Origin of the sequence: Maribacter caenipelagi (assembly GCF_004364175.1) — a bacterium.
GTDB classification, from domain to species: Bacteria; Bacteroidota; Bacteroidia; order Flavobacteriales; family Flavobacteriaceae; genus Maribacter; species Maribacter caenipelagi.
The window spans coordinates 346,029-403,699 of sequence record NZ_SNZW01000017.1; the positions used below are offsets into that span (position 1 = coordinate 346,029).

At 35.9% G+C, this 57,671-nt stretch carries 54 protein-coding genes and 1 tRNA gene (2 of these 55 cut by a window edge); 27 read left to right on the plus strand and 28 right to left on the minus strand.

Annotated features, from left to right (window positions below; all coding sequences use genetic code 11):
* The 5 genes from pyk to DFQ03_RS15945 form a co-directional block, all read right to left on the minus strand.
* Nucleotides 1–772, minus strand: partial view of a pyruvate kinase gene (gene pyk / locus DFQ03_RS15925; protein WP_133674232.1) — the 5' portion only. 671 nt of this gene lie to the left of the window's left edge; 772 of the gene's 1,443 nt are visible here — the first part of the coding sequence; its start codon is at nucleotides 770–772; its stop codon lies beyond the left edge, outside the window.
* A gap of 2 nt (nucleotides 773–774) precedes the next feature.
* Nucleotides 775–1,239: an IPExxxVDY family protein gene (locus tag DFQ03_RS15930; RefSeq protein ID WP_133674233.1), complete on the minus strand. Its 465-nt coding sequence runs from the start codon at nucleotides 1,237–1,239 to the stop codon at nucleotides 775–777.
* A gap of 115 nt (nucleotides 1,240–1,354) precedes the next feature.
* Nucleotides 1,355–2,089, minus strand: coding sequence for a ribonuclease III (gene rnc, locus DFQ03_RS15935; RefSeq protein WP_133674234.1), 735 nt, complete (start codon nucleotides 2,087–2,089; stop codon nucleotides 1,355–1,357).
* Nucleotides 2,090–2,098: 9 nt separating this feature from the next.
* The gene (fabF, locus tag DFQ03_RS15940; RefSeq protein WP_133674235.1) at nucleotides 2,099–3,349 is read right to left on the minus strand and encodes a beta-ketoacyl-ACP synthase II; all 1,251 of its coding nucleotides are present in this window, start codon (nucleotides 3,347–3,349) and stop codon (nucleotides 2,099–2,101) included.
* Between the two features lie 106 nt (nucleotides 3,350–3,455).
* On the minus strand, nucleotides 3,456–3,689 hold the full coding sequence (locus DFQ03_RS15945; RefSeq protein WP_008269813.1) for an acyl carrier protein: 234 nt from the start codon (nucleotides 3,687–3,689) through the stop codon (nucleotides 3,456–3,458).
* Nucleotides 3,690–3,980: 291 nt separating this feature from the next.
* Here DFQ03_RS15945 and purN point away from each other — a divergent pair, with 291 nt between their 5' ends.
* From purN to DFQ03_RS15965, 4 genes are all read left to right on the plus strand, one after another.
* On the plus strand, nucleotides 3,981–4,556 hold the full coding sequence (purN, locus tag DFQ03_RS15950) for a phosphoribosylglycinamide formyltransferase (RefSeq protein ID WP_133674236.1): 576 nt from the start codon (nucleotides 3,981–3,983) through the stop codon (nucleotides 4,554–4,556).
* Nucleotides 4,556–5,191: a ribonuclease H1 domain-containing protein gene (locus tag DFQ03_RS15955; RefSeq protein ID WP_133674237.1), complete on the plus strand. Its 636-nt coding sequence runs from the start codon at nucleotides 4,556–4,558 to the stop codon at nucleotides 5,189–5,191. The genes purN and DFQ03_RS15955 overlap by 1 nt, the downstream gene beginning before the upstream one ends.
* Nucleotides 5,192–5,306: 115 nt before the next feature.
* Entirely contained in the window at nucleotides 5,307–6,233 is a 927-nt protein-coding gene (locus tag DFQ03_RS15960) for a PfkB family carbohydrate kinase (protein ID WP_133674238.1), read from the plus strand.
* A 47-nt stretch (nucleotides 6,234–6,280) separates the two neighbouring features.
* Nucleotides 6,281–8,179 (plus strand): amidophosphoribosyltransferase, encoded by a 1,899-nt coding sequence (locus tag DFQ03_RS15965; RefSeq protein WP_133674239.1) that lies wholly within the window; start codon nucleotides 6,281–6,283, stop codon nucleotides 8,177–8,179.
* An 862-nt stretch (nucleotides 8,180–9,041) separates the two neighbouring features.
* Here DFQ03_RS15965 and DFQ03_RS15970 read toward each other — a convergent pair.
* Nucleotides 9,042–9,650, minus strand: coding sequence for a superoxide dismutase (locus tag DFQ03_RS15970; RefSeq protein WP_133674240.1), 609 nt, complete (start codon nucleotides 9,648–9,650; stop codon nucleotides 9,042–9,044).
* Nucleotides 9,651–9,769: 119 nt separating this feature from the next.
* Between DFQ03_RS15970 and DFQ03_RS15975 the strand changes: the two genes are divergently transcribed.
* The 4 genes from DFQ03_RS15975 to DFQ03_RS15990 all read left to right on the plus strand — a co-directional run bounded on the left by DFQ03_RS15975 (nucleotide 9,770) and on the right by DFQ03_RS15990 (nucleotide 18,340).
* On the plus strand, nucleotides 9,770–12,865 hold the full coding sequence (locus DFQ03_RS15975; RefSeq protein WP_133674241.1) for a UvrD-helicase domain-containing protein: 3,096 nt from the start codon (nucleotides 9,770–9,772) through the stop codon (nucleotides 12,863–12,865).
* Nucleotides 12,866–12,871: 6 nt separating this feature from the next.
* Nucleotides 12,872–14,065: a glycine C-acetyltransferase gene (kbl, locus tag DFQ03_RS15980; protein WP_133674242.1), complete on the plus strand. Its 1,194-nt coding sequence runs from the start codon at nucleotides 12,872–12,874 to the stop codon at nucleotides 14,063–14,065.
* A gap of 113 nt (nucleotides 14,066–14,178) precedes the next feature.
* Nucleotides 14,179–15,522 (plus strand): OmpA family protein, encoded by a 1,344-nt coding sequence (locus DFQ03_RS15985; protein WP_133674243.1) that lies wholly within the window; start codon nucleotides 14,179–14,181, stop codon nucleotides 15,520–15,522.
* A 73-nt stretch (nucleotides 15,523–15,595) separates the two neighbouring features.
* Entirely contained in the window at nucleotides 15,596–18,340 is a 2,745-nt protein-coding gene (locus tag DFQ03_RS15990; RefSeq protein ID WP_133674244.1) for a PD-(D/E)XK nuclease family protein, read from the plus strand.
* A gap of 2 nt (nucleotides 18,341–18,342) precedes the next feature.
* Here DFQ03_RS15990 and DFQ03_RS15995 read toward each other — a convergent pair whose 3' ends face one another.
* On the minus strand, nucleotides 18,343–19,053 hold the full coding sequence (locus DFQ03_RS15995; RefSeq protein ID WP_133674245.1) for an SDR family oxidoreductase: 711 nt from the start codon (nucleotides 19,051–19,053) through the stop codon (nucleotides 18,343–18,345).
* A 116-nt stretch (nucleotides 19,054–19,169) separates the two neighbouring features.
* Here DFQ03_RS15995 and DFQ03_RS16000 point away from each other — a divergent pair, with 116 nt between their 5' ends.
* A complete protein-coding gene (locus DFQ03_RS16000) occupies nucleotides 19,170–20,510 on the plus strand; it encodes a sugar porter family MFS transporter (RefSeq protein WP_133674246.1) in 1,341 nt (446 codons plus the stop codon).
* 4 nt (nucleotides 20,511–20,514) lie between these two features.
* Here DFQ03_RS16000 and DFQ03_RS16005 read toward each other — a convergent pair whose 3' ends face one another.
* Nucleotides 20,515–20,946 (minus strand): RrF2 family transcriptional regulator, encoded by a 432-nt coding sequence (locus DFQ03_RS16005; RefSeq protein WP_133674247.1) that lies wholly within the window; start codon nucleotides 20,944–20,946, stop codon nucleotides 20,515–20,517.
* Nucleotides 20,947–21,094: 148 nt separating this feature from the next.
* On the opposite strand from DFQ03_RS16005, the gene DFQ03_RS16010 reads away from it, so the two are divergent.
* The 9 genes from DFQ03_RS16010 (at nucleotide 21,095) to DFQ03_RS16050 (ending at nucleotide 30,394) form a co-directional block, all read left to right on the plus strand.
* The gene (locus DFQ03_RS16010; RefSeq protein WP_133674248.1) at nucleotides 21,095–21,607 is read left to right on the plus strand and encodes a c-type cytochrome; all 513 of its coding nucleotides are present in this window, start codon (nucleotides 21,095–21,097) and stop codon (nucleotides 21,605–21,607) included.
* Nucleotides 21,608–21,701: 94 nt separating this feature from the next.
* A complete protein-coding gene (nosZ, locus tag DFQ03_RS16015; RefSeq protein WP_394346273.1) occupies nucleotides 21,702–23,633 on the plus strand; it encodes a Sec-dependent nitrous-oxide reductase in 1,932 nt (643 codons plus the stop codon).
* A 126-nt stretch (nucleotides 23,634–23,759) separates the two neighbouring features.
* On the plus strand, nucleotides 23,760–24,377 hold the full coding sequence (locus tag DFQ03_RS16020; RefSeq protein WP_133674250.1) for a hypothetical protein: 618 nt from the start codon (nucleotides 23,760–23,762) through the stop codon (nucleotides 24,375–24,377).
* Between the two features lie 22 nt (nucleotides 24,378–24,399).
* The gene (locus tag DFQ03_RS16025; RefSeq protein ID WP_133674251.1) at nucleotides 24,400–24,843 is read left to right on the plus strand and encodes a nitrous oxide reductase accessory protein NosL; all 444 of its coding nucleotides are present in this window, start codon (nucleotides 24,400–24,402) and stop codon (nucleotides 24,841–24,843) included.
* Between the two features lie 166 nt (nucleotides 24,844–25,009).
* Complete coding sequence (locus DFQ03_RS16030; RefSeq protein WP_133674252.1) at nucleotides 25,010–26,398, plus strand: nitrous oxide reductase accessory protein NosL; 1,389 nt, start codon at nucleotides 25,010–25,012, stop codon at nucleotides 26,396–26,398.
* Between the two features lie 9 nt (nucleotides 26,399–26,407).
* Nucleotides 26,408–27,649 carry a nitrous oxide reductase family maturation protein NosD gene (locus tag DFQ03_RS16035; RefSeq protein WP_133674253.1) on the plus strand — a complete coding sequence of 414 codons (1,242 nt, stop codon included), beginning with the start codon at nucleotides 26,408–26,410 and terminating at the stop codon, nucleotides 27,647–27,649.
* Nucleotides 27,646–28,356: an ABC transporter ATP-binding protein gene (locus DFQ03_RS16040; RefSeq protein WP_133674254.1), complete on the plus strand. Its 711-nt coding sequence runs from the start codon at nucleotides 27,646–27,648 to the stop codon at nucleotides 28,354–28,356. Before DFQ03_RS16035 ends, DFQ03_RS16040 begins: the two co-directional genes overlap by 4 nt.
* Nucleotides 28,349–29,131, plus strand: coding sequence for an ABC transporter permease (locus tag DFQ03_RS16045; RefSeq protein WP_133674255.1), 783 nt, complete (start codon nucleotides 28,349–28,351; stop codon nucleotides 29,129–29,131). The genes DFQ03_RS16040 and DFQ03_RS16045 overlap by 8 nt, the downstream gene beginning before the upstream one ends.
* A gap of 27 nt (nucleotides 29,132–29,158) precedes the next feature.
* The gene (locus DFQ03_RS16050) at nucleotides 29,159–30,394 is read left to right on the plus strand and encodes a hypothetical protein (RefSeq protein ID WP_133674256.1); all 1,236 of its coding nucleotides are present in this window, start codon (nucleotides 29,159–29,161) and stop codon (nucleotides 30,392–30,394) included.
* A gap of 34 nt (nucleotides 30,395–30,428) precedes the next feature.
* Here the strand turns inward: DFQ03_RS16050 and DFQ03_RS19150 are convergent, their stop codons facing one another.
* From DFQ03_RS19150 to DFQ03_RS16110, 13 genes are all read right to left on the minus strand, one after another.
* Nucleotides 30,429–30,560: a hypothetical protein gene (locus DFQ03_RS19150; RefSeq protein ID WP_262711605.1), complete on the minus strand. Its 132-nt coding sequence runs from the start codon at nucleotides 30,558–30,560 to the stop codon at nucleotides 30,429–30,431.
* Between the two features lie 261 nt (nucleotides 30,561–30,821).
* Entirely contained in the window at nucleotides 30,822–31,733 is a 912-nt protein-coding gene (locus tag DFQ03_RS16055; RefSeq protein ID WP_133674257.1) for a helix-turn-helix domain-containing protein, read from the minus strand.
* A gap of 1 nt (nucleotide 31,734) precedes the next feature.
* Nucleotides 31,735–32,172, minus strand: coding sequence for a hypothetical protein (locus DFQ03_RS16060; RefSeq protein ID WP_317128191.1), 438 nt, complete (start codon nucleotides 32,170–32,172; stop codon nucleotides 31,735–31,737).
* A 101-nt stretch (nucleotides 32,173–32,273) separates the two neighbouring features.
* The gene (locus DFQ03_RS16065; RefSeq protein ID WP_133674258.1) at nucleotides 32,274–33,224 is read right to left on the minus strand and encodes an SDR family oxidoreductase; all 951 of its coding nucleotides are present in this window, start codon (nucleotides 33,222–33,224) and stop codon (nucleotides 32,274–32,276) included.
* A gap of 188 nt (nucleotides 33,225–33,412) precedes the next feature.
* The gene (locus DFQ03_RS16070; RefSeq protein ID WP_133674259.1) at nucleotides 33,413–33,748 is read right to left on the minus strand and encodes a biotin/lipoyl-containing protein; all 336 of its coding nucleotides are present in this window, start codon (nucleotides 33,746–33,748) and stop codon (nucleotides 33,413–33,415) included.
* Nucleotides 33,749–33,982: 234 nt separating this feature from the next.
* Nucleotides 33,983–34,891 (minus strand): hypothetical protein, encoded by a 909-nt coding sequence (locus DFQ03_RS16075; RefSeq protein ID WP_133674260.1) that lies wholly within the window; start codon nucleotides 34,889–34,891, stop codon nucleotides 33,983–33,985.
* A 7-nt stretch (nucleotides 34,892–34,898) separates the two neighbouring features.
* Nucleotides 34,899–35,594 (minus strand): Piwi domain-containing protein, encoded by a 696-nt coding sequence (locus tag DFQ03_RS16080; RefSeq protein ID WP_133674261.1) that lies wholly within the window; start codon nucleotides 35,592–35,594, stop codon nucleotides 34,899–34,901.
* A complete protein-coding gene (locus DFQ03_RS16085; protein WP_133674262.1) occupies nucleotides 35,588–36,904 on the minus strand; it encodes an argonaute/piwi family protein in 1,317 nt (438 codons plus the stop codon). Before DFQ03_RS16085 ends, DFQ03_RS16080 begins: the two co-directional genes overlap by 7 nt.
* A gap of 229 nt (nucleotides 36,905–37,133) precedes the next feature.
* Nucleotides 37,134–37,823, minus strand: coding sequence for a DUF4386 domain-containing protein (locus tag DFQ03_RS16090; RefSeq protein ID WP_133674263.1), 690 nt, complete (start codon nucleotides 37,821–37,823; stop codon nucleotides 37,134–37,136).
* Nucleotides 37,824–37,923: 100 nt separating this feature from the next.
* The gene (locus DFQ03_RS16095) at nucleotides 37,924–38,280 is read right to left on the minus strand and encodes a hypothetical protein (RefSeq protein ID WP_133674264.1); all 357 of its coding nucleotides are present in this window, start codon (nucleotides 38,278–38,280) and stop codon (nucleotides 37,924–37,926) included.
* 61 nt (nucleotides 38,281–38,341) lie between these two features.
* Nucleotides 38,342–39,220, minus strand: coding sequence for a PhzF family phenazine biosynthesis protein (locus DFQ03_RS16100; protein ID WP_133674265.1), 879 nt, complete (start codon nucleotides 39,218–39,220; stop codon nucleotides 38,342–38,344).
* A gap of 54 nt (nucleotides 39,221–39,274) precedes the next feature.
* Nucleotides 39,275–39,811: a sigma-70 family RNA polymerase sigma factor gene (locus DFQ03_RS16105; protein WP_133674266.1), complete on the minus strand. Its 537-nt coding sequence runs from the start codon at nucleotides 39,809–39,811 to the stop codon at nucleotides 39,275–39,277.
* A gap of 14 nt (nucleotides 39,812–39,825) precedes the next feature.
* The gene (locus DFQ03_RS16110; protein ID WP_133674267.1) at nucleotides 39,826–41,031 is read right to left on the minus strand and encodes a serine hydrolase domain-containing protein; all 1,206 of its coding nucleotides are present in this window, start codon (nucleotides 41,029–41,031) and stop codon (nucleotides 39,826–39,828) included.
* 204 nt (nucleotides 41,032–41,235) lie between these two features.
* Here DFQ03_RS16110 and DFQ03_RS16115 point away from each other — a divergent pair, with 204 nt between their 5' ends.
* Nucleotides 41,236–42,183 carry a M14 family metallopeptidase gene (locus DFQ03_RS16115; RefSeq protein ID WP_133674268.1) on the plus strand — a complete coding sequence of 316 codons (948 nt, stop codon included), beginning with the start codon at nucleotides 41,236–41,238 and terminating at the stop codon, nucleotides 42,181–42,183.
* Nucleotides 42,184–42,280: 97 nt separating this feature from the next.
* On the opposite strand, the gene DFQ03_RS16120 is transcribed toward DFQ03_RS16115, so the two are convergent.
* Complete coding sequence (locus DFQ03_RS16120) at nucleotides 42,281–44,107, minus strand: tetratricopeptide repeat protein (RefSeq protein WP_166637485.1); 1,827 nt, start codon at nucleotides 44,105–44,107, stop codon at nucleotides 42,281–42,283.
* 377 nt (nucleotides 44,108–44,484) lie between these two features.
* Here DFQ03_RS16120 and DFQ03_RS16125 point away from each other — a divergent pair, with 377 nt between their 5' ends.
* A complete protein-coding gene (locus tag DFQ03_RS16125) occupies nucleotides 44,485–46,089 on the plus strand; it encodes a thiol-activated cytolysin family protein (protein WP_166637486.1) in 1,605 nt (534 codons plus the stop codon).
* A 352-nt stretch (nucleotides 46,090–46,441) separates the two neighbouring features.
* Here DFQ03_RS16125 and DFQ03_RS16130 read toward each other — a convergent pair whose 3' ends face one another.
* From DFQ03_RS16130 to DFQ03_RS16155, 6 genes are all read right to left on the minus strand, one after another.
* On the minus strand, nucleotides 46,442–46,966 hold the full coding sequence (locus tag DFQ03_RS16130; protein ID WP_133674271.1) for a YybH family protein: 525 nt from the start codon (nucleotides 46,964–46,966) through the stop codon (nucleotides 46,442–46,444).
* Nucleotides 46,967–47,129: 163 nt separating this feature from the next.
* A complete protein-coding gene (locus DFQ03_RS16135; RefSeq protein ID WP_133674272.1) occupies nucleotides 47,130–48,500 on the minus strand; it encodes an FAD-binding oxidoreductase in 1,371 nt (456 codons plus the stop codon).
* 200 nt (nucleotides 48,501–48,700) lie between these two features.
* On the minus strand, nucleotides 48,701–49,765 hold the full coding sequence (locus DFQ03_RS16140) for a nickel-binding protein (protein ID WP_166637487.1): 1,065 nt from the start codon (nucleotides 49,763–49,765) through the stop codon (nucleotides 48,701–48,703).
* A 569-nt stretch (nucleotides 49,766–50,334) separates the two neighbouring features.
* Nucleotides 50,335–50,595, minus strand: a complete 261-nt coding sequence (locus DFQ03_RS16145) for a GIY-YIG nuclease family protein (protein ID WP_133674274.1) — start codon at nucleotides 50,593–50,595, stop codon at nucleotides 50,335–50,337.
* A gap of 191 nt (nucleotides 50,596–50,786) precedes the next feature.
* Nucleotides 50,787–50,860: transfer RNA gene (locus DFQ03_RS16150), tRNA-Ala, on the minus strand.
* Nucleotides 50,861–51,278: 418 nt separating this feature from the next.
* On the minus strand, nucleotides 51,279–52,076 hold the full coding sequence (locus DFQ03_RS16155) for a universal stress protein (protein WP_133674275.1): 798 nt from the start codon (nucleotides 52,074–52,076) through the stop codon (nucleotides 51,279–51,281).
* Nucleotides 52,077–52,129: 53 nt separating this feature from the next.
* Here DFQ03_RS16155 and DFQ03_RS16160 point away from each other — a divergent pair, with 53 nt between their 5' ends.
* From DFQ03_RS16160 to DFQ03_RS16190, 7 genes are all read left to right on the plus strand, one after another.
* Complete coding sequence (locus DFQ03_RS16160; protein WP_133674276.1) at nucleotides 52,130–52,630, plus strand: GNAT family N-acetyltransferase; 501 nt, start codon at nucleotides 52,130–52,132, stop codon at nucleotides 52,628–52,630.
* A gap of 12 nt (nucleotides 52,631–52,642) precedes the next feature.
* Nucleotides 52,643–53,977 carry an MATE family efflux transporter gene (locus DFQ03_RS16165; protein ID WP_133674277.1) on the plus strand — a complete coding sequence of 445 codons (1,335 nt, stop codon included), beginning with the start codon at nucleotides 52,643–52,645 and terminating at the stop codon, nucleotides 53,975–53,977.
* Nucleotides 53,978–53,998: 21 nt separating this feature from the next.
* Entirely contained in the window at nucleotides 53,999–54,766 is a 768-nt protein-coding gene (locus tag DFQ03_RS16170; protein ID WP_133674278.1) for an enoyl-CoA hydratase/isomerase family protein, read from the plus strand.
* Between the two features lie 213 nt (nucleotides 54,767–54,979).
* Nucleotides 54,980–55,408: a hypothetical protein gene (locus DFQ03_RS16175; RefSeq protein ID WP_133674279.1), complete on the plus strand. Its 429-nt coding sequence runs from the start codon at nucleotides 54,980–54,982 to the stop codon at nucleotides 55,406–55,408.
* A gap of 57 nt (nucleotides 55,409–55,465) precedes the next feature.
* Nucleotides 55,466–55,915 carry a 6-pyruvoyl trahydropterin synthase family protein gene (locus DFQ03_RS16180; protein WP_133674280.1) on the plus strand — a complete coding sequence of 150 codons (450 nt, stop codon included), beginning with the start codon at nucleotides 55,466–55,468 and terminating at the stop codon, nucleotides 55,913–55,915.
* An 83-nt stretch (nucleotides 55,916–55,998) separates the two neighbouring features.
* Nucleotides 55,999–56,985 carry an endonuclease/exonuclease/phosphatase family protein gene (locus tag DFQ03_RS16185; RefSeq protein WP_133674281.1) on the plus strand — a complete coding sequence of 329 codons (987 nt, stop codon included), beginning with the start codon at nucleotides 55,999–56,001 and terminating at the stop codon, nucleotides 56,983–56,985.
* 73 nt (nucleotides 56,986–57,058) lie between these two features.
* Nucleotides 57,059–57,671, plus strand: the 5' portion of a protein-coding gene (locus DFQ03_RS16190; RefSeq protein ID WP_133674282.1) for a UDP-2,3-diacylglucosamine diphosphatase. It continues 152 nt past the right edge of the window; 613 of the gene's 765 nt are visible here — the first part of the coding sequence; it begins with the start codon at nucleotides 57,059–57,061; its stop codon lies off the right edge, out of view.

The window sequence follows — 57,671 nt, forward strand, 5'->3', positions numbered from 1 at the left end:
CTTCATGGGCAGGAACCTCAACACCTAGATCTCCACGAGCAACCATTAGACCATCACAGTAAGCAACAATCTTATCTATATTTTCAACAGCCTCAGGTTTCTCAATTTTAGCAATAATCGGAATTTTATGTTCTGAGTGCTTATTGATTATGTTCTGAAGATCAATTAAATCTTGACTGAAACGAACAAATGAAAGTGCGATCCAATCTACCTCTAAAGAAATAGCGAATTCGGCATCTTTAATATCCTTTTTTGTAAGTGCAGGTAAAGAAATATTAGTATTCGGTAAGTTAACACCTTTCTTTGATTTTAATGGTCCACCTTGTATTACCTTGGCTAAAACTTCATCATCACCATTGGTCGTTACGACTTCGAACATTAATTTACCATCATCTAAAAGAATACGCTCCCCAGCTTTTACATCTCTAGGAAATTCTTTGTAATTCATGTAAACACGTTCTGCAGAACCTTCAAAAGGCTCTCCAGTTACAAATGTTATTTCATCACCTGGGCTAACTACAACATCACCGGCCATTACGCCCACGCGTAATTTAGGTCCTTGTAAATCTGCTAAAATAGATGTGTAAGTATCCATTTCATCATTTAATTCACGTATCATTTTTACACGCTCTTTAACATCATCGTAATCGGCATGAGAAAAATTTATTCTGAATACATCTACTCCTGCATCTATCATGCTCCTGAGTACCTCTTTCTTGCTAGTTGCAGGTCCTAAGGTGGCTACAATTTTCGTCTTTTTTACAGTTGGCATATTTAAAAAATTAGATTGTTCTTTGATTTTAGTTTGTCTATACTTATTTCATAAGCTGCCATAACTTTAGGCAACATTAATATGTTCTTTATCAAGGAGTTTATATCAAATCCCTTCTCTGTTTCTATTTTTAACAGATAGTCGACATCCTTATACTCGGGTAAGAGCCTAGGTGTCTTATATGTTGATTCATTCTTAAACAAATCATCTCTTACTATGAGTTCTTTTTCACTGCTATGATTGGCAATTAAAACCCAATACATATCATTATACTCATCTTCCCATTCAAAAATGGGAAACGAATTATTTTCAGCAAGATTAAAATTCTTTTTTGCTCTTACAAATTTTGCCTTAATACTTTGGTTTAAACCGTAGGCTAATGCAAAATCTTCTAAGGTAGTGTGTAAAGCTATAAGGCTAAAAGATTCATCATAAAAATCATCATTTATTTTATAAGTCGCAGCCATACTTGAACAAAACGGTAAATATAGAACTTCTAAGCTATAAAGCCTAGTTAGATAATTTGATAAAAACACATTAAAAGTTACTAAAATGTTAGCTTTTTATCATTTTGTGAAATGATTAATTCTCCATTTTGTCCTGCAGCGCAAAAAAAGCTCTTTTTGAAGCTCTTTCTTCTGCTTTCTTCTTTGAAGTTGCTCTCGCTTTGGCAACAACATTACCCCCAATTGAAAGTTTAACGGCAAAATGTTTTAGTGGATCGTTACCGGTATCATCATATACGTCAAAATCAAACGTTTTCTTCTTTTTCTGACACCATTCGATTACTAAACTTTTATAACTAATAACCCTACCTTCTAATTGTTCAATGTCTACATAAGGGTCTACTACTCTCTTATAAATAAATTTTTCACAATATTTATAACCACGATCAAGATATATGGCACCTACCAAAGCTTCAAATACATTACCATGAATGTTTTGACCAAAGTGCGATTTGGGTATTCTACTTTCAACATAGTTAATTAAACCTAAATCTCTACCCAATTCATTTAAATGCTCTCTACTAACAATTTTAGAGCGCATTTTGGTAAGGTAGCCTTCATCGCCTTCTGGCACCTCGCTATAAAGATGTTTAGAAATTATGGTTCCGAGCATAGAATCACCTAAGAATTCTAACCTTTCATAGTTCATAGCATTACCCTTATCATCTTTTATATTCATTGACCTATGAAGAAAGGCTTTTTTATAAAAGGATAATGTTTTGGGCTTAAAACCTAAAATTTTGGTTATTCCCAAAAAAAAATCCCCATCCTCTTTTGGATGGGAATTAAATAAGTTTGAGGGAAATGACATAAATACTAATTAATCAATTTTTTTAAAAACCACACATGCATTGTGCCCACCAAAACCGAATGTGTTACTCATAGCAACCTTTACATCTCGTTTTTGAGCTTTGTTCAATGTAAGGTTTAAACTAGGATCTATATTCTCATCTACCGTAGTATGGTTAATAGTTGGAGGTACTATTCCATGCTCCATTGCCAAAATCGATGCAATTGCTTCAATAGCACCGGCTGCTCCTAATAAGTGCCCAGTCATAGATTTTGTGGAATTTATATTTATATCTTTTGCATGTTCACCAAATACTTTGGTAATTGCCTTAAGCTCTGCAACATCTCCTAAAGGCGTAGAGGTACCATGTGTGTTAATGGCATCTACATCTTCAATTGATAGACCTGCATCTCTTAAACAGTTTTCCATTACTCTAACTACTCCTATCCCGTCAGGGTGTGGTGCAGTCATATGGTAAGCATCACTAGACATACCGCCACCTGCTACTTCTGCATATATTTTTGCTCCTCTAGCAACTGCATGCTCATATTCTTCAAGAACCAATGCCCCTGCTCCTTCTCCTAATACGAAACCATCTCTAGTTGCATCAAAAGGTCTTGAAGCTGTTTCTGGACTTTCATTTCTTGTTGATAATGCGTGCATTGCTCCGAAACCACCCATACCTGCAATAGTTACGGCTGCCTCACTACCACCGGTTACGATGACATCACAATGACCTAAACGTATATAGTTCAAGGCATCTATCATGGCATTGGCCGAAGAGGCACAAGCTGAAACAGTTGTATAGTTAGGTCCCATAAAACCATGTTTTATAGAAATATTTCCTGGTGCTATATCTGCAATCATCTTTGGTATAAAGAATGGATTGAATCTTGGTGTACCATCACCATTAGCAAAATTCATCACTTCGTTCTGGAAAGTTTCCAATCCTCCGATTCCTGCTCCCCAAATAACCCCAACACGAAATTTATCAACTTTTTCTAAATCCAATTTAGAATCAAGAATAGCCTCGTCAGAAGATACAAGTGCATACTGTGCAAATCTATCTAGCTTACGGCCTTCTTTTCTTTCAAAGTGATCTTCGGTGCGGTAGTTCTTTAGCTCACATGCGAATTTTACTTTGAATTTTTCTGTATCGTAATAAGTAATTGGTGCCGATCCACTCTTACCGTTGACCAAGGCATTCCAATACTCCTCAATATTATTACCTATTGGGGTAAGTGCCCCCAAACCTGTAACTACAACTCGCTTTAACTGCATTTAACTTTTATTTGTTTAAATCTAAACCAAGCGTAAATTAAAAAAAATTATCCATGCGGAGCATTTACCACATGGATAATTTGAATTCTATTTAAGAAAACATGTTTTACTTCGCTTCTTCTATATAGCTGATGGCTTGACCAACAGTTGCGATATTCTCAGCTTGATCGTCTGGAATTTGAATATCAAATTCTTTTTCGAACTCCATTATCAACTCTACCGTGTCTAATGAATCTGCGCCTAAATCGTTAGTAAAGCTAGCTTCGGTTACCACTTCGTTTTCATCAACTCCTAATTTATCAACGATGATAGCTTTAACTCTTGATGCAATGTCTGACATAATAATATTTGTTTTAAAAATTTAAATTGAAGGCAAAAATAAAAAACTTTGGTTTAATTACACTAATTGTCGTTAAAATGTATGGTAATTTAATAAAATTAAAGACATGTGCTGTAATTTTACCATATTAATATTTTGTTTCGGTAACGTTGAAAAAAGGTATTGAAAAGTAGTGAGGTAATTAGAACCGTTAATGATAATCGTTTTTTTCTAAATTCTGACAAGCTTTAAATTTGCTTTATTTGCCGAACTTTAATTTTATTGTTCGCTCTCTTAAAAAGACCACTTCTATTGAAAACCCAAAAAATTATTCTTTTTGCCTCAGGTTCTGGATCTAATGTTGAAAACATTGCCAACTATTTTAAACTCCGCAAAGATGTTACTATATGCTGTGTATTAACTAACAAAAGCGATGCCAAAGTCATCGAACGTTGCAATAGACTTGAAATAAATGCTTTGTATTTTAACCGCCAAGCCTTTTCTAAAAGTGACTTTATCTTAAATCTGTTAAAGTCTTTAGACCCAGATCTTATAGTATTAGCCGGCTTTTTATGGAAAATTCCTGAAGCTATTACAAATGCTTTTCCAAATAAAATTATAAACATACACCCAGCTCTTCTACCCAAATACGGTGGTAAGGGCATGTACGGTATGCACGTTCACAATGCAGTTAAGCAACATAACGAAACAGAAACCGGTATTACTATACATTATGTAAATGCGCATTATGATGAAGGTGCAATTATACAACAGACAACAGCACCTATTACTGTAAATGATACTGCAGAAGATATTGCATCTAAAGTACACCAATTAGAATATGAGTACTTCCCTAAAGTTATCGATGAAATTCTATCTAAACAATAATGGCTAAAAAAGGAAAATTCTATGTTGTCTGGAAAGGTAAAAAGCCAGGCATCTTTGATTCATGGAAGGAATGCAAAAAATCTATTGCAAATTATGCCGGTGCAGAATATAAATCTTTTGAATCTTTTGAGTTCGCCAAAAAAGCTTACAACGGTAATTATGCCGATTTTAAAGGACAGAAAAAAACAGCACCTTTATTATCAAAAGAAGAATTGGCACGAATTGGGACACCTAATTATCATTCTATTTCTGTTGATGCGGCTTCTAGCGGAAATCCCGGAGTTATGGAATACCAAGGTGTAGATACCAAAACGGGTAAAAAGTTATTTAAACAAGGCCCTTTTCCGCAAGGCACCAACAATATTGGAGAGTTTTTAGCTCTTGTTCACGGACTAGCATTTTTGAAAGAGCGCAATAGTGACCGTATTATTTATACAGATTCTAGAACAGCCATGAGTTGGGTACGTAAAAAGAAATGCAACACAAAACTAACGGCATCTGCTAAGAACAAGAATCTTTTTGAACTTATTGACCGGGCAGAAGACTGGTTAAAGAAAAATAAATACACTACAGTTATCGTAAAATGGGAAACAAAGGCCTGGGGAGAAATTCCTGCAGATTTTGGTAGGAAATAATTGGCATTTTATATCAACAATTCACCTTTAACAACTATTACCATTTGTATTTAATAAACCATTTTAATTAGCCCCTCAAAATCGTATATTTGCAGCTTAAATTTTTTACAATTTTATGGGCAAGCTTTTAATAGTAGGTACTGTCGCTTTTGACGCCATTGAAACTCCTTTTGGAAAAACAGATAAAATATTGGGCGGCGCAGCTACCTATATTGGCTTAGCAGCATCTCAATTCGATGTTGATTCAGCTATTATATCTATCGTAGGTGATGATTTACCTCAAGAATATTTAGACCTATTAACTGATAGAGGTATTGATATCTCTGCCTTAGAAATCGTAAAAGGTGGTAAAACTTTCTTCTGGAAAGGTAAGTACCATAATGACTTAAATTCAAGAGACACCTTAGTTACAGAATTGAACACATTAGAAGACTTCAACCCTGTAGTTCCTGAAAATTACAATGATGCCGATGTAGTTATGCTAGGCAACCTTCACCCAATTGTTCAATTAGGTGTAATTAATCAGATGAAAAAACGACCAAAATTAATCATATTGGACACCATGAATTTTTGGATGGACAATGCTCTTAACGATTTAATGGAAGTCATTAAACATATAGATGTTCTAACTATTAACGATGAGGAAGCTAGACAACTAACTGGCGAATACTCTTTAGTTAAAGCAGCACAGAAGATTTTTACCATGGGCCCAAAATATGTGGTCATCAAAAAAGGAGAACACGGTGCTTTATTATTTAATGAAGACCAAATATTCTTTGCGCCGGCATTACCTTTAGAAGAGGTATTTGACCCAACAGGTGCTGGTGATACTTTTGCAGGCGGATTTTCAGGATATCTAGCAGCAAGCGACGATAGTTCTTTTGAGAACATGAAGAAAGCTATTATTCACGGATCTAATTTAGCATCTTTTAGTGTTGAGAAATTTGGAGCAGAAAGAATGATTGATCTAGAACGCAAAGAAATTAGAGAAAGACTGCATCAGTTTAAAAAACTGACTCAGTTTGACATAGAATTAAAATAATCCCCCTAGCCTCAAAATATTTTGGGGTTTTTTTAATACCAAAAACAATGAGTGACGCAATTAAGCATGAGTGTGGTATTTCTGTAATACGATTGTTAAAACCTTTAGAGTATTACAAGGAAAAGTATGGAACAGCATTTTATGGTGTAAATAAAATGTATCTAATGATGGAAAAACAGCACAATCGCGGTCAAGATGGTGCAGGTTTTGCCAGTATTAAATTAGATGTAGAAGCCGGGGAACGTTATATGAGCCGTGTACGCTCGTGTCAGCAACAACCTATACAAGATATTTTTGCCCAAATCAACGACCGTATCAACTCTGAGCTAAAAGAGCATCCGGAGTATGAAGATGATGTGGCTTTACAAAAAAAGCACATACCGTATATAGGAGAATTACTTTTAGGACATGTACGTTATGGTACTTTTGGTAAAAACAGTATTGAAAGCGTTCACCCTTTCTTAAGACAGAACAATTGGATGCACCGTAACCTTATTGTTGCAGGTAACTTCAACATGACCAATGTTCACGAACTGTTCGATAACCTAATTCAACTAGGGCAACATCCAAAAGAAATGGCCGATACGGTTACCGTAATGGAAAAGATAGGTCATTTTCTAGATGATGCGGTTGCTAAATTATACAAGCAGATTAAAAAAGAAGGATACACCAAACAAGAAGCTTCTCCACTTATTGCCAAACGTTTAAAGGTGTACAAGATATTAAGAAGGGCTGCCAAAAATTTTGATGGTGGTTATGCTATGGCCGGTTTATTAGGTCATGGCGATGCTTTTGTATTAAGAGATCCAAGTGGTATTAGACCTGCTTACTACTATAGAGATGATGAAGTTGTCGTAGTAGCATCAGAAAGACCGGCAATACAAACAGTATTCAATGTACCTTACGATGAAGTAAAAGAATTGGATCCGGGTGCAGCCATCATTATTAAAAAGAATGGTTCAAGTGCCATTAAACAAATACTAGAACCTAAAGAGCGAAAGGCATGTTCTTTTGAACGTATCTATTTCTCTAGAGGTAGTGATAAAGAAATATATCAAGAGCGTAAAGCGTTAGGTAAGTTGGTGTTCCCTCAAATATTAGAATCAATTAACGAGGATATCAAGAACACCGTTTTCTCTTATATACCAAATACGGCAGAAACGTCATTCTACGGTATGGTAAAAGAAGCTCAAAACTACCTGAACAAGAAAAAAGAAGAACAAATACTAGCTTTAGGAACAGGTATTACAGGCGAACAATTACATGAGATATTAGATGTACGCCCTAGAATCGAGAAAGTCGCTATTAAAGATGCAAAGCTTAGAACTTTCATTACCCAAGATAGTAGTAGAGATGATCTTGTAGCGCACGTATATGACATTTCTTATGGCTCTGTAAAAGAAGGTGACAATCTTGTTATTATAGACGACAGTATTGTTCGTGGTACAACACTCAAGAAAAGTATTCTAAGAATTCTGGACAGATTATCACCCAAGAAAATTATAGTGGTATCATCTGCACCGCAAATCAGATACCCAGATTGTTACGGTATCGATATGGCAAAATTAGAAGACTTTATAGCTTTCAAAGCTGCCTTGGCTTTACATGAAGACAACAACTCTATGCATATCGTAGAAGATATTTACAAAAAATGCTTAACACAGGTTGAGAGTCATGATAACGACGTAATTAATTACGTTAAAGAATTCTACGCTCCGTTTACCGCAAAAGAGATCTCCAAAAAAACCGGAGAACTACTTAGTCCTGATGGAATAAAAGCCGAAGTTTCTATTATCTACCAAACAATTGAAAGTCTACATGAGGCTTGCCCTAAAAACTTGGGGGATTGGTATTTTACCGGTAACTACCCAACACCAGGCGGAAACAGAGTGGTAAATAGGGCTTTCATAAACTTCTATGAAGGCAATAATGAACGCGCATATTAGATAATTCATCGATGAAATACACTCATTTTATGTATTTCATCGATGAATACAGTATTTTAACGACTGAATAGTCGATTTGACTTAACCAGCTTTACATTTAAAGCTACCATAGCATAAGTAGGTTAAGTTCATGGTAAGATTTGGGGCAAAAAAGGTGGAGTTTACTCCGCCTTTTTTATTTGCCAATTTTACTCTCTGTAAAGTTGTAATCCGTTTCTTCACAAAGCTCCCTTTGACGTTATTACGAGACGTTCAACCAATACCTTTTCCTGTTGTTAATAAGCCGATTACATTTACAGAACCATAGCATAAGTAGGTTAAGTTCATGGTAAGATTTGGGGAAAAGGACGGAGCGATGCTCCGTCTTTTTATTTTACAGCCATTTTTAACTTCATCATCTCACAACAACTTTCGAAATTTTTAATTCTAGCAGTACAACCTAAGTTTGTGACGTACAACGAATAGCTTTTTATAATACCCTCTTTGCTTATACATTTACTGAACCATAGCATAAGTAGGTTAAGTTCATGGTAAGATTTGGGGAAAAGACGGAGCAATGCTCCGTCTTTTTATTTTATACCAATTGGCTTATAAAACAACTAGTTACCCTTTGTAACCTACCCCTAGAAAAACATCTCTACCAAAATAAAAGTTTATTTTTTTCTTAAAAATCCTTTTTTTATTTACTCAATACCAGTAATTTAGTATCGCCATAGCATAAGTAGGTTAAGTTTATGGTAAGATTTGGGACGAAAAGGGTGGAGACTTCTCCGCCCTTTTCTATTTTAAAACCAAAAAAACCACCTATGAATAATTCATAAGTGGTTTCCTACAATATAGTTAAGAATATTTCTGCTCTTTCTTATTTGTTACTTGCGTATCTTTTTGATACTTCATCCCAGTTAATGATATTGAAGAATGCCTCAATATAATCTGGTCTCTTGTTTTGGTAATTTAGGTAATATGCATGTTCCCAAACGTCTAAACCTAATATTGGTTGACCTCCACATTCAACGCCTGGCATTAATGGATTATCTTGATTTGGTGTAGAACATACTTCTACTTTACCGCCTTCATGAACACATAACCATGCCCAACCAGATCCGAATCTTGTACCTGCCGCAGTTGAAAACTTATTTTTGAATTCTTCGAAAGAACCAAAAGCACTATCAATTGCAGAAGCTAATTCGCCACTTGGCTTTCCACCACCGCTTGGTGATAAGATTGTCCAGAATAATGAGTGATTGTAAAATCCGCCACCGTTATTTCTAACAGCACCATTACTCATATCTAAACCAGTTAAAATATCTTCTATAGACTTCCCTTCTAAGTCAGTACCTTCTATAGCAGCATTTAATTTAGTTGTATATCCGTTATGATGTTTTGTATGATGTATTTCCATTGTCCTTGCATCGATATGAGGCTCAAGAGCATCATAGGCGTAAGGCAATTTTGGTAGTTCAAAAGCCATAATTTATGTGTTTTTAGATTAATATTAATTGTATTCCAAAGTTACGGATTTTAACATTTATATTCATGTAATAATTTGTTAAGAACTGTACAGGAATCCTTAATTTGCAGTAAAAATCAGTGTCTAGTAATTCTTTTACCATATACAATGCTTCTGCCGGATCTGGCAAAACCTATGCTCTTGCTAAGGTTTACCTGAAAATTATACTTGCTTCGCCGCAGAATTTCAGAAAAATATTGGCTATCACATTTACCAATAAAGCGGTAAATGAGATGAAGCATAGAATATTGAACAGTTTGTTCGAATTTTCTAAAACTATATCTATAGAAGATGCCAATCCGTTATTTAATGATATCGTAAACGAAACCAATTACACCTTTGAAGAACTACCTGCATTAAGTAAACTTCGCTTAAAGCAAATTCTTCACAACTATGCCTTTTTTGACATTTCTACTATTGACAAGTTTACCCACAGACTTATAAGAACTTTCGCGAAAGATTTAAAGATCCCTCAGAATTTCGAGGTTGTTCTTGATGTAGATCTTCTTTTACAAGAAGCTGTTGAGCGTGTTATCAGTAAAGCCGGCGAAGATCCTGAGTTTACTAAAGTGCTTTTAGATTTTGCCATTGAAAAAATCGAAGATGACCGTAGTTGGGATATTGGGTTTGACCTTTTAAAAATCGGTAAACTGATATTCGATGAAAACAACGCCGAACATTTAAAACATTTACAAAAAATAGAATTAGGCGATTTTCTAAAGCTTCAAAGTCATCTTAAAAAAGAAACCAAAAATCTAGAAAAAAGAATTGTAGAACTTGCTACTGCAGCTCTTGATGTTATTACTTCATCTGGATTGGACTTCAAAGATTTCCCTAGAGAAACCTTACCAAACCACTTCAAAAAAATAGTAGCTGGTAACTTTACACCTACTCAACTATATAATAACAAACTAGAGGATAATTTAATTGAGGGTAAAATAGTCAAAGCCACCGTTAAAAATGCACCAGCAGAATTAGCACCTCAATTACTTCATCATTATCAAGCTATAAAACAGCTCATTTATAAAAGGGGATTGTATGCTAACATCAATAGAAACATTATTCCCTTTGCGTTATTAAATGCAATACAAAAAGAACTGAAGATTATTCAAGAAGAAAAAGACCAATTGTCTATTTCTGAATTCAACACCTTAATTGCAAAAGAGGTTAAAGACCAACCTGCACCTTTTATTTATGAGCGACTTGGAGAAAAGTATCGTCATTATTTTATCGACGAATTTCAAGATACTTCGCAAATGCAATGGGAAAATCTTATTCCATTAATTGGTAGTGCCATGGAGGGTGAAGATGAATTGGGCAGTACCGGGTCTTTATTTTTGGTAGGTGACCCAAAACAAGCTATTTATAGATGGCGTGGTGGTAAAGCTGAACAATTTCTTGAGTTGGCAACACACGAAACACACCCATTTACAATTCAATCAGATCTGGTTACGCTGCCAAAGAACTACAGAAGTTATGCAGAAATCATCAACTTCAATAACAACTTTTTTCAAAGTATTAGTCCGTTTTTAGAGAATGACATTTATCAAGAATTCTTTAAAATTGGTAACACACAAGAAACCAATCAGAAAGAAGGTGGCTACGTAAACATTTCATTATTAGAAGAAGATACCGATGAGGAGTATGCGGCAAACACTTTGGCAACTATTCAACGATGTTTAAGCCAAGGGTATACCTATAGCGACATCTGTATTATTATAAGAAAGAAAAAGCATGGTCTTCTACTGGCAGATTTTTTAATGCAGCACGAAATTCCTGTAGTTTCTTCAGATTCTTTATTACTAAGTGAAAGTGCCAAAGCTATTTTCTTGGTACAACTGATAAGGCATATGGTTCAACCTACTGAACTAGAGATTCAATATGAGATTTTAAATTTTTTATCGGAAGGCAAAAATGACAAGCATTCCTATATCTATGAGAATTTAGGAAAGCTTAATACACACTTGTTAGAAACATATGGTTTTGATGCCTCTAAACTAAGACAAGCTTCAGTTTTCGACGGATTGGCGTATGCTATAAAAACCTTTGATCTTATACCAACTTCAGATGCCCACCTATCTGCATTTATGGATCTAGTTTTTGATGTAGAGCAAAAATATGGCTCAGACATGCAGTCCTTTGTAGACTATTGGGACAAGAAAGGAAATTCGGCGAGCATTAGCACACCCGAAAATATGGAATCGGTACAGATCATGACCATTCATAAATCTAAAGGGTTGGAGTTTCCGGTTGTAATTTTCCCTTATGCCAATTCAAATGTGTTCGAAGAGATCGACCCAAAATTATGGCTTCCGGTAAACAAAAATGAATTTCTTGGCTTTTCCGAAGTACTTATTAATAAAAAGCAAGAAGTTCAAGAATACGGTGAAATTGAATCGCTACTTTATGAAATTGACCACCAAAAATTACAGCTCGATGCTTTCAACCTATTATATGTAGTACTTACTAGAGCGGTGAATGCCCTGTTTATTATTAGCGCCAACAAACTCGATAAAAAAGGAGAACACAATACCAATAGTTATTCTGGACTATTCATTCATTTCTTAAAGAGCACCGGTGAATATCAACAAGATAAACTAACGTACGACTTTGGTAAATTAATACCACAAACGTCTAAAAAACAAACCAGTACAGACCAGCTTTCTATACCTTATATATATACCAATATAAATAGGCCCGATTTTAAGATACTTGCATTAGCCGGAACGTTATGGGACGAAGGCTTAGATGTTGCCATTAATCAAGGTAATGTTATACATTATATATTAGGTGCGATTTTTACAACAGCCGATTTAGATAGAGCCGTACAAATGGCGCTGCAAAAAGGATTGATAAAAGAGCAAGATGTAAACGGGATAAAGGAAATTGTAAAAAAGGTCATCTTTCATAAAGATTTGACGCAATTTTACCAAAATGATATCGAAGTACTAAATGAACGCGACCTATTGATGGCAGATGGCACGGTACAAAGACCAGATAGGGTGGTTATAAAAAACAATCACGCTACCATTATAGATTATAAGACTGGTGAACAAAACCCAAAATACCATCATCAAATAAATACATATGCCCAGAGTTTTTCAAATATGGGCTATACCATAGACCATAAGATCATTGTCTATATTAATACTGAAATAGAACTAGATTATATATAAAGGAATATGTACGGAAAAATTAAAGAACATTTACAGCAAGAAATTGAAAACATCAAAAATGACGGACTCTTTAAGGAGGAAAGGATCATTGTTTCTCCGCAAGATGCTGTCATTAAAATCAACACCGGGCAAGAGGTGATCAATTTTTGTGCGAATAATTATTTAGGGCTTTCATCTCACCCAGATGTTATACAGGCGGCAAAAGATACTATGGATTCGCATGGTTTCGGTATGTCTTCTGTTCGGTTCATTTGTGGCACCCAAGATATACATAAGACATTAGAAGAAAAGATCGCTCACTTCTACGGTACAGAAGACACCATACTATATGCCGCTGCCTTTGATGCCAATGGCGGAGTGTTCGAACCTTTGCTAAATGCAGAGGATGCCATTATTTCTGATTCTTTAAACCATGCTTCAATAATTGACGGTGTGCGTTTGTGTAAAGCAAAGCGCTACCGTTACGCCAATAGCGACATGCAAGATTTAGAGGCTCAGCTAATTAAAGCGAATGAAGACGGCGCTCGATTTAAGATTATTGTTACCGACGGAGTGTTCTCTATGGATGGAATTGTAGCTCCTCTAGATAAAATTTGTGATTTAGCCGATAAGTATGATGCTTTGGTTATGATAGATGAATGCCATGCCACCGGATTTATAGGTGAAAAAGGAAAAGGCACCTTAGAAGAAAAAGGTGTTATGGGCAGAATAGATATTATTACCGGTACACTTGGTAAAGCATTAGGTGGCGCCATGGGCGGTTACACAACTGGCAAAAAAGAAATTATCACATTACTGAGACAACGCTCTAGACCTTATTTGTTCTCTAACTCTTTAGCACCTGCTATAGTAGGTGCGTCTATTAAAGTGTTCGATATGTTAGAAAACGATACTTCGTTACGAGATAAATTGCAGGAAAATACTGCATACTTCAAAAAAGGCATTAAAAATGCAGGTTTCGACATTGTTGACGGAGATTCAGCTATTGTGCCCGTAATGCTATATGATGCCAAACTTTCACAAGATATGGCCAATATGTTATTGGAAAGAGGAATTTATGTCATTGGTTTTTTCTACCCAGTAGTTCCAAAAAATAAGGCTCGCATTAGGGTACAACTATCTGCAGCACACACGAAAGAGCATTTAGATGCTGCTATAAAAGCTTTTACAGAGGTCGGAAAAGAATTAAAAATCGTTTAAATGCAGTATTTAATCTATTAAATGCGCTAAAAAAAATAGGAAATTGATTTTGTTAATAATATTTAACAAGTTACATTTGCAGCTAATAAACACTTAAACTTAAAATTTAATACATGAAACATCTTAGCAAATTATTGGCAGTTGCCCTACTTGTAGTAGGTATCAACAGCATACAAGCGCAAGACGAGAATAACCCTTGGCAAGTGCAATTTGGGGTTAATGCCATTGACGTATATCCAACTTCGGATGTAAGTTCTTTCGGTAACGAATTCTTTAATGTGAACGATCACTGGAACATTTTACCTTCTATCTCTTACGTAGGAGTATCTAAGTCAATAGGAGATGGTTTCTCTGTTGGTGCTAGAGGTTCTCTTAACAAGATTAGCAAATTAGGTGATACTAGCGTTGACGATCTTTCTCACTACGCTATAGATGGTACAATAAAATACGATCTTATCAAAAGACAAACTGTTCTTGATCCTTTCGTAGAAATCGGTGGTGGTTATACTTGGGTTGATGAAATCGGTGCTGGTACTGCAAATGGTGGTATTGGTCTTAATATCTGGTTTTCTGAAAACTTAGGTCTTACTTTACAATCTTCTTACAAGCATGCTTTCGAAGATTACGGAGTTACACATTTCCAACACTTAGCTGGTATCTCAGTTAAATTTGGTGGTACTGATACTGACGGTGATGGTATCTATGATAAAGACGATGCTTGTCCAGAAGTTGCTGGTCTTGAAGCATTCAACGGTTGTCCTGATTCTGACGGCGATGGTATCGAAGACAGCAAAGATGCTTGTCCTAACGAAGCTGGCTCTAAAGAAATGAACGGTTGCCCAGATGCTGACGGTGACGGTGTTGCTGATAAAGATGATGCTTGTCCTAACGAAGCTGGTCTTCCTGCTTTAGCTGGTTGTCCTGATGCTGATGGCGATGGTGTTGCTGATAAAGATGACGCTTGTCCTTCTGAAGCTGGTCCTGCTGAAAACAAAGGTTGTCCTTGGGCTGATAAAGACGGTGACGGTGTACTTGATAAAGATGATCAATGTCCGGATGTTGCTGGTACAGTAGCTAACGCTGGTTGTCCTGAAGTAACTGAAGAAGTTCAAAAACAATTGAACGATTACGCTAGAACTATCTTATTTGATACTGGTAAATCTTCTATCAAAGCTGAGTCTACTTCTGTAATGGTTGACATTATCACAATCCTTAAAGAATATCCTAACGCTAAGTTTACTGTTGAAGGTCATACTGACAGCGTAGGTAGCGAAAAATTAAACCAAAGCCTTTCTGAGTCAAGAGCTCTTTCTGTAAAAGAATTCTTAGTAGACAAAGGAATCGAAGAGTTTAGATTATCTGCTGTAGGTTACGGTGAGTCTAAGCCAATGGCTACAAACAATACAAGAGCTGGTAGAGCTCAAAACAGAAGGGTAGAAATCAACTTAGTAAAATAAGTTTATAAAAACCTAAGTGTTTTAATAACTAAAAGTCCCGCAATATTGCGGGGCTTTTTTATTTTTACACTATATGCAGAGCTTTATACAAGATGTAGTACTAGACGTTTTAAAAAATAACCCAGATACCGGTAAAGTAGTTTTTATTCTACCTAGTAAACGTGCGGGTGTATTTCTTAAAAAAATACTATCACAATCACTTACCCAAACCGTACTTGCCCCTGAAATCTATAGTATAGAAGATTTCATTGAAAAGGTTTCTAACCTTGTCACCGCAAATACGACCACACAATTATTTGAACTCTATAATGCCTATTTAAAAGTGGGCGATTATGATAAGGAATCTTTTGATTCTTTTTTAAAATGGGGACAAATACTATTACAAGATTTTAACGAAGTAGACCGTTACTTAGTTGACGCATCAACCCTATACCAAAATGTTGCCGCTATTCAAGAGGTCAACCACTGGTCATTGAATCCTGATAATTCTGAAATGATTGAAAACTACCTTCACTTCTGGAGGTATTTAGAAGACATCTACAATCAATTTAATAACCGATTATTAGAACAAGGACTTGGTCACCAAGGACTCATCTATAAAACCTCGGTAACAGAATTACCAAACTATCTTGAAAAAACGAATAAAAAACATATTTTTCTTGGCTTTAATGCCTTAAACACTGCAGAGAGTATACTTATACAGACTATTCTTGAGAAAACAGATGCTAAAATCTATTGGGATATCGACCCTTACTTTTTGCAAGATAATATTCATGATGCCGGTTTCTTTATAAGAAACTATCAAAGCACATGGAATGTGCTGAAGGGAAAACCTCTTGCAGGACTTACCAATTATTACAACACCGAAAAGCATATTGAAATTATTGGGGTGCCTAAAAATATCTCTCAAGTTAATTATGTGGGCGATTTACTGTACAAGATACAGAATGACTCTCCAGATGCATTACGTAATGCCGCCATTGTACTTGGTAATGAAGAATTACTAAATCCGTTATTAAATTCAATTCCCGATAATATACCCGCTACCAATATTACCATGGGTCAAAAGTTGGCATCAACTACATTGGCCAGTTTTTTTACCAACCTTATTGAGTTTCACGAACAAAAGACTGAAAAAGGATGGTTCTACAAGCACTTATTGAATCTTTTGACACATTCATACGCCGTGCTGTTATTTGACGCAAATGAAGTCTCTACAGACAGTTTAATATCTAAGATCAAAACAAATAACTGGTCATATATTACCAATGCACAAATTCGTCAACTTTTACCAGAAAATGCAGCGATCAACTTACTGTTCGAAGATGTAAAGAATAAGCCGAATCGACTTATAGATAATTTTTTGGCTCTTATTGAAGCCATAAGAGTTATTGACGTAGTAAAAGAAAATTCTCTTTTGTTAGAGCAGCTTTATAAATTCTTTACACTCTTCAATCAGCTAAAGGATCTTTGTAACAGCTTTGCATACATTAACAATCTTAAAAGTTTAAAACATCTATTTTCACAGCTATTAAGCTCAGAAACTTTAGATTTTCAAGGAAATCCCATAGAAGGCATCCAGATTATGGGAATGCTAGAAAGTCGGTTGTTAGATTTTGAAACTATTATTATCACCTCTGTCAACGAAGGGGTTTTGCCTTCTGGTAAATCTAATAATTCGTTTATTCCCTACGACCTAAAAATCAAAAACGGTTTACCGACATACAAAGAGAAAGATGCTGTTTATACGTATCACTTCTATCGTTTATTACAACGTGCCAAAAATGTATATATATTATACAATACTGAGCCAGATGCATTGGAAGGCGGCGAGCGAAGTCGATTGATTACTCAGTTGTTGACCGATGACAATAGAAGTGATATTAAATTAATTATAGCAACACCTACTATACAACCTATTACCAAAGAAATTGAACAGGTTGAAAAAACAAGATCGCTTATTACCCTTATTCGAGACAAAGCCAGAAAAGGTTTTTCACCTAGTTCGTTAAGTAATTATATTAGAAACCCTATTGATTTCTATAAACAGAACTTATTAAATATTAACGAGGTATTACAGGTAGAAGAAACCTTGGCACCGAATACATTTGGTACCATTGTTCATGATAGTTTAGAGGAATTGTACACCCCTTTAATTGGCAAACCTCTTACGGCAGAACTACTAAATGGAATCCGAAAAGGAATACCTACCATTGTAGCTCAGAATTTTGAGAAGACCTACAAAGAAGGAAATATTAGTTCTGGTAAAAACTATATTTCTTTTCATGTTATCTTAAAGTATATACAGACCTTCATTGATGCCGAAGTAACCGCTTTAAAAGACCATACGATTAAAATTATTGCACTAGAACAAAATTTGTCTGTACCTCTAGTGATTGCCGGATTAGATTTTCCTATAATCCTTAAAGGAAAATTAGACAGGGTAGACGAATTTGATGGCATTACCCGCATCATCGATTACAAAACAGGAAAAGTGGAACGCCGTAATGTAGAAATTGTAGATTGGGATATCTTGACCGACGAATATCAATACAGCAAGGCATTTCAATTACTGTGTTATGCATTGATGTTCTTCAAAACCCATCCCGCACAAAACCTATCTATACAAGCCGGTATTATATCATTGAAGAACTTTGCAGAAGGCACTTTGCTTTTCGCACAAAAAGAATCTGCCCGAGCAACCAGTAAAAATCACATCATAAATAATGAAGTCATTTCTGATTTCGAGCAGATACTTGGTCAACTAATTACAGAAATCTGTAATGCTGATATTCCGTTTACCGAAAAAGAAGTGTAATACTACTTCTTATCTGGTCTTGTTGGCCTTACCTCAATTTTGCTAGGTAAGGTTCTTTCGTTCATTTGTAATAAGTCTAATACCAATTCACCAATATCTTCCGGTTGAATTTTCCATGCATCTTTTTCATCTGGCTCGTTGTTATTAAAATGTGTTGAAACAGAACCTGGCATTATGGTAGATACTTTAATACCATACTGTCTTAAATCTAACATTGCAGCCTGAGTAAAACCAACCACTCCGAATTTAGAAGCATTATACCCTGCGCCTTTTGCAAAGAAATTTGTACCCGCTAAACTCGCTAATGTTATATAATACCCTTCTGACTTCTTTAAAGCCTCTACAGATGCTTTTAAGGTATGAAAAGCCCCATTTAGGTTAGTATCGATCATTTGATGCCAATCTTCATCTGTCATTTCATCGATAGGTGCAAAATTACCAACTCCGGCATTTGCCAAAACTACATCTACTTGCCCCCATTTTTCCATTATTTTAGAAACGGCATTCTTCTCGTCAGCCATTTTAGCCACATCAGACACAATTCCTAAAACCGCATCGTTGTTAAAATCTTTTAAGGCCTTATCTACACTTTCTTGAGATCTACCACTAACGGCAACTCTCATTCCCTGATTCAATAATGTTTGTGCTACTGCAAACCCAATACCCTTAGTGCCTCCTGTAATGTAGGCTACTTTATTTTTCAAATCTTTCATCGTTCAATTTTTATAATTATCACAAGTTACCAATTCTTTGATTTTTTTGTTGTCCATTAAGATTAAGATTTAACGGTTTTCATTCATTATATTTAACATCAACTTAATACTCAATAATGAATAGAATTATCGTTTGGTCGATCACCGTAGCGCTTGCAGGTTTTTTATTTGGATTTGATACCGTAGTTATCTCAGGAGCAAATGAACCCATTAAACAATTATGGAATACATCTCCTCTATTTCACGGTACTTTTATAATGAGTATGGCACTTTGGGGTACTGTATTCGGTTCTCTGTTTGGTGGTATACCCACCAAAAACCTAGGGCGTAAAAAGACCTTACTTTGGGTCGGTATTCTATTTTTGGTTTCTGCCGTAGGTTCTGCATTGGCGCAAGATCCGTACTCATTCTCGGCATTTCGTTTTATTGGTGGTGTAGGCGTAGGTATTTCAACCGTTGCCGCCCCAATTTATATTTCTGAGATTACCTCGAAAGAAAATCGTGGTAAAATGGTAGGGCTTTATCAATTTTGGTTGGTATTCGGTATTTTAATCGCCTTTGTATCTAACTGGTTGTTAAAAGGTTTTGACGGAATAAATGATTGGCGTTGGATGTTGGGCGTAGAAGCTATACCTGCATTTATATATACTATAATGGTTTTTACCGTACCAGAAAGCCCAAGATGGTTGGCTCTTCATAAGAAAGACGACGCTGCCGCGTTGAAAATATTGGAGATCATACACTCAAAAGAAAAAGCGGCACAGCAACTGACAGAGATAAAAACGGACCTTAAACATACTACCAAAAGTGAAAGTCTTTTTCAAAAGAAATATTCTAAAGTACTTTATCTAGCTTTCTTTATAGCTTTCTTTAACCAACTATCTGGTATCAACTTTGTACTCTATTATGCTCCTGAAATACTAGAACAAGCGGGACTTGGAGGTAAAGAATCTTTATTTAATTCCATCGCCATTGGTATTGTAAATCTTGTATTTACATTTATAGGAATACGCCTCTTGGATAAGCTAGGAAGACGACAACTGATCATTATTGGATCTATTGGCTACATCATAAGTTTGATTATGGTGGGTCTCTGTTTTCAGATGGATTTAGGGTCTACCCTTACATTAACCTTCATCTGTACTTTTGTTGGTTCTCATGCCATTGGGCAAGGTGCCGTAATCTGGGTATTTATCTCAGAAATATTCCCGAACAGTGTTCGTGCATACGGACAATCTTGGGGAGTTAGCGTACACTGGATATTTGCAGCGATCATTACATTGATCACTCCGTTTTTCTTGGATGCAACTGAGGGAGTTTTAAAAGACCAAGTGTGGTATATCTACTACTTCTTCTGCGCTATGATGGTATTGCAGCTTATTTGGGCACTTACCAAAATGCCGGAAACCAAAGGGGTTTCTTTAGAGAAATTAAGTATGGAGTTGGTGAAGGAGTGATAATTTAAACCGACAAAAAACTTTTGCCCAATATTATATCTTCTATCAGGTCTTTAATTTTGGTTTCTTCGAACTTTTTTAGGCAATCATCTTTAGAATCACTAACTAAATTATGCAAGGGACAGGGATGGCTTGCGTCACATTTATGTAATGTAAGTATGCATTTTTTTATTCTCTGCTCACCATCTATTGCAGTTACAATATCTATTATAAATTGATTTTTCTCATCATCAGTAAGATAAAACCCGCCCTTAGGTCCGCGAACAGATGAGATTAAATTTTTCTTTGTTAATTCTTGCATTAATTTAGATAGATATGCCTTTGGCACACCTGTATTATCGCTTAAGTCCTTAGCCAATATTTTATGCTCTTCAGAAGAATTTGCCCCAAGAAATAGAACCGCTATAAGCGCATATTTAGCAGAATTAGAAATCATAAATATCGTTTTCTCAAAGTTAAAAATCTTTCTTTCAAATATTCATTAAAGATTAAAAGACTTTTTTGTCTTCAATATGATATTTGTCATATATAATCATGTTCATGACATCTACATTTGTGGTATTAATTAGATAAATATCTATACCATGAAAAACATTCTAAAAAGTATAACAGTAATTTTTGCCCTAATACTAATTGGTTGCGGAGGTAAAGAGGAAAAGAAGAAAGAAGGGTTTAGTGTAACCCGAGAAAAATCTAAAACAGAAAAGCCAGCTGAAACTGTTACAACAACCAATTCCGTAATGGCTTCTGAACGTGTAGATTTAGAAAATAAGGGCGTAGGTCCTATTACATCAGTTACGCTAGCTCCAGATATTGACGCGGCTTTGGCTAAGAAAGGTGAAGAGGTATATGCCCAATTGTGTTTGGCATGTCACCGTACCGAAAAAAAATTTATTGGTCCTGCCCCAACAGGTATTTTAAATAGACGTAGCCCAGAATGGGTAATGAACATGATTCTAAATCCAGAGGTTATGGTCAAAGAAGACCCTTTAGCAAAAGATCTAATGGCAGAGTTTAATGGTGCACCAATGTCTAACCAAGGGTTAACCGAAGAACAAGCTAGAAGTATACTTGAATTTTTCAGAACACTGAACTAACACTATATAAAACTTTAATTCAATTGCAGTAAATAATAAAATAGATAACCATAAAACAATTCCAATGAAAAAATATTCAACTTATCTAGCTACAATGCTAGGATCGTTTTTAATACTATCGGGTTGTGGAAACCCAGACGGTAAAGCAAATTCAAATGGAGCACTTGCCTCTAGTAATGCTGAAAAAGTTTATGTAGCCCCTGGAGAACAAGACGAATTTTATGCCTTTATGTCCGGTGGGTATAGCGGTAACTTAACGGTATACGGACTTCCTTCTGGACGTATGTTCAAAGAAATTCCTGTTTTTTCCCAATTTCCAACATCTGGTTATGGCTATTCTGAAGAAACTAAACCAATGTTAGAAACATCTTTCGGTTTTGTGCCATGGGACGACTCACACCACCCAGATATTTCTCAAACCAAAGGTGAATTAGATGGGCGTTGGATTTTTATAAATGGAAACAACACGCCAAGAATAGCCCGTATCAGTTTAAGTACTTTCGAAACCGAAGAAATTATCGAATTGCCAAACAGTGCAGGTAACCATAGTTCTTCTTTTGTAACCGAGAATACTGAATATGTTGTGGCCGGTACTAGATTCTCTGTTCCTATTCCTCAACGAGATATGCCTATTAATGAGTATAAAGGTAACTTTAAAGGTTCACTCTCATTTATAAGTGTTGATCCTAATAATGGACATATGGATCTAAAATTTCAAATTTTGATGCCAGGTTTCAATTATGACCTTTCTCACCCAGGAAGAGATAAATCTCATGGTTGGTTTTTCTTTACCACTTATAATACAGAGGAGGCAAACTCTCTTTTAGAAGTAAATGCATCACAAAACGATAAAGATTTTATTGCGGCTATTAACTGGAAAAAAATAGAAGAATACGTCAATAATGGTGGCGGTACAAAAATGCCGGCAAATTATGCTCATAATGTGTACAATGAATCTACACACATGGCTACATCTACCATGAAAAAAGAAGTATTGACCGTTGACCCTTTAAAAGTGCCCGGCGCCGTTTACTTTTTGCCAACTCCTAAATCTCCACATGGTGTAGATATTGACCCTACTGGTGAATTTATTATCGGAAACGGAAAACTTTCTGCAGACCTTACTGTTCATTCTTTCGATAGAATGATCGCTGCAATAGAAGCCAAAAAATTCGATGGAGAAGCGTACGGAATTCCTATTCTTAAATTTGACGATGTTTTGGCAGGTACTGTTAAAAGTGGTGGTTTAGGTCCGTTGCATACAGAATTTGATGGGAAAGGTAATGCATATACTACTTTTTTCATTTCCTCTGAAGTTGTAAAATGGAATTTAGAAACATGGGAAGTAATTGACCGTAAGCCTACATTCTACTCTGTTGGGCACTTAATGATCCCCGGCGGAAATTCTAGAAAGCCTTTTGGTAAGTATGTGGTTGCAATGAATAAAATTACAAAAGATCGATATTTGCCTACAGGTCCTGAATTAGAGCACTCTGCTCAATTATATGATATTACTGGTGATAAAATGGAATTATTATATGATTTTCCAACTCATGGAGAACCGCACTATGCTGCAGGTATACCCGCTGATCTTTTAGCTCCTAAATCTAAGAAAATTTATCGCTTAGATGAAAATGAGCATCCGTATGCAGTAACCTCACCGGCGGAAGCAAAGGTTGTTCGCGATGGTAATGAAGTTCATGTGTATATGTCTATGATTCGTAGTCACTTTACACCAGATAATATTGAAGGTATCAAGGTTGGTGACAAAGTCTACTTTCATATCACCAATCACGAGCAAGATTTCGATGTGCCTCATGGTTTTGCTATGATCGGTCAAAATACCTCAGAACTTTTGGTCATGCCAGGGCAAACTAAATCGTCTGTATGGGAACCTAAAGAACCAGGTGTTTGGCCATTTTATTGTACAGATTTCTGTTCTGCGCTACATCAAGAAATGCAAGGTTATGTTCGTGTTTCACCAGCTAACTCTGATGTGCCCCTTAAATTTAGTTTAGGCGAATAGTCCGTATTTACTTGATCTAGAATTTTAAATAGCGGGTTGATCTAAAAACCGACCCGCTCTTTATTATATCTCTAATAATGATCTGTTAATAGTCGATTTTGACGCAACACTTTTAAAAAAAAAGAAATGAAAAAAGCTAGCACTATAATGATTATAGGTTCATTGTTTTTGTTGGGTCTATTTTACTTTCCTTTATGGAATATTATGTTGGGAGCACCACAATACCCAGAACCATTAGGTATGGATATTTATATTTCTGGAATTAAAGGTTTATCTGAATTCGATTTACAGAATATTGATGGTCTAAATCATTATATAGGTATGAAGACCATACCAAAAGATGGTGAAATGTGGGAATTTGAAGTTTTCCCATCGGTTATCTTAACCATGGTTGTTTTAGGTATATTCATAGGATTATTCGGTTTTTTAGGCAAACTTTCCTATAAATGGTTTATCGGTTGGTTTCTAATTATGTCCATTTTAGGCATAATGGGCATGTATGATTTTAATGAATGGTTGACCGATTATGGCTCAAACCTAAGTCCTAATGCAATTATTAAAGTAGTAAATGCCGATGGTACACCAATGACTTATAAACCACCACTTTTAGGATATCAAAAAATGCTAAATTTTGATGTGACCTCATTACCGGAAAAAGGTGCGTGGATGATGTTTATAGGCATGACACTCACCCTTGTAGCCTTTTATTTAGGATGGAGAAGTCATAAAAATGGAATCACATAAATTTAACTAAACAACCTGTACCATGAAAAATTATTCCATTCTCTTTGCTTTGCTTTGCTTTATGTTAATTGGATGTAACTCTAGCCCTAAAGCTATTGCTTATGGATCAGACGGATGTCACTTCTGTAGCATGACAATTGTAGACAAGCAACACGCTGCACAATTCATGACCAAAAAGGGTAGAACCTATTCGTTTGATGCGACAGAGTGTATGCTTAACCATTTAAAGGATATTGATATGGCTACCATTGCGCAATACTCGGTAAACGATTATGATGAACCAGGTGCGTTAATAGATGCTACCAAAGCCACTTATTTGATCAGTAAAAACATACCAAGCCCTATGGGCGAATATCTTAGCGCATTTGGCAATCTAGAAGCTGCCAATAAAACTAAAGAAGAAAACGGTGGCGAATTATTTACTTGGGATCAACTACAAACAAAATTCAATGTAGCCCAACATTAAATATTACGGCAAGAGTGTGCCTAACCAACTCTTATAGACCTGCAGTAACTTTTGTAGAATCTTAAGTTCTGTCTAATCACATCATAAAAAAAATATTAATTCTCTTAACAAGGATATAGTTAAGGGTGTAATAGCTATTGGTTCACTCTAACCTAAAAAATTAAAAATGAGAAGTAAACATATTAACATTATAACCCTTGTACTGCTACTATGCAGCCAAATAACACTTTCTCAAACAAACTCCTGTGCTCATTGTAATATGATTATTAAAGATGATGCTTTCAAGGCTAAAATAGAAACTGAATCAGGGAACACCTTACATTTTGGTGCTATAGAATGTTTGGTAAATTACATTACCCCCAAAGATAAAAATACCTTTAGGTCGCTATATGTTACAGATTATGACCAGCAACAATATATCAATGCCAAATCTGCTTTTTATTTAAAGAGCGATGCCATAAAAAGTCCCATGGGTGCTAACCTTTCTGCATATAGCACTTTAGAAGCAGCTACGCTAAAACAAAAAGAAAAAGATGGTGAGGTATTTACTTGGTTACAATTAAGAGAACGCTTTGTTTCATCTGGTATGGGTGCCACGAACCATACCCATCATCATAGCGCCAATTCTTATGCACCTGTAGGTGTTATGGGAGATCATTTGCACCCTAAAGGAGGGCTAATGATATCATTACGCTATATGAACATGTATATGGAAGGTAATCGAGAAGGAAGCGATAAAATCTCTGACGATGCTATCTACGAAAACTATATGGTAGCTCCGCAAGAAATGACTATGCAAATGTTTATGCTAGGTGTTATGTACGCGCCGTCAGAAAAGCTAACTTTAATATTAATGCAAAATTATTTATCAAAAGATATGGATCTTACCATGCAAATGACCATGGATAACGGCATGCCTATGCGTACAGATTTTTCTACAGCTTCTTCTAGTATGGGCGACTTAAAAACTGGGTTTTTATACGGTCTCATTTCTCATGAAAAATTTTCATTACATTCCAATTTCACATTAAACATTCCGGTTGGCGACATTGAAAATAGAGACACCACTCCTATGATGGTAGATGCAAAATTACCTTACGCCATGCAATTAGGTTCAGGTACTTTTGACGTTACTTTAGGTGGTACCCTAAAAGGTAATATAAATGATTTTACATGGGGCGTTCAACCTCTTGCTACTATTAGAACTGGCGAAAACAGTGAAGATTACCGCTTTGGAAATCTTTACGAACTAAACAGTTGGTTAGGGTATGGATTCTCTAAAACCATCAGCACCTCTTTACGTATTAGCGGTAGCACAGAAGATGAAATACATAATGCAGATCCAGAACTGAATCCTATGATGGTTACTACGGCAGACACCAACAATTATGGTGGTGAAATTATAAGGGGTGCCTTAGGCGTAAATGTACTTTTACTAAAAAATAAGCTCGTTTTAAGTGCCGAAATAGTATCACCAATGTACCAAAATTATAACGGTATATTCATGAACGAAAAAACCACCATGAACGCGGCTATTAAATACACCATTCTGTAAATCTTTACCATGATGAAATTAGTGTCTTTATTCATTTTAATTCTATCCCTTTTTCAAGGGGTCTCACAAGAACCCAAAAGGGTTACCGTATGTGAAACCTGTGAATTAAAATCTATTTCAGAAGCTATTGAAATAGCTGCCGATCACGACACTATTGTGGTAAAAAAAGGAACATACAAAGAATTTAATATTCTAGTGGATAAACCCTTAACGATAATTGGAGAAAACTACCCAGTGATAGATGGGGAAGACAAAGGAGAAATTATTCGTATAGTGTCTGATAATGTAACTATAGACGGACTCTTCATTATCAATGTAGGTACAAGTTACACATCAGACTATGCCGCCATACGTGTTGTTAAAAGCGAACATTTTGTCATACAGAACGTGGTACTTGAAAAGTTGTTTTTTGGTATTTACCTAGAAAAATCTAATTACGGCAAAGTATACCATAACAAGATCATTGGTGATGCCGTTGACGAATACAATTCTGGTAACGGTATACAATTGTGGTATTCCAAACATGTAGAAGTAGAGAAGAATATTGTGCAACACGTACGCGACGGCATCTATCTAGAATTTTCAGATGATATTACCATTAAAGAAAATACCAGCACAGACAATCTTAGGTATGGGCTACACTTTATGTTCTCTAATAATGATGTATACCTAAATAACGTCTTTGAGAATAATGGTGCAGGTGTTGCCGTCATGTTTTCCAAACGCATAAAAATGATCGGTAATACCTTTAGAAAAAATTGGGGCACGGCCGCCTTCGGAATGCTATTAAAGGAAATTAACGATGCTGAAATTAGTGGTAATACCTTTGAAGAAAATACGATAGGTATTAATATTGAAGGATCTAATCGTATTGCATATAAAAACAATAATTTCATTAAAAATGGGTGGGCCATTAAAGTGCTAGGCGCTTGTTATACCAATACATTTAGTCAAAATAACTTTTTATACAATTCTTTTGATATATCCTACAACAGTAAATTAAACGATAACGTTTTTGACCAAAATTATTGGAGTGATTACACCGGTTATGATTTAGATAAAAACGGAATTGGAGACGTTCCTTACAGACCGGTAAAATTGTTTTCATATATCGTTAATAAAACGCCGGAGACCATTGTACTACTGCGTAGTTTGTTTATGGATATTATAGATTTCTCAGAGAAAGTATCGCCGGTATTTACACCAGATGATCTTTTAGATGCCAACCCATTAATGAAAAAAGTGCTATGATCAAAATAGAGAACCTTCATAAAAAATTTGGTAAGAACGTTGTTCTTTCCGGACTTGACCTTGAGATTAAAAATGGTGGAATATTTGCCATTCTAGGTCCCAATGGATCGGGTAAAACAACATTGATCAAAAGTATTTTAGGTATGGTAGTGCCCAATAGCGGTCAAATATACCTTAACGGCGCTACCATTAAAAACGGTTGGAAATACCGAAAACAAATAGATTACTTACCGCAGATCGCCAATTTTCCCGGTAATTTAAAAGTGAAAGAACTTATACGTATGATCAAAGATCTGCGACAAATGCCAAGCAATGAAGAGGAACTTATTACTCAATTTAAGTTAGAACCATTTTTAGACAAAAAACTCTCTACCCTTTCTGGGGGTACCAAACAAAAGGTAAATATTGTACTCTCTTTTATGTTTGAGAGTCCTTTACTAATATTAGATGAGCCTACAACAGGTCTTGATCCTGCTGCATTGATCAATTTAAAAAAACTGATTATGCAAGAAAAGGAAAAGGGAAAGACCATTTTGATCACTTCTCACATTATGCAGTTTGTTGCCGAAATAGCAGACGAAATTGTGTATTTACTTGAAGGTAAAATCTACTTTAAGGGTAGTATTGAAGAATTAATGACAAAGACCCAACAAACTGATCTTGAACATGCCATAGCGGCCATAGCAACAACACCAACCCATGTTTAAAATATTAAAATATAGTTTTTACGACCTCATTAGAAGCAGATGGAGCTACGTCTACTTTCTATTCTATCTCCTTTTAGGTTTTGTGTTACTGTTTTTGAACAATGATGTCTCTAAAGCGGTAATTACCCTCATGAACATCATTATTATTCTTGTACCGCTTATAGGTACCATATTTGGTGTCATGTATTTCTATAACTCTAAAGAATTTACAGAATTACTGTTAGCGCAACCCATAAAACGTTCTTCTATTTTCTTAGGGCAGTATTTAGGGGTAGCGGGATCACTGTCGTTAAGTTTAGTATTAGGCTTAGGTATACCCTTCGTGCTCTATGGTATCTTTAAAAGTGATGCCATATTCGATTTCTCCCTACTCTTGGTAACCGGCGCTTTTTTAACCATGATCTTTACTGCGCTATCGTTCAATATTTCTATATCTAACGAAAATAAAATTAAAGGCTTTGGGTATGCAGTGTTGCTATGGTTATTTATGGCGGTGATCTATGACGGTCTCTTTTTAATGTCATTGATCGTCTTTAAAGAATACCCGTTAGACAGCTTTTCTTTAGTGGCAACTATGTTCAACCCTATAGATTTATCACGCACGCTTATTCTTTTAAAATTGGATATCTCTGCTCTTTTAGGATACACCGGTGCGGTTTTCAAACAATTTTTTGGCACCAACACTGGTTTATTCGTGTCTTTGGGAACGCTCTTACTTTGGACAGTTTTACCTATTTGGCGATTAACAAGGATATCTAAGAAGAAAGATTTCTAAATTAGTGATAATAAAATGACCGAATAAATGCCAAATCTTAAGAAACATGCCCAATTGGCCTTGTTATATTTTATTATAGCAGCGTTGTTGGGTTGTGTGCTTCGGTTTTTTAGAGTGTTCAATATACCGATCACCTATAAATATATTGTTCATGCCCATTCTCATATTGCATTGTTGGGCTGGGTTTATTTAGCACTTACTACTTTACTTTATAAGCTTTACTTAAGTAAGGCTGAAATTGGCCAAAATTATAAACGTATATTCTGGTTTACACAGTTTACCTTAGTGGGTATGTTACTAACTTTTCCTTTTCAAGGGTATGCGTTATTTTCTATCATCTTCTCCACACTATTTTTATTCGCTAGTTATTGGTTCTCTTGGTTTTTTTATAAAAATCTACCTTCTAAATTTAAAAGTACAGCATCGGCAAAATGCGCAAAAGCCGCTTTGTTCTATTTGTTGATTTCTAGTATTGGTCCTTGGACATTAGGTGGTATTATGAATACTCTTGGTGCTGAATCTGTATGGTATCGAATTGCTATTTATTTTTACCTGCATTTTTTATATAACGGATGGATGATTATGACCTTGGTAGCCGTTTATCTTTTTATACTAGAAGAACATCGCATTGCTATTACTTCAAAAGCGTTTAAAAAGTTTTACCAGATGCTTAACCTAGGTATTGGCCTTTCCTTCTTTCTATCTACTTTATTCGCTAAACCTTCCATTTTCCTTTATATTTTAGGCGGATTGGGAGCTGCTTTTCAGCTTTGTGCATTTTATATCTTACTTAAAGCTTCCGGCAGTAAGTCTGTGATGATAGCACCTCTATTTTCTAAATTTCAAAATAAAACAATACAACTAACAGTGGTTTTATTGGGTATTAAAATGGTGATGCAATTTCTAAGCGCTATTCCTTATTTTGCTCAATTGGCCGTCACCTATTTAGATATGACCATAGGTTATTTACACCTTACATTTTTAGGCGTGGTCACTCTTTGTTTGTTTGTGTTCTTAGACTTTTTTGAATTACTACGTATAAAGAAGAGTTTTTTTCATTTGTATTTAGTGGGGTTTGCCCTTACCGAAATATTAATTTTTTACAAGGGGATAACCGCATGGGCAGCTACAACATTATTTTCTGCCTACTACCCTAGCCTTGCCGTGACCAGTCTACTTATTTTAATGGCTCTTATAGGTTTGTTAACTGTAAACTATTTTAGGGTAAGTTTAAGTAGCAAAAAGAAATTATCTAAAAACTGAGCTAATTCTTAATCATATCTTTTAAAGAAAATATTTAATAACTCACTCGATCACTTGGCAAGGTTTCTGAAACACCTTTATAGGTATAGTGAATATCTTTGGCTTCACCATTAAAATCTACTTGTCCGGTAGCTGATCGATCTTCTTCTCCATTAAAACCCTCCATAGTTATTTCATAAGCTACCTCTCCATTTAAGTATGAACCCCCAATTACTTCTTCAAAACCGAAAAGATCAATATTTTTTAAGATTATGCTATAGTTAACATCTATAAAATCTCCATCAAAATGCCAGAAACAAAAGCGGTTTCTTTAGAGGAATTGAGTAAAGAACTGGTGAAGGAGTAAGCTTATAAGGCTAAAATATAACAGCCCTTATTACCTGCGTAATAAGGGCTGTTTACAACCTAAATAAATACTAAAACCTGTTTAGTTCATTTTATACTTTTCTCTATACTCCGTTGGGCTAACACCTTCCTTCTTCTTGAACAACCTTGAGAAATAGTGCGGATATTCAAAACCCAGTTCATAAGCTACCTCAGCAATACTTTTATGAGGTTGCAGCAACATATTCTTGGCTTCGTCTATCAACAACAACTGTAAATGCTCGGTTGTGGTCTTACCGGTTTCCTTTTTTAAGGTATCACTAAGGTAGCGCTGAGAAACGGACATATTATTTGCTATTTCCTCAATACTGGGAATACCATTTTCCTGTAATTCACCGGATGCTACGTACTGCGACAGTTGCTCATTAAACTGCTCCAATAAACTCGTAGAAAGCTCCTTTCTATTAATGAACTGTCTTTCATAAAAACGATTCGCATATTTCAACAAGGTACTTAACTGCGAGATGATGATGTCTTTGCTGAATTCATCTTGATTGTTCTGATATTCTATTTCAATATTCTCTACAATGGATTCTAGCTGCTTTTCTTCTTTTGGCGAAAGATGCAGTGCCTCGTTCACCGAATACGAAAAGAAACCATATTTTTTGATCTGATGCGCCAAATCCGTTCCCTTTAAAAAGTCTTCGTGAAAATTGATCGAAAAACCTTTTTGTTCAAATACCACCGCTTTAATCCATTGCAATACCTGCCTAGGTGCTATAAAAAATAACGCTCCGTTATTAAAATCGTAATTGGTACGACCGTAGTTTAAATTGCCATCTACTATCTTTTTGAAGCTAATGGTATAGCAATCGTTGGTAATTGGAGGCGAACTTTCTTTTGGGCAAGGTAAAAATCCGTCGCCCGTGGCTGAGAACACACTCAACATGGGGTGTTCTGGACCAGGGAGTTCTAAATACTCCAAAAATGTCGATAAAGTTTTAAAGTGCTGCATATTACTTGTTCATTTCTTTTGCTGCCAACTGTAATTGTTTATTGTAACCGTCTATTTTGGCATGTGCGGTACCGTCAACCAACAAAATGGAGACCAACATCGCTATTGTTGTAATCATACTCGCTCTCCAAATAGGTGTGCTTACAAATAACAATACCAGCGCACAAACTATTATAATTATCGGAATTGCAGTAAAAACAACCGTATCATATTCCTTTAAGGTAGCCTCGGCACGTGCTAATTCACTGTCAACAAACGCGACGGCATCTGCATGGTACGCATTTTCAAATTGCGTAATCCTTGCTTTGTTTGTGAAAAACAAACCCAGACCAATGATTAGAAGTATGCAACCTGCTACTAATGTTGGTATAATGTAGGCTCTTGCCATTTCTGTCTTTCCTAGTTGCCAAAACCCAATACTCGCCACTAAAAATGCCATACCGAAGAGCATGAAAAACGGAGTAGAAAAAAGTTAGGCCTTTGCCCAATCTGTTGCCGCTTTTATTATATCCATGTCTCTTATTTTGGTCATTTACTAATTTACAAATTCCAAGTTACTCCTGTTTCCTTTTCCGAAAGCTTCCACAGTTTTTCCATAACGGGTTTGTCCTTGGCGTGAGGTTCTAATTTGCACTCCCCAACCGGTCCTGTCCAATAGTTTTTACCTGTTGGTCCGTAGAAACCTGATTGGTCCAAATCTGGCTCGGTGGCACACATGACCTCTGGGTATGCCCCTTTCTCTGCAGATTGTACCATGGGCGTTAATTTCATAATCTGCCAAATAAATCTTGTCAACAAGCTACCGCTGGTCTTGATCAATGATGTTGAAGAGGCACCCGGGTGGCATGCGTATGACTTCACACCTGTTTTACCCGCCGCCTTAAGTCTATCTTGCAATTCATAAACGGTCATGATCTGCGCCAATTTACTTTGGCTATAAACTCCGTTTGGGCTATAGTTCTTGTCCCAGTTCATATCATCGAACTGTATGGTCTTTATTCCTAAATTATACCCCATACTGCCAACGGTTACAATACGCCCTTTAGATTCCTCTATGCGCGGGTATAGCAATGCCTGCAATAAGAAATTACCGTAGTGGTTTACACCAAGCTGACTTTCAAAACCGTCTTCGGTAAAGGTTTGCTTGGGAACTTGGGCAATGGCGGCATTACATAACAATGCATCTATTTGCGGTACGGTTCTTAGCACCTCATCTGCGGCTTTTTTTACGGAAGCCAAAGATGCCAAGTCCATTTCTATATTAATCACCGGTATGGCACTACCCAATTCTTCTTGTAAGGTTGCTATGGTATCTGCTGCCTTTTTTGGGTTACGGTTCAACATCACCACTTTTGCGCCTTTAGACAGCAGTATTCTTGCAGCCTCAAAACCTGTACCACTGGTAGTACCCGTAATTAAGAATGTTTTGCCTTTAAGGCTTTTTATTCTAGCGGGTGTCCACCCTTGTTTACCAAATTGTGTTGTACTCATTATATCTTATTTTTTAAATGTCTTAAAGAATAGGACAAAGGTAAAATGAGACATGGCGTTTTGCCTTACACGCATTTTCGAATGTTGTGTACTTTTTGGTGGGAAAGTTTAATAGTGGGATAGTGGGATAGTGGGATAGTGGGATAGTGGGATAGTGGGATAGTGGGATAGTGGGATAGTGAATACTACTAAATACCTTCTAATTTCCATAGCTCATCTCCAGGAATCAAATCTTTTTTATGTTCACAAGTCCAGATTACTTTACCATTAAAGAAACTTTCACAATCCATGGTAACGCCTTCGTTCCCAATTTCACATAATACATCACCAGGTTTTACCTTATCACCAACTTTTACATACCACTTTTCTAAAACCAAAGGCATCTGATTTCCCAAATCTGGAGTTGTACATACACTTACTTCTCCTATTTTAAGCTCTGGAATGACAACATTATTAGATTTTGGAGCTTCTCTCTCCATTTCTTCCCTAGTCTTAAAATGAGGATTAGCTTTAAAATCCTCCATATATTAGGCGCTTTTCTTATTATACTCAAAAAGCTTAGCTAAATATGCTTCTATTATTTTTATCAAATTAGAACCTTAAAAGTGTAAACTATGTGACTTTAACTTTGTAAAGGATGTTGCTTTAACGTACTAAATAATGGCTAACGGTTTAGTATAAGAAGCGTAGCCTGCCGATAGGCGGCTATGATTTCTTATACAGTGTTAGCACACGTACTTCTTTTTTTTTGACTTTATTCATTTAAGTTTTTCTATTTCTTCAATTTGTTCTAAATCAATACCATATTTCTTGTTAATTTTTCGCTTTCTCTTTTCAATGTAATTAGTAATAATAGAAAATTTGTCCTCAATCTTATGAAATAAGAAAAAGTAAAGAACTAATAAGAAAGTTAATATTGGAAAAAGATAGTTAGTGATAGTTGTTAAAATACCAAAATCATATTGAGACCAATATGTTGGAATAAGATAAGTTATAACACCTCCAAGAATAAATAGTATAAGAAATGCCCAAATAAAAAACTGCCTTTTAATCTTTAATTCAATTCTGTAATTATATTTCTTTATTGTAGATGTAAGTAATTGCATATTCATCTTTGTATTTGGCACTGGATGAAAATCAATTAACTTTTCGTAGCATTTTTCTATTACAAAGATTTCAATAATTTCATCAGCCTCTTGTATCGCTTCAATAAATTGTTTTGTAAAAGACCTATCGTTTTTTATGTAAATATGGTTAATCAAATTGTCAATTTTACTCTCTGTGGCTGTTTGTTTTGATAGGTCTACTTTTGGGGTAGCAATAGATAGCACCAAAGCTTCTTTAAGACCTCTGGTTTCTAGAAATGAACTAATATTAGACTGCTCAAATTCTTCATCTGCTAAAGTCATTATTGTAAGTTCCAATAAATTCTTACTGTAATGAAATTGAAAAGAATTATCCGAATTCTGCTCTTTTTGAATTAATGATTCAATTGTATTTCGAGTATTATTTAAAAGAACTAATCCAATTTTTTCAATGTTATTTAAATTTGGATTGCTACTTGTTAAATTTAATTGATGACCTCCCAAAAGAGCATAGAGAATCTGTTCCAACATGGAAGATTTTTCCATCAAAATTTTTTTCTTTTCAGTTATTTCTTGAAGCAATATCATTTTAAATAAACCAAAGTTGATTTTTCACAATTTCTAAATTTGTTTTGTCCCAACCCTCAATAACCATTAATTCACTGGAAAGCTTTGACATTAGTTGAGGGTATTTAATTGTTACAGGCACATTGGCTGGTTTAAATGTTCTGTGACTTAAATGAGAAAAGTAAAGTATCTGCTTTGCAATGGCATACAAATCCTTATACATTGACTCTTCATTATCGTAAACCGAACGTTTGTCAACTCGCAATAATATTGGAGTTTTAGAGCTTTGTCCCAGGTGAAGTAAAGCTTGTCTCGATGCTATTTCAACAAAGGTGCCTCTCGCTATTCCATTTTCATTATTTGTACTGAATAATCTATAATTATGCTGATAACTTAAATGAACAATAGCATATTGAATATTATAATCTTTAAACTGCATTAAACTTGCCTCAATGGCTTTAATTTCATATTTCTTACTTGCAGGTTTTGATAAATGGAAAATCAACCTGAATTTTTCATTTTTCTCTATTCCTTTTAATTTTATTTGACTTTCAATAGTATTGATTAAGTGTTCTTTTAACTGATTACTATAGTTTTGGAAATTGCTTATCTGACTGGATGAACCAAGTAAATAAGCCCCTTTGTAATCAAAAACATTTGTAAACCCAATAATTCTTTCTTTGTTGAAATTTATTGTTGTTCCAATACCTATTACGATTTCCTCTCTCTCTCTTTTTCGACCTTTTCAATTGTCCAAGCAGTACCACCCAATTTTGAATAAATATTTAAAGCTATTGCATTTAAAACAAGGTCATCTGCAAAACGAATCTTTCTAATTACTTCAATTGTTAACTGTTGAGTAGGGATTTTACGACCTAATAATTTGGCCTTTAAAACAAAATAGGGTGAACTTTTAATAGGTAGTTTCTTATCAGATTGGGAAAGAATTGTAATGGCAAGATTATATTTTCCTTCGTCTGTTTTGTTTACCAGATCTTTCACAAAGTCAAGTGATACATCTCTTTCAAATTTGATTAAATCAATTTCTATGTTATTAGCGTGAAAATTGCTACTTAAATTATCCTGTAAGTGCTTTATAAAACTACCTGTTGAACCTTCATTTCGTGCAGGTGTAAATACTGCAATTTTGAATTTGTTGCCTTGAAAATTATTGAAAGAATATGGCTTAAGCTCTTTCAACTGCTTATTGTAATATCCACTTCCTGTTCTGTTATTCAAAAAGTAATAATTTGGCTTACTGATTAAAACATCTTTAAAATAAAGATTAGGCAAGTTTGAAAAAAAGAAATCTTTAATTTTTAAGTCATCTGGGAAGAATATTTCAGATGAATATTGCTGAAACGCTTTGAGTAAGCGACTAAATTCCTTAGATTCTTGCTGTAAACTGTATGCCTGAGAAATCTTACTTTGATATTCATCAGCCTGATTTGTAGCATCTAAAAAGCGTTTTCTGTTCTTTGGCGAAAATATTAATTCGTCTTTATCGCTTTTATCCCAATTTCTTGTGTCAATATTATTGATTTTAAATTCTGAATCTGAATAAGTAAAAACAGGCTTGTATGTTTTACGAATTGATAATGAAATCACTTGGGTATCTTGTTGAGTAGAATACAGTGGATTTATCTGAAATTCCAATTGTGGATTTAACGATAATCCATTGAACAAAATTTTGTTGTCTTTTGAAAGATTTACATTCCAAATGGACGAATATTTCCTTCGATAAATATCTTGACTTTTGAACTTAAAGAAGTGAACAATTCCTTGCTCCAATATTTCTTTAAAAACCAAAGTTTGTTCCTTTTTGGAGATTACAACATTATTGAATTCTTGGGGTAGTTGAATTTGTGTTAGATTATGATTCCAAGCAAATATTTCATTATCGAGCTTGTAAAAAGAATAATCAGGGTAATCATCTCTATAACTACTTAGCTTATCAGTATAAACAGTTGTGAAAATTTTCACTACCTCTTTGTTGGTTTGTATTTCTGCAATATTTAATGCTGGCATTCTTTTATTTCTCTTTATATTTGGATGGCATACTATCTTTTTTCTATATGTGCTAACAGCAGTATATAGCAACAAGTTACTTTATACTTAAATATTTTATTAAATAGTAACATTCTAAAACGGCAGGGGGAAGTAATGTTTTAGAACCGACTAGAAAGGTAGTATTTTTCTTCAATGTAGCATTACGGGTTACCGTAAAAGAGAAAAGATTAATTAAGCTTTAGTCTATTCAGCCAGCTACACTAAAGTCAGTTTCTAGCCATTTTGTATTCAAACCTTTTACCAATAACCACAGCGGTAAAATCAGTTGAATTAAACCCATAGGCAACAACATATTCATACTAATACCTTCGCCTAAAATGGAAGTAAGTATTTCAATAAACATCAGTATTACAGCTAGCATACCAAAGCCCGAAAGTATTTTAGGTATCAGTTTTGTTCTATAAAACGCGAAATATAACACAAATACCGAGAAGCATGAAGTCAATAAACTTAGGTAATGTGACCACCAATGTTTTTGAGAATATATTGGTGCCATTGTCTCTAGCATACTCGTATTTACCTCAACGTTAGTCACATATTCTTTGCTCAGTTCTAGCATAGCCAAAACACTGGTATTATCGATACTTATGGCGACAAAATCTAGAATACTAAACCCCAAATACAACACTGCCAAAGTGCTACTGTATTTTTTAAAAACAGGAAATAATAGTGCTGAAATTATAATAGAGAAAAGACCACTTAAGCTACCTAGCAAAACCGAGGTAATCAGTTTATTGGCATTGGGTGCTGCAGTGGTCAAAAAATCGTCTGAAAATAAAATGGGACCTTGTAAAAATTGATATACCAGAATACCCATTACAAAAATGAATAAAAATAATAGCCCTATAACCCTACCCAATTTGGTCGATGATTTCATGATGGTGATTTTTGATTGATTGACTATTAGACGTTTACTCCCTATGATCGTTACAAAAATCGACAAGAAATAGTGTTACTTCGAGAATTCTCCATTTAAGCTACTCAAAACTACATTTTGAGTTTTCTGATATCCACAGAATGCTATTTGCCGTAAATTCTGATCTTAATTCTGCTGTAAAACCTATAAAATCACCCTCACAATTATAAGTAGAAGAAACATAATTGACTACTGGATTGCAATACACGTTATAAAAAACATCATTGCCCAAATACTTGGCTGTTTTTATATACTCGTAATCATCAGTCACTGTATTTACCCACTCATTAAGCCAAGAAAGTTCTTCTAAAGGGTTCTCTACTTTACATGTGGAAGTATCATCATCATTACTACAAGAACTAAAAACTACCAAAGAGATTACACCATAAACGACCCAATTACACACCCTTTTTTTCATTCTTTTACATATATAGTTGTACAGTAAAGATGCGCTTAACATAATTGGTTGCTTTTTCTGCTTAAATCTTAACTTCCAATTCACGGGCCAATACTCCTTTTCCGCCTGCCATGAGTCTGGCAATTTTTTCATTTTCCACTTGTAATTGCACCGTAATAGCACTTGGTGATGGCGGTAACATGTATTTGCCTTGCTGTATTTGAAAGGTGGTTTTCTTGAGCTGTAAAACATCATACAAATAACTGGCCAACGGCCCAGCTGCCATGCCCGTACCGGCTTCTTCTAAAATACCATAGCGCGGGGCAAACATTCTAGCCGTGGCATCGATATCTGCCATGGTATCTGTTGTAAATACATAGTAGCCTATTAAATTAAAATAATCGCTTAGCTGTTCTATAGCATCAAAATTTGGTGACAATCCTGCTAAGATCTTGCTATTTTTTACGGGAATCATCAGAAAAGAATTCCCCGTATTGACCACTTGTAACGGTGCGTTTGGCAGTAAATCAGCTTTTGTTAACCCTAAAGACGTTAGAATAGCGGTCTCTTTTTCGGTAACATCTTTATACGTGGGTGCCAATTGCTCCATAAATGCCAAAGCGCCCTGTATTTCTATTTTTCTGTTTCCATCTATGGTTTCTTTTGATGATGTGTTGCCCTTTAATTTTCCCAACTGTTTTAAGTACGAGAATGCGGCTATGGTAGCATGCCCACAATGGGCTATCTGCTTGGTAGGTGTATAGAAATCGAGCTTGAAATCCGCAGTATTGGATCTAGAAATAAAAGCGGTTTCAGAGAGTCCCACTTTTTTGGCAATCTGCAACTTGTCTTCATGCGAAAGTGCATCTGCATCTAAAACTACACCTGCCGGATTACCGCCATTATCATTTTCTGTAAAGGCATTTAGTATTTGTACGGTTACTTTTTTTAATTCGTCCATCGTAATTTTTTTAGATTATATCAGATAGACGGCAAACTTAAAAAAAAGACGTAGCTATTCTTCATTAATTTCAAAATCGAGCAATTTTCCTGTTCGGTCAGCTATTACATTGGGGCAAGAAAGCAGCTGTACCTTTAATATTTCCCTAGCTTTTTGTACCCTGGATTTTGTGCCCGAATACGAGATGTTTAAATGCTTGGCCAGCTCTTTTTGTGAGTATTCTTGAAAGGTGGTCAATATAATGGCTTCTTTATGCTGCGCTGATAACTCGCCTATTTTCTGATTGATGCAATTGGTGAGCTTGGCATAATCAAAATCATCTGACTGTTCTTCTGCAAGCTCTATACGATCTATACTCGAAGTGGTTTTACCCTGTTTTCTAAAATGATCTATAATTGTATTTCTAGTAATTTGATATACCCAAGATGTTAATTTAGAGGTGTGTTGCAATTGATGGATCTTCGTCTGTATTTTCAAGAATACCTCTTGGTGAATGTCTTTTGAGACTTGTTCATCTTTGATCTTGCCCAAAATGAAATGATACAATTCTTCATTGAGGTCTAGCCAAATGGTATTGATTTCATTTTTCATGCTGTACTATTTACCTATAATTGATCTTCATGTGCCATCAGCGCCCTCCAAATAGCAATAAAGTCTTGAACGCTTTCTTTGTCTAAATCTGTATTGACCAATAACAGCTTACCGGTCTTTGTCTTTTCATTGAAGAACATATGGGTGACTACACTAGGGTCTCCGCCTGTATGCCCAATTTGCCCTTTTGATGACATGCCCATAAATACCCCCATATTGTATTCGTCATTATACTCCTTATCGCTTCGGTCTTTATGGTTCTCGTCTGTTAACTGCGGTGTAAATAGCTCTTTATAGCTTTCTGCGGATAACATTGTTCCGTTACCGGTATAACCTTTTATAATTTCAGATAGGTATTTTGCCAAATCGTGCGCAGAGGTGATCAAGCCACCATCGGGATAATTTATTAATGTATAAAAGGCAAGTTCGGTATCGGCATCGGCGTATAATTTTGAATGTTTTGAAAAGTCTATGGTATCAAAAGACCATCCGGAACCATTCATAACCAAAGGATCAAAAAAATGTTTCTTGGTAAACTCCGGAAACGATTCTCCCGTTGCTTGCTCTAGCACATATGCCGCCAAACCAGCACCTATATTAGAATAATTGAACATACCGCCAGGTGGGTATTTAGAAAAGGTTTTCTTTTTGTACCATTGCCCATCGGTACTTAAAATAGCTTTTAAATAATCGCCATGGGGCATCATTTTACTAGGGTCACGAAAATTGGCGTTGACCTTAGCCGCTCCGTTTTCGGCATCTTTTAATATATACCCTTTACCCTCATATTCTGCAGGATCCTTAATACCCGAAGTATGGCTTGCCAACTGACGAATGGTTATAGGCGTATTCTTAAATTTAGGATGCACCACTTTAAAAGGCAGATAGTCATTGATAGGATCATCTAAGGTTAGCTTACCCAATTCTTGCGCTTTTAACAAAGCCACACCAATGAAAGTTTTAGATATCGATGCTATATTCTGTAGGGTGTTTTCTGTATACTTTTTATTTGCTTTTTTGTTGGCAAAGCCAAATCCGTTTTCATACAGCGTGCCATCTGCATTGACTATGGCCACCGAAAAACCAACTAAGTTTCCGTTAGCTGAAATTTGCTGTAATTCACTGGTGAGTTTTTTGGAAATGGAATCGTTGGTTTGCGCATGTGTTATGCCCACAAACAATATCGCCAGTATAAATTGACCGATTTTTTTTAAGATCATGATTGTAATTGATTGATGAATAATTAGTTGCAAGTTAGGTATTTAGTGGTAATAAGTACGAGGTACAAAATGTTAAGTAAAAAGTATCAAGTACAAAGTTCGATGTATGGGTTCTTACGTTTTTCTGTTAGTATTTATCCTCTGTAAATAGCTTTACTAGCTACTGGGTTTTTAATACCTTGGTCTATCCAAAAATATCTTATCATGTGCAGGTCTCTTTTTACCCTTTTTATATTTTTCTCGATTTCTTCTGGGATTGCCCAAAACAGTTTTCAAGACGTATTTTCTAATACTACAAGACCATTAAAAGAAAACATTCGTATTACATTTCAAGATGCTAGAAACAATAAAACCTATTTGCCTATTTCTGTACTAAGAGGAAAGAACGAAGGACCTGTATTTACCATTGTTGCCGGTGTGCACGGGTTTGAATACCCGCCAATTGTTGGTGCACAAGAGCTGTTAAGCGAAATTGATGTCGATAAATTGAACGGTACCGTGATTATTATTCCTATTGCAAATACCAGTTCCTTTTTTTCGCGTACCTCTATTGTAAATCCGCAAGACCAAGTAAATTTAAATGGTGCCTTCCCCGGAAAATCTACAGGTAGCGTTACCCAAAAAATAGCAGATTTTATTACTACGACCATAATACCTGTAAGCGATGTTTTTATCGATATACATGGTGGTGGCGTCAATGAAGATTTGATTCCGTTTGCGCTTTTCTACGATAACCCTAATTACCCAGAACAAACAAAAAAGGCCAGGGAACTGACTGAGAACAGCGGATTTGAATATATAGTGTCATATCCGTTCTCTTTAAGGGACGATGAACCAGCAAAATATGTCTTTAAACAAGCCTCGCAAGATGGTAAAATAGCCTTGAGCTTTGAAAGTGGCAAATTGGGCAATGTACAGGAAGATGCGGTAAGGTTAATAAAAAATGGAGTCTATAATATTCTTGAAGATATGGATATGTATGATTACGGAACCGGACCACATGCCAACCTTATTCAGCTCAACAACCAAACCTATTTAAGCGCTACCGAAGCGGGACTTTTTTACAGCGACCTTAACGCGGGAAATACCGTTAAAGAAGGGGATGTTGTAGGTTACATCACCAATGAATTTGGTGAAAAACTTAAGGAGTAAAAAGCACATACATCGGGTATTATATTGTACAAAATCTCTACCCCGCCCGTTAATATTGATGATACTATAATGTGAATTAGTAAGCGCTTGTAAGTGATTAAAGCGCATTCAAAAATTGGTTTAGATCGGTTTCTTTATCTAGCCCAAGTTTCTTTTTTAGGCGGTATTTAGATTTTAAAATACTATCTGGTAGTACGTTCAAAGTGGCTGCAATTTCTTTTGTGGTCAGGTTCATACGTAAGAATGCCGCCAAACGAATTTCTTTTTCCGAAACATCGGGAGACAAGGTCTTCAGTTTCTGGTCAAAGTCGTTATGCACTTCAGAGAAATAAGTCTTGAATACTTCCCAATCCTTGTCCGACGCATTTTCTTTCTTTAAGAGCATCACAATACGCCTAAATTCCATTTTGAACTTCTCAGGGGAGCTTTTGATGCGTTGTAGGTTTTCCATAAGTTCTTGGATAAACGTGTTCTTTTGAACTAGATGCAAGGTCTGGCTAGTGAGTTCTTTTTTCTTGTATGCAATCTCCTGTTTATAGATTTCCTCTTGTTTTTGACGGGCAATTCGGTTTTTCTTCATTCTTTGCTTAAACCCAAAGTATAATAAGCCGGAAACAGCAAGAAAAGTGAACATACCCCCAGCATAGAGCCCTTTGGTAAGTTTATCTACTTTGGCTTTTTCGTTCAGTGTGTTTATTTCTTCCTCTTGCAGGGCTAGGGCAGCCTCCTTTTTTTTGGTTTCGTATATGATTTTTAGTTCTTCAAGTTTTTGTGTACGTTCCTTATTAAAAATAGAATCGTTTAACGTTTTATACGTTTTGTAATCTTTTAAGGCACCTGAAAGGTCACCTAAATTGCTATAAACAGCACTTCTTTTTAGGTAGGCATCCCTTAAAATCGATAGATTGCCGCTACTATCCGCATAATTGAGTGCCTCTGATATAATAGCAAGTGCATTTTGTGATTTACCATCGGAATTAAGAACTTCTGCAAATTCCAATTTCGAAATCGCCACTCTACGTTCCGAACCTATTTCCTTTGCAATGTTTATGCTTTCCCTCAGTAATTTAAGACTTTCGGTGGTCTTGTTCTGAACAAAATATAGAGCCCCCAGTTCACTCAATGAAGTAGCATGCGTGGACGGAATATTTGCCTGTTTGGCCTTTTCAATACTTAATTTAAAATTATCTTCCGCTTCCTTCAAATTCCCCAAAGCTTTATAGGCTTTCCCTAGGTCTGCAAGTGCTACTGCCTGATAATAGGTATCGTCTTGATTGATATAAATCTCCAATGCCTCTTTGTTATAGGCAATGGCTTTCTTTAAATTTCCAATATTGAATTCTATTGCGGCCAAATGGGTTTTGGCGTCCGCGATTCTGACATCTTTGTTTATTGGTGTGCTCACGACAGGCAAAATCTTAAGGCTCTTCAATACATTTTCAAGGGCAATGGTGTAATGCCCCCTATTTTCATTTATTCTTCCTTTAAAATCCAAGGAATAGGCGATTCCGACCGAATCCTTGTTTCTCTCATTATATGCGAGGTTCTTGTCATTTATTTCATCCGCCTTATCTAAGTTTCCCAGCTCAAATTCCAATAGTGCAAGCCCATGATAGGCTTGTGAAACAAAGATTTGGTTATTGTAGATTTTAGCAAACTTCAAGGCTTGGGTATATCTATAACGGGCTGAATCGACCTTGTTGACATTATTATATAGAATCCCTAATTGATAATTGGCCATTGATTGTCCGCCACTAAATTGGATCTCATTGGATAGGGTAAGTTGCTCAAAGGCATATTTCTTAGCTAATTCAGGGTTTCTATACATGTAGTAATTAATGATCTTATTATTGGTTATCACCTTGTTCGTATCCAACTTTTGTGATTTATAGACCACTAATAAACTATCAATATCAAAATTCAATTGGGATGATGCTTTGCAATAAAAAAAGAGAGCTAAAACAATTAACAGGTTCTTATTAGAGGACATATGCAATAATGATTGGTTTTTACCAAGATAATTAAATTATCGCTTGCCCAAACACTGGATATAGTTGGTCGAAAAGCCCTTGTCCATAAAAAGTCCATACTTTCTTGGAGATCATAGCTATAAATAAAATATGTAAAGCGTTGAATATAAAGGGTTTTTGAATGTTTTCATCTTTTATGTTTTTTGTGCTGTCCATGGTGTACTTCATCGAAATCCAAGTTGCTTGTCCATACTTTGTCCATGGACAAAATTAGGGATGGGATCATTTCTGCTCTAGGTTTGGAATGTTGAATCTTAAAAATCAAACTATTATGAAAACAAATCAATCACCATTAAAAAGTATTTTAAAGTTAGCACCACTAGTTCTCTTATTTTCTATTTGCGCTTGTAGTAAAGATGAAGTAAGCCCTGATGATTCTAATGCACAACAATTTTCCAACAATGATGCCGATGACTTTAATGCAGCCGTCGCAGCTTTGGGTTCTTTTAACCAACCTGAGAATATCGTTGAGACCACCTCCACCAACCCAGAACGGGAAGGAACAACGGAATTTGAATGTTTTACCCAAACTTTCAAAGGGGCACCAGGCTTTAGTGAATTATTCACGTTGGATCCTACTACCGATGTTATATATCCAGGGGCAATGTTAAAAGGGGAAAGCATAACTACTGGCGAATATGCGCGAATTGATAAAGATCGTGCGCCAATTACCATGTCAATTTCGTTAAACAATGTAAAAGGAAAGACTAGTGTAACTGTTAATAATCCAAAAAACATTAGTGAGGTTAGAGCAGGTGTTAATAAATTGCTCAGCCTCGAAGTTACCGGAGCAACTCCTGCGCAACTGCAGTTTGATAAGTCTCAAGTTTATTCTGAACAGCAATTATCTATAGCACTGGGAGCGAACTATCGGGATAAAACAAAAGATATTTCCGGTAGTTTTGATTTTAATACCACTACAGTTAAGAAAAAATATGTGCTGAAATTCATTCAGAAATATTTTACTATAGACTTGGACTCCCCAGGTGAAGTTCCAAGCGATCTTTTTACTGATCTACCTAGTATTGAAAATTTGGGCTCCATAAGCCCTGTCTATGTTTCAACTGTAACATACGGTCGTATGGTATTGTATACCGTGGAGTCTGAATATAGTATAACGGAAGTAGAAACAGCCTTTAATGCGGCTATAGAAGCGGGTAAAAAAGGAGGAACTTTTGAGCTTGATGTTGACTCTAAAAATATTCTAGAAGAATCTAACATTAAAGCATTAATTATTGGAGGGGATGGGGCAAGTGCTGCCCAAACTATTGGCGGAAATAGTCTTGAAAAAATTTATGATTATATTGCAGCTGGCGGCAACTATTCCCCAGAAGAATCTCCCGGTTCCCCTTTATCCTATAAATTAAGTTATGTAAAAGAAGGTTTTCCTGCAGCAAATGTAGTTCTTGCAACGGAATATCAATCACGAAATTGTGATGTTGCCTATCCAGAATATCTGGCGACCATTGTTAACATTACGGGCACACAATCTACCGATACAGAGGTTAATGGTAAGCTAAGGGTGAAAATGTGGGTAGGAGGGGAACGCCTTGACATTAATGAGAACGGCATAGATGATGGTAAAACTTGGAGTGTTGATACTGATAATTTTGTTGATGTACAAAACAATAAAACACATACAATTAATGAATCATACACCTTTAGGCCATACAGACCAAATATGGCAACGGATTATGTTGAATGTTCAGGAGAATTATATGATTATAATGGTATTTTTGGTAATGAAAGTTTGGGTAATGCCGGAGGAATAAACCCTGTCGTTCTGGATAGTTTAAAACTCAACGTTCCTGATACTACATATATAAATTTTAAAAAGGGAATTACAGCACAGTTTATTATTATAAGAAAAAAATAAATTTAATTTTCAGTCGGCACCTTAAGTTGTGATTCAACAACTTGGTGTCGGCTATTGTTAATAATTAACCAGTTAGGTAACCCTAAAACTGCCATTGCTCAGATAGGTCAGGTTATTTTCGAAAATGGCCTTCAACCTAGAATATAATGTATGAAAATAGGCAAGGGAAGATAGTAACAACTCCTTATAGTTATTTACAAATAATTGATAAACAGCAAATTAAATCAAAAACTACCAAGCGAAATACGGTTCTAGAGCCATTAATATTATTTGGTTTTATTTGATACCAAATGAAACCATTCCTAATATTGGCCATGGTGGTCTATCCAAAGAACGTAAGTGCCAAAATGAATCAGCTATTTGCTTCTGCCTCGTTTAAAGGAGAATGATGCTCGTGAACTAATTTCCAACCATTCTCTGTTTTTACAAATAATAGCGTAAGTTGGTCATTAACGATCACAAGGTCTTCTCCAAATTTAAAATGAAAATCAGAATGAAAGGTTACATTTGCAACATCGCCATAAACTGCAATCTTTAAGTCATTTGAATCGAATTTTACCACTTCGGTTACAGAGCTAAAAATATTTCGTTCGTATGTTTCATTTGCTTCACCATCATTGCGTAGTTTTCCATTTTTGAATTCTGTAAACTTTGGACTGTAGGCGTGTAGAGAAATAAGCCCATCAATATCTCCTTCTTTAATACTTTGAACAATTGCCTCATAGGTTTCCATTACTTCCTGTTTTGCTTCAGGAAATTCATCATTAATCAAATCAATTTTCACTTCTACAGTTTCCTCTTTTTTTTCCTCTTGTTTGCATCCTGTAATTAAAATTCCAAATAATAATATCCATAATATTGTTTTGTTTGTTTTCATAATTTCAATGTCTTAAAAGATTTATATTCTATTTTGATGGGAATTTTTAGGCATAGCGCTCCTGTAGCAAAAGAGATTATAATTTTTCAAAATCTACTTACAGAAGTAAGGTCACTAAAATTGAGGGAGAAAAAATGGAGCTATGGAACAGGGTAAGAACCCATTACTCCGGTTTGATATTTTGGTTCATATGAAAGAAGTTATCGGGGTCGTATTTTTTCTTTATTTTACGAAGTCTATCAAAATTCACTCCATAACTTTCTTTAACCCGGGCTTGATCATCTTGCATCATAAAATTGACATACCCACCGCCAAGAGCATAGGGCTTCATTGCTTCATTATAATCTCGACTCCATTTGGTAATTTTATCGGCTTCTGCGGGGTCAGGAGAAACCCCCACGATTACTTGTGCCCACCGTGCGCCACGATTTGCCCAAGCGGTATCCTCCTGTGCTGTTTCATGAACTTTTCCATCAATGGGATAAAGGTGCATGGTAGAAAACATCGTCGGCAATTGGGATCCGTGTTTTATATGCTCTTGAATACACTCGTCTGTCAACTCATCGAAATAGTTACCTTTCCAATACCATTGATATCCTGGTGGATATAATTCATCGAACATACCATTTAGGGCGGGCATAGGAAGCTCGGTTACAAAGTCCAAAATAGGTGGTCCGAAAGCACGGATGGGATCGAAGACCTCTGCTGCTTTTTCCATATCACCAGTGTAACACCACACTATGCCGCAGACTTTTTTCATGTGTAAATGTTCCGGAAAAGGCTCTGCGGGCGGTACGGTTAAAAAAGCAAAAAATCCGTAGAGGTCGTTAGTAGCGTTCTTGGTAATTTTATCATAGAACTTCATGACTTCTTCTGCCTGTTCCAATGGCCAGAACATAGGTCCTGCATATACATTTTTAATGGGCAACAAGTTAAAAGTAAACGATGTAACCACACCGAAATTTCCGCCACCACCACGCAGTGCCCAAAAAAGATCAGGATGTGAGGTGGCGTTGGCTGTTACCAACTCACCTGAAGCTAGGACTACTTCAGCCTCTAAAAGATTATCAATGGCAAGGCCTCCTTTACGGCTCAAGTAGCCCAAACCTCCGCCAAGAGTGAGTCCTGCTACGCCTGTGGTGCCATTTATACCTACAGGCAATGCCAGACCGTGCTCGTGAGTGGCCTTATCCAAATCGTGTAGCGTATTCCCAGGTTCTACGAGCGCTGTTTTTTCGCTTGGATTTATTTTTATTGATTTCATTTCGGAGAGGTCAATAACCAAACCATCGTTTACTAAGGAAAGTCCTGCCCCATTGTGACCTCCGCTGCGAACAGAAACCTCCAAGTTGTTCTCCCGCGCAATTTTGACCATCTGTACTACATCTTCTTTATCCTTGCATTTAAGAATGATTGCTGGTCGCTTGTCTATCATTGCATTATAAATAGCTCTGGCTTTGTCATAGCCATGGTCTTGAGGAAGGATTACCTGCCCCTGGGTGTTGTTCCTCAACGCTTCAATCAATTTTTCCATAATGTTTTATTTTTAGTGCCTTAGTTGTATCTATTTTCATGGGAACTATAAAATGGCTAAAGTGAAATTGAAGGGGGAAGTGTGTTTCTCAATTATTTCACAGTGTAAAACTAAAGGTATATTGAAACTCAAGTTGTAAGTTTTGTTCCAAAAGCTGAAACAATTTAGACATGGAGGATGTAAAACGTATGTTTTTTTGGTTACCTGGATATGGACTTACCAATCACGGTCGGGAGTATTTTAAACCTTTTTCGAAACACTCTTGTAAAATAGGTTGGACTATTGAAACCTGAATCATATGCCACCTCGGAAACCGTTTTATTTCCTGATTTCAAGGCTTTTGCAGCATGTATTAAACGTAATTCGGACAACAACTTATTGGGAGGAATTTCGACTAGAGCGGATATTTTTCGATAGGTTTGGGACTTACTCAGCCCTAGTTCATTGCTAAGGTCATCACTCTTAAAAGCTGAATTGATTAGATTTTTCTGAAGAACTTCATCCAATTTTTCAATTTCTTTGTAAGATGCCTCATCCAGAATAGTTAAAGGTTCAGTATCAATTTTGGAAAATTCTTTGCTGTATGAAGCAGAAAGTTTTGTTTCCAAATCCATAAATATTCCTTTTTTAAAACCTAATCTTGACATCACATTTACTCTAGTTTTAGTTTCTTCGAATAAATTTTTACCATGTTCATCAACTGGTCTTCCTGTCGCTAAAGCTATACTGTATAAAGAATTTTGGTTAGAAGATTCAAAGTGCCTCGATAGTTGCTGCGCACAATCTAAGGCATCAATTGCATCAATAAAAGAAGCCATATACTTTTCGCTCGGAACCTTAATTACACTACCCTTACAGTTTTTAATAAAATCAATTATTTTGAAGCCTGTCAATTTTTGATTTTCCATAAGGTCCAAAAAGTCGACCAATAAAATCGTACGAAAACCACTGTCGATTTCTCCTGTTAGCGTCAAAGCCAAATCCTGCTCATTTTGACCTCCCTCTCCCATATAGGGAAGAAATTCATGCTCTCGTGATACTTCAATAACATTGCACGCTCCAAGTCCATGAGCCTCTTTATGGCTCTCGACACAAGATTCTTTATCAGGACTTTCAATCAAGCAAAAAGCTGTTTTGTTGGGAAGATTCAAATAATATTTCTTGTAAATCAATCCGTGTTTATTTTGCACGGCCACATCTCTCAAGTGAGCTTTGTACATATCGTCTTCAGTAATAGCATCTGAATCGATTTTGTGGAAGTCCATGAATAGTGGCATGTTTAATAATTTTTAGGTTAAATTATAGTGGTTTGATAGTCAGTAATATACAATTTTTTCAAATATAAATTTGTTTGAAATTATGGGCTTCTAGTGCTCCATCTCAAAACCAAAATAGTCATAAATAAATCATTTAATAATATTAAAAAATGCATTTAGTAAGGTTTTTCAAATCAACCTAATGTCTTTAAAAATGGACAATTTTGAAGACGTTTTTAACCACACATAATAACAATACTTTAGAGTGTCCTTTTTTTTTTTTAATATTCTCGTTAATTGATCTTTTATGTAACCTAGATTCCCTAATATAAGATTGAAGTTTAAGCATCCAATAGATTTGATAATTTTCCGAAAAAATACTCTTCATAGGGTGAAGAAGTATCAAAATAGACCAATCTGTACCAAATAGTATCAAACTCAATTTGAATCCAATTTTGCGTGCAAATTGCGTGCAAATGAAAAAAGCTTCAAAAGTCAAAAACTCTTGAAGCCCTAAAAAACTTAGTGGAGAATACCAGATTTGAACCGGTGACCTTCCCGAAAGCCTTCGGGACGCTCTATTCTTTTATTTCTAGTGAGATTAAATACTCAATATATTTTCTACTTTTCTTCTTTTTAATCAGAAGTTCAAACGAGACTGCTTCTGATCGTGTTTCAAAATTACGTTGCCATTTTAAAACCCAGTCCTTTACCTTTTTAGTATAAGTAGATCCATTTCCTTTAATATGACGTTCAAGTCGTTCTTCAATATTTTCTGTACAACCAATGTAGTAGCGATCTAGTGTCTGACTATAAATTATATAAGTAGTGAATGGCATTTTTAAAAATAATCAAATCAAAAAGGCTTCCAAAATGGTAACCTTTCAAATGGAGAATACCGGATTCGAACCGGTGACCTTCCCGAAAGCTTTCGGGACGCTCTATACCTTAACTATCTAACCTATTTAATTCGATAATTAATCGCTTAATTGCTATAAATAAAAAAAGCTTCCAAAATGGAAGCTTTAAGTGGAGAATACCGGATTCGAACCGGTGACCTCTTGCCTGCCAGGCAAGCGCTCTAGCCAACTGAGCTAATCCCCCTTATATTACCTTTTTTTTACTTAAAACACCCGAAACGACCTTCCCGAATGCCTTCGGGACGCTCTAGCCAACTGAGCTAATCCCCCTTATATTACCTTTTTTTACTTAAAACACCCGAAACGACCTTCCCGAATGCCTTCGGGACGCTCTAGCCAACTGAGCTAATCCCCCTTATATTACCTTTTTTTACTTAAAACACCCGAAACGACCTTCCCGAATGCCTTCGGGACGCTCTAGCCAACTGAGCTAATCCCCCTTATATTACTTTATTTACTCAAAAAAAACAGAAGCGACCTTCCCTAAGGCTATCGGGACGCTCTAGCCAACTGAGCCCGCCTAAAAAGTCGGGCGAGCTAGTCCCCCTTATTTTTTGACAGCGTCAAAGAAAACCTATTTTAGCAACGTATCAAAGTACTACTTAATCTTTCTTTACACTTAATACCAATACTGGTACCGGGGCATAAAACTCTGATTTTGCAATAGTATTTTTCTCCCATAATTTCTTAAAAAAACCACGTTTTCTTCTAAAAACACACAATAAATCGGGGTGTTTTGCTTGAAAATGTTCTAAAACACCATGGTATGTAGTGGAATTCTCTGTAAAGGTCAATTGCGAACTAATATCCATCAATGCCGTATTTATCTTTAGATCGTCATCTGAATATCCTGGTGTTTTCACCATCAATAGATTTACGTTTGCATTATGCTTTTTCTGAATCTGAATTAACGGATCAAGAATTCTCTTTCTCTTTAGAATACCAGATTTAAAGGCTACCAAAATATTCTCAAACGACTTATATGCTGTTCCTTTTGGTACGATCAAAGTTGGTATGTTCGTTCTTTTAATAATAGCTCCCGAGGTTTGCCCCAAGTAGTTCTCTTCTTGAATATCGTTACTTCTTGGCGCTAAAATAATTAGATCGATACCTATACCCTTGTCAATTTCTTTTAGTCCGTCTTTAAGCTCACCATTAAAGCTTGCTATTTTTAATGAGACATCTTTTGTATCTACCGTTCCTATAATTTCTTTTAGTCTTTCTTTAGAATTTTCGGCTACCTTCTGTGTTACATTGGTAAGCGTTCCTGTTTTACCGCTGACATTAAAAACCTCCATTACATATATTTCAGCACCAAAGTCTTGTGCAAAATCTACTGCATATTGTAATGTTTGATTCGCATTTGTGGAGGTCCCGATCGGAACAAGAATATTCATCATGATAAAAAGTATTGATTATAACTCTAAATTTACAATTTAATTAAATTCATTTTATGATAGCATCGGCAAAGATATCGCAAATACCCAAAATTCTTCTCATGACAGATGCTTGTAGAATTGCAATGGAAGCCAATGATATTTACCAATGGACTACCGAATACCCTTCTGAACAGGCATTTGAAAATGACGTAGCACGTAATGAACTATTTGTACTTCAAGTTGCAAACGAAATTGTGGGCTGTATTGTTGTTTCACTTTTTATGGATGAGGAATATGAATCTGTTGATTGGCTCACAGAAAATACCAAGAACTATTACATTCATCGCCTAGCGGTACACCCAAAGCATCAAGGAAAAGGTTTTGCCCAGCGTTTAATGGATTTTGGGGAAAATTTTGCCAGAGAAAACAATGGGCTGTCGGTCAGGTTAGATACCTTTAGCAAAAACCAACGAAATCAGAAATTTTACGAGCAACGTGGTTACACTAAATTAGGTGATATCTTTTTTCCCAACCAAAGCATACACCCTTTTCATTGCTACGAACTTGTACTATAGAAACCCTATTTTTTGAAGACTTCCGTAAATTCTAAATCTATAAATGCCCTGGCCATCCCAGCAACTATTGCCGGTATTGCCGAACCTTTACTGTCCATAACCGATACGGCCATTGTGGGTAATATACCCGTTGACGGATTAGAATCTCTTGCCGCAGCAGGTATTGTGGGTTCTTTTCTTTCTATGCTGATCTGGATTCTTGGTCAAACCCGTAGTGCAATTTCCGCTATAATTTCGCAGTATTTAGGTGCCGGTAAATTAGAAGAGGTCAAAGCTTTACCCGCACAAGCCATCTACCTCAATATTACCTTGAGCATCCTTGTTTTACTATCTACCGTTTTTGTTATTCAAGAAATCTTTGAGCTTTTAAATGCGAAGGGCAAAATACTGCAGTATTGCATTAGCTACTACGCCATTCGTGTTTGGGGATTTCCATTGACCTTATTCGTTTTTGCCGTGATGGGTATTTTTCGCGGATTACAGAATACCTATTGGCCTATGGTCATCGCCATTACCGGAGCGGTCTTGAACGTAATTTTCGATTTTGCCTTTGTTTACGGTATTGAAGGATTCATACCTGCCATGTATTTAGAAGGCGCCGCTTACGCAAGTTTACTGGCACAAGCGATTATGGCACTTATGGCGTTCTATCTTCTTTGGACAAAGACAGATATTAGCTTAAAACTAAAACTACCTATTCATCCAGAACTTGGTAGACTGGTTATTATGAGTTTAAATTTGTTTGTACGTGCCATTGCCCTGAACACTGCGCTTATTCTTGCCGTTAGAGAAGCTACCGCCCTTGGTGATAAATTTATTGGCGCACATACCATTGCCATTAATTTATGGTTGTTTTCTGCCTTTTTTATTGATGGGTACGGTGCCGCCGGTAATATTATGGGCGGACGATTGCTGGGAGAACGTAATTATGACGGACTCTGGTTATTGGCGAAAAAAATTACGAAATACGGACTCTTAGTTAGCCTCGTTATTATGGCATTGGCTACCATTTTTTACAAGCCCCTAGGTAGCTTATTTTCTAACGAGCCTTTGGTACTTTCTGCCTTTTACGGCATTTTCTACATTATTATTCTGGGGCTTCCTTTTAATAGCACCGCATTTGTTCTTGACGGAGTTTTTAAAGGTCTTGGTGAAATGAAATATTTACGTAACACCCTACTTTTTGCTACTTTTTTGGGTTTTGTACCCATGTTATTCTTAGGTAAATACCTCAACTGGGGATTAACGGGAATTTGGCTGGCTTTCACCGTTTGGATGTTCATTAGAGGCGGTGCCCTGGTATGGAAATTCAGAAACAAATTCAAACCTTTATTGCAAAATCCGTAATTTTGAGGGAAATAAAATGCTATGGTCACTACAAGAAAAAATGGAAGTTTATACACCCGAATAGATGGTAAAGTTGCTCATGTAGAGTTTGGGCATCCTGCCAGTAATTCTTTTGTTTCCGAACTTCTAGAACGCCTGACGAATACGATCAACGAGCTTTCTGATAATGAAGCTATTTCTGTTATCCTATTAAAATCTGAAGGTGAAAAAGCATTTTGTGCAGGTGCTTCTTTTGATGAATTGTTAGAGGTATCTAACCTAGAAGAAGGTAAAGCGTTCTTTAGTGGTTTTGCCCATGTCATCAATGCCATGCGTACCTGTAAAAAGGTAATTATAGGGCGTGTACATGGCAAAACCGTTGGTGGCGGTGTTGGGCTTGCCGCTGCTTGCGATTATGTGTATTCTAACGTTAACTCATCAATTAAACTTTCTGAACTTAGTATTGGTATAGCTCCGCTGGTCATTGCCCCTGCCGTAGCTCGTAAAATAGGAAACGCCGCCATGGGTGAAATCTCTTTGGCACCTACCGAATGGAAAAGTGCTTATTGGGCTCAAGAAAAAGGGCTGTTCAATAAAGTGTACGACTCTGCGCAAGAAATGGATAAAGAGCTAGATTTCTTTATTCACCAACTGGCAAGCTATAATTCTGAAGCTTTAACCGAATGGAAGAAAGTTTTATGGGAAGGTACCGACCATTGGGATACCTTATTGACAGACCGTGCAGCTATCACCGGAAAATTAGCCCTTTCTGATTTTACAAGAAACGCACTGTCAAAATTTAAAAAATAAACAATAACTGAAACAGGAGCTCGTTCTGTTTCTAAATCATTAGTATGGAATTCTTTCAATTTTTAAACGGTAACCTAGTATTTCCCGTTCTTGCCCTTTCAGTTTTGATCATTTATTTCGTGAACAAAATGCGTGCAAAAAAGAAATACAAAAGGTAATTAAAGCCCTTACGCAACTAATCGGTATTTCATCATCTTGTAATAAACCCGCTTTATGTTCGCAAAAATCGTAGTAGCATTTCTTTCCATATTTCTAGTTGCCTGTAATGACAAAGATGAAACTGTTGAGCAGCAAGACTGCTCTAGTACTATTTGCACATTAAATTTTGTCACTATTACCGTTAGTGTAAAAGATGTATCTGGTAAAGCAGTAGCTCTAAATAGTTATGAGGTTATAGACACTGAAACAGGTGAAAACCTAGCCACGGGTTTTAATGGAGAAGAATATCAATATTATAAAGAACAAGGTCTGTATCCTATTCTTAGTGATGCCAATCGTGTGCAATACCAAAATTCGACCGCTAAACTGACCTTTAAAGGTTATATTGATAATGAAGAGGTCATCAATGAAGCCTATGTAGTTGGTGCAGACTGCTGTCACGTTAGCTTAATAACAGGAAATACAGCTATTGTTTTAGAATGATTTATTCGCTATAAATGCGTTTAAACTTTTCCTACCTTTGCCGTATAATTATAGGCTATGAGCAATATTCGTATTACGAAACAATTCAATTTTGAAACAGGACATGCATTGTACGGTTATGACGGTAAATGTAGAAATGTACATGGCCATAGCTATAAATTATCGGTTACCGTTATTGGAAAGCCTATTACAGATACCAGCCATGTAAAATTGGGTATGGTAATAGATTTTGGAGATCTTAAAAAAATTGTCAAAGAAGATATTGTGGATGTTTTTGACCACGCCACCGTATTCAATAAAAATACTCCTCACGTTGAACTAGCCAAAGAATTAACCGATAGGGGGCACAACGTTATCTTGGCAGATTACCAACCTACAAGTGAAAATATGGTCATAGATTTTGCCGCGAAAATAAAATCTCGCCTTCCTGAAAACATTTCTTTATTCTCCCTTAAATTACAAGAAACAGATACTTCGTTTGCCGAATGGTATGCGAGCGACAATTAAGTTCAACATAACTTAACGGTAAACTTTCGTTACAAGCTTTTAAATTGTTTTATTTTTAAGGCAACTCCTTAATATATAACAATATGACCAAACATCATATTTACTGGTGGAATCTTGAAAACCTGTTCGATGTAGAAAATTCACCACGAAGAAGTGAATTTTTAAACAACCATTTAGGCAAAGAACTCGATGGATGGAACGCTACCATTCTTGAACAGAAAATTGCCAACCTAACTGCTGTCATATCAAAATTTAATAACGGTGAAGGTCCAGATATATTAGGGGTTTGCGAAGTAGAAAACGAGCATGTTATTGAGCTTTTAATAGATGCCATGAGTGCTGCCCTTAATAAAAATTACGGTTTTGTTATTTCTGAAGGAGATGATAAACGGGGTATCGATACCGCACTTATTTATGACAAGACCAAATACGGACCAGAGCAACAAACTTTCAGTCTACGTATTATTAAACGAAATACCACAAGAGATTTATTTCAAGTACACATCAATACTGCAAATGGCAACAAGCTGGTATGTGTACTTAACCATTGGCCATCTAGATCTGGTGGTGAACTAGAAAGTGAACCTTTTAGAATTATGGTCGCCGAAAATTTGTCTTATTGGATAGAGCGGATCTACGAAGAACAAGGTAAAGATGCCAATATCATATTAATGGGAGATTTCAATGACAACCCGTATAACAAGAGTATTACAGCGTATTTAAAGGCTATCAATAACAAAGCCTTGGTGAAAAGTAACAGGGTACGTTTAAAGTACTTTTACAATGTAATGCATCGGTTTTTAGATGCGCAAATAGGTACTTTTGTGTTTGGTAATACTTATAACATGCTAGATCAATTTATGATTTCTAAAAGTATATTATCAGAGAAATCAGAATTGCCTTTTAAATTAAGTACTACGGAAATCATTGCCTACCCAGAGCTAACTTCTGGGTCCTACCAAAAACCGGTAAAGTTTGGTAGACCTAATTCTTCAACTTTCAATGAAAAGGGTTTTAGCGATCACCTGCCTATAAAAATTGTATTGAATGAAAAAGATGCAGCTGTTTAATTTAGAATAGCATTCTCTTATTTTACACACGTATTCCTTTGGTACGCAAAACAGTTATTATATTTACACCCTGATGACGAACATTGAACTTCCGGCAGGGAAAAAAGTATATTTTGCTAGCGATAACCATCTAGGTGCACCTACTATGGAAGAAAGTAGGGTGAGAGAATTGAAGTTTATTCGTTGGTTAGATACGGTCAAGTCTGATGCCGGAGTCATTTTCTTAATGGGCGATCTGTTCGATTTTTGGTTTGAATACAAAACCGTAATCCCAAAAGGATTTACCAGAACTTTAGGAAAGCTTGCAGAACTGTCTGATGCAGGCATACAAATACACTACTTTGTAGGTAATCATGATCTATGGATGAACGGTTACTTTGAAGAAGAACTGAATATACCTGTTTATCATAACCCTCAGCAATATAGCATAAATGGAATATCATTCTTTATAGGCCATGGAGACGGATTAGGTCCGGACGATAAAGGCTTTAAAAGAATGAAAAAGGTATTTACCAATCCTGTAGCTAAATGGTTCTTTAGATGGTTACACCCAGATATCGGGGTTCGTTTGGCAAAACACCTTTCTGTAAGCAATAAATTGATTAGTGGTGACGATGATGCCAAGTACTTAGGTAACGATAAAGAATGGCTGGTACAATACGCACAAAGAAAGTTAGAAACTCAAC

Excerpts from the sequence above, each read along its gene's own strand:
- DFQ03_RS15960 (WP_133674238.1), top strand. The coding sequence starts at position 5,307 with ATGGGCAAGCTTTTAATAGTAGGTACTGTCGCTTTTGACGCCATTGAA.
- DFQ03_RS15985 (WP_133674243.1), top strand. The coding sequence starts at position 14,179 with ATGAAACATCTTAGCAAATTATTGGCAGTTGCCCTACTTGTAGTAGGT.
- DFQ03_RS16100 (WP_133674265.1), bottom strand. The coding sequence starts at position 39,220 with ATGGACGAATTAAAAAAAGTAACCGTACAAATACTAAATGCCTTTACA.
- DFQ03_RS15970 (WP_133674240.1), bottom strand. The coding sequence starts at position 9,650 with ATGGCTTTTGAACTACCAAAATTGCCTTACGCCTATGATGCTCTTGAG.
- fabF (WP_133674235.1), bottom strand. The coding sequence starts at position 3,349 with ATGCAGTTAAAGCGAGTTGTAGTTACAGGTTTGGGGGCACTTACCCCA.
- DFQ03_RS16125 (WP_166637486.1), top strand. The coding sequence starts at position 44,485 with ATGAAAACAAATCAATCACCATTAAAAAGTATTTTAAAGTTAGCACCA.
- kbl (WP_133674242.1), top strand. The coding sequence starts at position 12,872 with ATGTACGGAAAAATTAAAGAACATTTACAGCAAGAAATTGAAAACATC.
- DFQ03_RS15930 (WP_133674233.1), bottom strand. The coding sequence starts at position 1,239 with ATGGCTGCGACTTATAAAATAAATGATGATTTTTATGATGAATCTTTT.
- DFQ03_RS16035 (WP_133674253.1), top strand. The coding sequence starts at position 26,408 with ATGATGAAATTAGTGTCTTTATTCATTTTAATTCTATCCCTTTTTCAA.
- DFQ03_RS16140 (WP_166637487.1), bottom strand. The coding sequence starts at position 49,765 with ATGGACTTCCACAAAATCGATTCAGATGCTATTACTGAAGACGATATG.
- DFQ03_RS15995 (WP_133674245.1), bottom strand. The coding sequence starts at position 19,053 with ATGAAAGATTTGAAAAATAAAGTAGCCTACATTACAGGAGGCACTAAG.
- DFQ03_RS16135 (WP_133674272.1), bottom strand. The coding sequence starts at position 48,500 with ATGGAAAAATTGATTGAAGCGTTGAGGAACAACACCCAGGGGCAGGTA.
- nosZ (WP_394346273.1), top strand. The coding sequence starts at position 21,702 with ATGCTAGGATCGTTTTTAATACTATCGGGTTGTGGAAACCCAGACGGT.
- DFQ03_RS15945 (WP_008269813.1), bottom strand. The coding sequence starts at position 3,689 with ATGTCAGACATTGCATCAAGAGTTAAAGCTATCATCGTTGATAAATTA.
- DFQ03_RS16175 (WP_133674279.1), top strand. The coding sequence starts at position 54,980 with ATGTTCGCAAAAATCGTAGTAGCATTTCTTTCCATATTTCTAGTTGCC.
- DFQ03_RS19150 (WP_262711605.1), bottom strand. The coding sequence starts at position 30,560 with ATGGAGGGTTTTAATGGAGAAGAAGATCGATCAGCTACCGGACAAGTA.
- DFQ03_RS16115 (WP_133674268.1), top strand. The coding sequence starts at position 41,236 with ATGTGCAGGTCTCTTTTTACCCTTTTTATATTTTTCTCGATTTCTTCT.
- DFQ03_RS16040 (WP_133674254.1), top strand. The coding sequence starts at position 27,646 with ATGATCAAAATAGAGAACCTTCATAAAAAATTTGGTAAGAACGTTGTT.
- DFQ03_RS16090 (WP_133674263.1), bottom strand. The coding sequence starts at position 37,823 with ATGAAATCATCGACCAAATTGGGTAGGGTTATAGGGCTATTATTTTTA.
- DFQ03_RS15990 (WP_133674244.1), top strand. The coding sequence starts at position 15,596 with ATGCAGAGCTTTATACAAGATGTAGTACTAGACGTTTTAAAAAATAAC.
- DFQ03_RS16085 (WP_133674262.1), bottom strand. The coding sequence starts at position 36,904 with ATGCCAGCATTAAATATTGCAGAAATACAAACCAACAAAGAGGTAGTG.
- DFQ03_RS16025 (WP_133674251.1), top strand. The coding sequence starts at position 24,400 with ATGAAAAATTATTCCATTCTCTTTGCTTTGCTTTGCTTTATGTTAATT.
- DFQ03_RS16105 (WP_133674266.1), bottom strand. The coding sequence starts at position 39,811 with ATGAAAAATGAAATCAATACCATTTGGCTAGACCTCAATGAAGAATTG.
- DFQ03_RS16050 (WP_133674256.1), top strand. The coding sequence starts at position 29,159 with ATGCCAAATCTTAAGAAACATGCCCAATTGGCCTTGTTATATTTTATT.
- DFQ03_RS16180 (WP_133674280.1), top strand. The coding sequence starts at position 55,466 with ATGAGCAATATTCGTATTACGAAACAATTCAATTTTGAAACAGGACAT.
- DFQ03_RS15955 (WP_133674237.1), top strand. The coding sequence starts at position 4,556 with ATGGCTAAAAAAGGAAAATTCTATGTTGTCTGGAAAGGTAAAAAGCCA.
- DFQ03_RS16155 (WP_133674275.1), bottom strand. The coding sequence starts at position 52,076 with ATGATGAATATTCTTGTTCCGATCGGGACCTCCACAAATGCGAATCAA.
- DFQ03_RS16160 (WP_133674276.1), top strand. The coding sequence starts at position 52,130 with ATGATAGCATCGGCAAAGATATCGCAAATACCCAAAATTCTTCTCATG.
- DFQ03_RS16005 (WP_133674247.1), bottom strand. The coding sequence starts at position 20,946 with ATGATTTCTAATTCTGCTAAATATGCGCTTATAGCGGTTCTATTTCTT.
- DFQ03_RS16110 (WP_133674267.1), bottom strand. The coding sequence starts at position 41,031 with ATGATCTTAAAAAAAATCGGTCAATTTATACTGGCGATATTGTTTGTG.
- DFQ03_RS16000 (WP_133674246.1), top strand. The coding sequence starts at position 19,170 with ATGAATAGAATTATCGTTTGGTCGATCACCGTAGCGCTTGCAGGTTTT.
- DFQ03_RS16145 (WP_133674274.1), bottom strand. The coding sequence starts at position 50,595 with ATGCCATTCACTACTTATATAATTTATAGTCAGACACTAGATCGCTAC.
- DFQ03_RS16020 (WP_133674250.1), top strand. The coding sequence starts at position 23,760 with ATGAAAAAAGCTAGCACTATAATGATTATAGGTTCATTGTTTTTGTTG.
- DFQ03_RS16185 (WP_133674281.1), top strand. The coding sequence starts at position 55,999 with ATGACCAAACATCATATTTACTGGTGGAATCTTGAAAACCTGTTCGAT.
- DFQ03_RS16045 (WP_133674255.1), top strand. The coding sequence starts at position 28,349 with ATGTTTAAAATATTAAAATATAGTTTTTACGACCTCATTAGAAGCAGA.
- rnc (WP_133674234.1), bottom strand. The coding sequence starts at position 2,089 with ATGTCATTTCCCTCAAACTTATTTAATTCCCATCCAAAAGAGGATGGG.
- DFQ03_RS15965 (WP_133674239.1), top strand. The coding sequence starts at position 6,281 with ATGAGTGACGCAATTAAGCATGAGTGTGGTATTTCTGTAATACGATTG.
- DFQ03_RS16095 (WP_133674264.1), bottom strand. The coding sequence starts at position 38,280 with ATGAAAAAAAGGGTGTGTAATTGGGTCGTTTATGGTGTAATCTCTTTG.
- DFQ03_RS16010 (WP_133674248.1), top strand. The coding sequence starts at position 21,095 with ATGAAAAACATTCTAAAAAGTATAACAGTAATTTTTGCCCTAATACTA.
- DFQ03_RS16030 (WP_133674252.1), top strand. The coding sequence starts at position 25,010 with ATGAGAAGTAAACATATTAACATTATAACCCTTGTACTGCTACTATGC.
- DFQ03_RS16060 (WP_317128191.1), bottom strand. The coding sequence starts at position 32,172 with ATGGCATTTTTAGTGGCGAGTATTGGGTTTTGGCAACTAGGAAAGACA.
- DFQ03_RS16065 (WP_133674258.1), bottom strand. The coding sequence starts at position 33,224 with ATGAGTACAACACAATTTGGTAAACAAGGGTGGACACCCGCTAGAATA.
- DFQ03_RS16130 (WP_133674271.1), bottom strand. The coding sequence starts at position 46,966 with ATGAAAACAAACAAAACAATATTATGGATATTATTATTTGGAATTTTA.
- DFQ03_RS16055 (WP_133674257.1), bottom strand. The coding sequence starts at position 31,733 with ATGCAGCACTTTAAAACTTTATCGACATTTTTGGAGTATTTAGAACTC.
- DFQ03_RS16170 (WP_133674278.1), top strand. The coding sequence starts at position 53,999 with ATGGTCACTACAAGAAAAAATGGAAGTTTATACACCCGAATAGATGGT.
- DFQ03_RS16070 (WP_133674259.1), bottom strand. The coding sequence starts at position 33,748 with ATGGAGGATTTTAAAGCTAATCCTCATTTTAAGACTAGGGAAGAAATG.